The following is a 54,766-nucleotide window of genomic DNA, read 5'->3' on the forward strand; positions in this document are numbered from 1 at the left end:
CCACCGGACCCCCCGCCGCCCGCTGCGCCGACGCGTCGCCGCCGCCCTCGCGTTCTGCCTCACCGCGGCCGGACTCGCCCTCGCCACGCCCGCCCGGGCCACCCCCGCCCCGGCCCCGAAAGCCCCCGCGAAGGCCGCCGCCCTGCCCATCGGCGACCTGCGCACCGCCGTCCACCACTTCCTCTTCAGCCCGGACACCGTCGAAGGCGCCAACGACTGGAACTGCAGGCCGAGCGCCGCCCACCCCTACCCGGTCGTCCTCGCCCACGGCACCCTCGCCGACGCCGGCGCCAACTGGGTCGCCCTCGCCCCCACCCTCGCCAACGAGGGCTACTGCGTCTACGCGCTCAACTACGGCATGAACGCCCTGTCGGCGGGCCGGGTCGGCGGCCTCACCGACATCGGCGACTCGGCACGGCAGCTCGCCGCCTTCGTCGACAAGGTCCTCGCCGCCACCGGCGCACCCAAGGCCGACATCGTCGGCCACTCCCAGGGCGGCATGATGCCGCACTACTACCTCAAGCGGCTGGGCGGCGCCGCGAAGGTCCACACCCTCGTCGGCCTCGCCCCCAGCAACCACGGCACCACCCTCGACGGCCTCCTCACCCTCGGCCGGCAGATGAACGCCCTCGGCTTCGTCAACAACCTCCTCGACACCACCGGCCTCACCGGCCTCAAGCAGCAGGAGGCCGACTCCGCCTTCCAGAAGGAGCTGTGGCAGGACGGCGACACCGTGCCCGGCGTCCGCTACGTCGTGATCGCCACCCGAAAGGACACCGTCGTCACCCCGTACACCAACGGCTTCCTGCACGGCCCCGACGTCACGAACCTCACGCTCCAGGACCAGTGCCCCGACGACGAGGTCGGCCACGCCGGTCTCTTCCTCGACGGCCCCACCCTCCAGAACGTCGTCAACGTCCTCGGCCCGAACGACCCGCACTTCACCCCGGAGTGCCGCGACTACGGCCCGTCCCTCTGACCGCCCCCGAAAAACACCCGTGCCCCCGGCCGCAGTGAGCGACCGGGGGCACAGCCATGCATACGGGGGCGGGCTAGCCCAGCGCCGACTTCACCGCGTCGGCCAGCCGCTCCGCGACCGCCCGCGCCTGCTCGATGTCGGCCGCCTCGACCATCACCCGCACCAGCGGCTCCGTACCGGACGGCCGCAGCAGCACCCGCCCGGTCGCGCCCAGCTCCTGCTCGGCCTCGGCCACCGCCGCGGTCAGCGCCGGGGAGGTGGCGACCTTCGACTTGTCGACGTCGGGGACGTTGATCAGCACCTGCGGCAGCCGCTCCATCACGGCGGCCAGCTCGCCCAGGCTCCGGCCCGTCGCGGCGACCCGCGCGGCCAGCATCAGACCGGTGAGCGTGCCGTCGCCGGTGGTCGCATGGTCCAGCACGATGACGTGCCCGGACTGCTCGCCGCCCAGCGCGAAGCCCTGGCCCTTCATCTCCTCCAGGACGTACCGGTCGCCGACCGCGGTCGCCACCATGTCGATCCCGGCCCGCTCCATCGCCAGCTTGAAGCCCAGGTTGGACATGACGGTGGCGACAACGGTGTTCTTCCGCAGCGTCCCCGCCTCCCGCATCCCGAGCGCGAGGACGGCGAGGATCTGGTCGCCGTCGATCTCGTTGCCCGCGCGGTCCACGGCCAGGCAGCGGTCCGCGTCGCCGTCGTGCGCCACCCCCAGGTCGGCGCCGTGCTCGACGACCGCGGCACGCAGCAGCCCCAGATGGGTCGAGCCGCAGCCGTCGTTGATGTTGAGACCGTCCGGGTCCGCGCCGATGGTGACGACGTCCGCACCGGCACGCGCGAACGCCTCCGGCGAGACCCGCGCCGCCGCACCGTGCGCCCCGTCGATGACGATCTTCAGCCCGTCGAGACGGTTGGGCAGCACCCCGACGAGGTGCGCGACGTAGTTGTCGAAGCCCTCGTCGTAGACGGTCACCCGGCCCACCCCGGCGCCGGTCGGCCGCTCCCACGGCTCACCGGAGGCATGCGCCCGGTACGTCCGCTCGATGCGGTCCTCCAGCTCGTCGGCGAGCTTGTGGCCGCCGCGGGCGAAGAACTTGATGCCGTTGTCGGGCATCGGGTTGTGGCTCGCGGAGAGCATCACGCCGAGGTCCGCGCCGAGCGACCCGGTCAGATACGCCACCGCCGGGGTCGGCAGCACGCCCACCCGCAGCACGTCCACCCCGGCGCTCGCCAGCCCGGCGACGACCGCCGCCTCCAGGAACTCACCCGAGGCCCGCGGATCCCGCCCGACGACGGCCACCGGCCGCCGCCCCTCCAGGGCGCGGCCGTGCCCCGACTCCTCCTCTGCGAGTACGTGCGCCGCAGCGACCGACAGACCGAGCGCCAGCTCCGCCGTCAGATCCGCATTGGCGACACCGCGCACCCCGTCCGTTCCGAAGAGTCGTCCCACTGGTGTCCTCCGCATAGATGAGCTTGAACCAGGCATTGCGTCCAGGTATACGCCCCCCGGACGCCTGCATAACGCACCGGTCCCGGATAGCCGAACGCCCCGGCTGCACGGAAAGTGCCACCGGGGCGTACGGGAAAGAGCTGCGAGCGCAGCGCGCGCGATTAGCGCTTGCTGTACTGCGGCGCCTTGCGGGCCTTCTTGAGACCGGCCTTCTTGCGCTCGACCGCACGGTCGTCACGCTTGAGGAACCCGGCCTTCTTCAGGGTGCCGCGGTTGTTCTCGACGTCCGCCTCGTTCAGCGCACGGGCGACGCCCAGACGCAGCGCACCGGCCTGGCCGGAGATGCCGCCGCCGGAGATGCGGGCGACCACGTCGTAGCGGTTGTCGAGCTCGAGCACCTTGAAGGGCTCGTTGACTTCCTGCTGGTGCACCTTGTTGGGGAAGTAGCCCTCAAGGGTGCGACCGTTGATCTTCCACTGACCGGTGCCCGGAACGATCCGGACGCGGGCGATGGCGTTCTTGCGACGGCCCAGGCCGGCGGCCGGCTGCGGGTCGCCGAAGCGGGAGGCGAGGGACTCGGAGGTGTACTCACCCTCCACGACCTCGGTCTCGGTGGTGTATTCCTCGACGACGTCCTCGTTCTCGATGACGTTCTCGGGAGTGGTCTCGGCCACGATGCTCCTCAGATTCTTTTCGTCTTAGGGGGTGGCCGGACTTACTGCGCGACCTGGGTGATCTCGAACGGGACCGGCTGCTGAGCAGCGTGCGGGTGCTCGGCGCCCGCGTAGACCTTCAGCTTCGAGAGCATCTGACGGCCGAGGGTGTTCTTGGGGAGCATGCCCTTGATGGCCTTCTCGACGGCCTTCTCGGGGTTCTTGTCGAGCAGCTCGTCGTACCGGACGGAGCGCAGACCACCGGGGAAACCGGAGTGGCGGTAGGCCAGCTTCTGGCTGCGCTTGTTGCCGGACAGGTGCACCTTGTCGGCGTTGACGATGATGACGAAGTCACCGGTGTCAACGTGCGGCGCGTACACCGGCTTGTGCTTGCCCCTCAGAAGGGACGCGGCCTGAGAGGCCAGACGGCCCAGGACAACGTCCTGCGCGTCAATGACGTGCCACTGGCGCTGGACATCGCCGGGCTTGGGGCTGAACGTACGCACGGTCGTAGCCTTCGCTTCTTCAGTGATGGGGTCACCCATGCCTCCCGGAGGAGACTCAGGAGACGGGGTCCTGTACTGGCACCTCGGTCGATCGGACCGGCACTGCGGCGCTACGGGTGACGCAACCCGATCGTCCGCCGCCGGTTCATCGGCCCGGTGGCCGGCGTAAGGGCCCCTCACGTGAGATAGAGCAAGCCAATACGCATAACGAACTGGCAGAATACCGGCCCGCACCCGGCCGGGTCAAAACGCGGCTCGAACCGGTGGACGACTCCGGGAGCCCCGGACCGGCCACCCCACGGCCCCCGGCCGGGCCCCGCACGGGCCGCGGCCCCGCGCCCGACCGGCCCCGTACCGACCGGCCGTCCTCACCGCTCCCGGGCCACCCGGCCCTCGTCCCACACCGGCTCCGCCGACTCCCGGACCACCCCGTCCGCCCCGAAGACCAGGAAGCGGTCGAAGGCGCGGGCGAACCAGCGGTCGTGCGTCACCGCCAGCACCGTCCCGCTGTACGCCTCCAGCCCCTCCTGCAACGCCTCGGCGCTCTCCAGGTCGAGGTTGTCGGTCGGCTCGTCCAGCAGCAGCGCCGTCGCGCCCGCCAGCTCCAGCAGCAGGATCTGCAGCCGCGCCTGCTGCCCGCCCGACAGCCGCTCGAACCGCTGCTCCGCCTGACGCTCCAGCTCGTACCGGCGCAGCGCGCTCATCGCGGCGCCGCGGTCCTTGGCGTGCTCCGTCCAGAGGATGTCGAGCAGGGTGCGGCCGGTCAGCTCCGGGTGGGCGTGGGTCTGCGCGAAGTACCCGGGCACCACCCGGGCGCCCAGCTTCACCTGCCCGGTGTGCGCGACCGGGCGCTCCGCGTCCTGGGCCAGCAGCCGCAGGAAGTGCGACTTGCCGGAGCCGTTCGAGCCCAGCACCGCGACCCGCTCGCCGTAGAAGACCTCCAGCGAGAACGGCTTCATCAGCCCGGTCAGCTCCACGTCCGTGCAGGTCACGGCGCGGACGCCGGTACGGCCGCCGCGCAGCCGCATGGTGATCTCCTGCTCCCGCGGCGGCTCCGGCGGAGGACCTGCCTCCTCGAACTTCCGCAGCCGGGTCTGCGCCGCGTGGTAGCGCGAGGCCATGTCGTGGCTGTTCTCCGCCGCCTGCCGCAGATTCCGCACCAGCTTCTTCAGCTGCTCGTGCTTCTCGTCCCAGCGCCGCCGCAGCTCCTCGAAGCGGGCGAAGCGCTCCTTGCGCGCCGCGTGGTACGTCGCGAAGCCGCCGCCGTGCACCCACACGTCCGACCCGGCGGGCCCCGGCTCCACGCTGACGATCTTGTCGGCGGCGCGCGCCAGCAGCTCCCGGTCGTGGCTGACGAAGAGCACCGTCTTCTTCGTCTGCCGCAGCTGCTCCTCCAGCCACCGCTTGCCCGGCACGTCCAGGTAGTTGTCCGGCTCGTCCAGCAGCAGCACCTCGTCGGTGCCGCGCAGCAGCGACTCCAGCACCAGCCGCTTCTGCTCACCGCCGGAGAGCGTCCGCACCAGCCGCCACTGCGCCTTCTCGTACGGCATCCCCAGCGCGGCGGTGGTGCACATGTCCCAGACCGTCTCGGCCTCGTAGCCGCGCGCCTCCGCCCAGTCGCTGAGCGCCTGCGCGTACGCCATCTGCGCGGCCTCGTCGTCGACCGTCATCACGGCCTCCTCGGCCGCGTCCACCGCCCGTGCGGCCGTCCGCAGCCGCGGCGACGCCACGGAGACCAGCAGGTCACGCACGGTGCGCTCGTCCCGTACCGACCCCACGAACTGCGGCATCACGCCGAGGCCGCCACCGACCGTGACCGCGCCACCGTGCGGCGTCAGCTCCCCGGCGAGCAGCCGCAGCAGCGTCGTCTTGCCCGCGCCGTTGGCCCCCACCAGCGCCACGGACGCACCCTCGCCGACCCGGAACGAGACGTCCCCGAGCAGCACCCTCCCGTCCGGCAGGTAGTACTCCAGATGCCCGGCCTCCACATGTCCCATGGACCGGATTGTCGCCGCCCGGCCCCGCATTCCCCAACCCGATTACGGTCCGGGAGCCGTGACCGCGCGCACACCCCGGGTCGTTAGGATGCGCGGCATGAGCTTTGGGCATGGGGGGCCGTTCGACGGCCCAGGGGGGTCCGGGTCCACCCCGGACTGGGAGGCACTCGCCGAGCGGAGCGAGGCGGGCGCCCGGCGCAAGCGCTGGCTGATGATCGGCGGCGGGGCGCTGGCCGCCCTCGCCGTGGCGGGCATCGTCGCGACCGCGATGGTCCTCACCGGCGGCTCCGACAACAAGCCGCCCAAGGACGTCACCGCCTCCGGCTCCGGCGCCCCCGAACCGCATCCGTCCTTCTCCGACGTCTCGGTCCCCCCGCCGCCCAACCCGCGGGACTACATCACCGACCGGACGAAGGACCGCGCCCCGCTGACCACCGCCGCCCTCTTCCCCGACAAGGCGATGGTCATCGGCGAGCACACCTACCCGCGCACCGCGCAGTCCGCGTCGAAGGACTGCACCGCCGGTACGCAGGGCGCGCTCGGCTCGCTGCTCAAGCACAGCGGCTGCCAGACGCTGCTGCGCGCCACCTACGCCAAGGACGGCGTCGCGGTCACCATCGGCATCGCCGCGCTGGAGTCCGCCGACGCCGCCGAAGGCGTCAAGGCGAAGGCCAAGGGCAACCTCGCCCCGCTCGCCGGCGGCCACGTCGGCGAGGCGTTCTGCCGCGGCACCGCCTGCCGGATGACCGCCAACGCCACCGGCCGCTACGCGTACTTCACCATCGCCGGATACCTCGACGGCACCCGCGTCACCCAGAAGTCCGCCCCGGCCCTCCAGATCGGCCGCGACGGCGAGTCCTACGCCTTCGCCCGGATCATCCAGCGCGGCAAGGACCAGGCCGCACAGGCCGCCCGGGAACAGCAACAGCAGAGCTGACGCGGCACGGGCCGGACGCCTCCGCGCCCCGGCCCCGCCGCGGGCCGAACCCGGAGCACCGGTCGGCTCGCGCCCCGCCGCAGGTCAGGCCCCGGACACCGACCCGCTCACGCCCCGGCGCCCCGCAGGGCCCCGGCCCCCACCGCTCAGCAGCACCCGGCGCCCGGCAGCGTCCGCCGGTTCCGGGCCTCCAGGTTCCGCGCCATCAGCCGGTCGTCGGCCGGGTAGCCGACCTCCTCCAGCGTCAGCCCGTGCGGCCGCACCACATGCACCGCCGAGTCCCGCACGCCCGCGGCCAGCACCTTGCCCGGCCAGTCGACCGGCCGGTGCCCGTCGCCGACGAACAGCAGCGCGCCGACCAGCGACCGCACCATGTTGTGGCAGAACGCGTCCGCCCGCACCGTCGCCGTGACGATCCCGTCCGCGTCCCGCACCCAGCTCAGCTCCTGGAGCGTCCGGATCGTCGTCGCCCCCTCCCGCCGCTTGCAGTACGCCGCGAAGTCGTGCTCCCCCAGCAGCGCCCGCGACGCCGCGTTCATCGCGTCCACGTCGAGCGCCCAGTCGTGCCACAGCACATGGCCGCGGAGCAGCGGGTCCACTCCCCCGGGGTGATCGGTGACCCGGTACGCGTACCGCCGCCAGATCGCCGAGAACCGCGCGTTGAAGCCGTACGGCGCCTCGGCGGCGCGCCACACCCGGACGTCCTTCGGCAGCCGCCCCGCCAGCCGCCGCAGCAGCCGCTCCCCGTGCTCGGCCCACAGCTCCGCGGGCAGATCCACATGCGCCACCTGCCCGCGCGCATGCACCCCGGCGTCCGTCCGCCCGGCCACGGTCAGCTCGTACGTCTCGCCGGAACGGGTCACCGTCCGCAGCGCCGCCTCCAACTCGCCCTGGACGGTGCGCCGTTCGCGCTGCTTCGCCCAGCCGGAGAACTCCGCCCCGTCGTACGAAAGATCCAGCCGCACCCGGACGCGCCCGGGCTCCACCTCATCGCTCACCCGTCGATCCTCTCAGAGCACGGCAAACGGAACGGGCCCGCTCCCCGAAGGGAACGGACCCGTCCGCGGACTCAGCGGCCTCAGGCGTCCTTGGACTCCTCGGCCGGCGCCTCGGTCGCCTCGGCGGCGTCCTTCTTCAGCGCGTCTTCCTTGACCGCACGCTTGGTGGCGGCCTCGGCCTCACCGGTGGCCTCCTGGGCCACGGTCAGCGCCTCCACCAGCTCGATGACGGCCATGGGGGCGTTGTCGCCACGGCGCGCACCGATCTTGGTGATGCGGGTGTAACCACCCGGGCGGTTCTCGAACCGCGGGGCGATCTCGGTGAACAGCGTGTGCACGACACCCTTGTCCGAGATCAACTGCATGACCTGACGACGGTTGTGCAGGTCACCCTTCTTCGCCTTGGTCACGAGACGCTCGGCGTACGGACGCAGACGGCGGGCCTTGGCCTCGGTCGTCGTGATGCGGCCGTGCTCGAAGAGCGCGGTGGCCAGGTTGCGCAGCATGAGACGCTCGTGCGCCGCGCTACCGCCCAGACGGGCACCCTTGGTGGGCTTCGGCATGGTGTTTCTCCTAGGTGTCTGCCCCGGCCGTATCAGGTACCGAGGTCAGTATCCGAGCAGACGGACGTCTGTCGGAGACCCCGCGCCCCTCGCAAAGAGGGGCGCGGGGAACTGCGCGACCGGCCACAGCCGACCCGCAGCAAGAACGGAACCGCAGGTCCCGAGCGGCTCAGTACTGCTCGGTCTCGACGTTGCGATCCTCTGGGTCGCCCCAGCCAAATCAGTACTGCTCGGTCTCCACGAACCCCGCGTCCGCGTCGTCCTCCGCGCCGAAGGCGTCGGCGGCGGCGGTCGGGTCGAACCCGGGGGGCGAGTCCTTCAGCGCGAGGCCCATGCCCGCGAGCTTGGCCTTGACCTCGTCGATCGACTTCGCACCGAAGTTGCGGATGTCGAGCAGGTCCGCCTCGGAGCGGGCCACCAGCTCGCCCACCGAGTGGATGCCCTCACGCTTGAGGCAGTTGTACGACCGAACGGTGAGCTCCAGCTCCTCGATCGGCAGCGCCAGGTCGGCGGCGAGCGCGGCGTCCGTCGGGGACGGGCCCATGTCGATGCCCTCGGCGTCGATGTTCAGCTCGCGGGCGAGACCGAACAGCTCGACCAGGGTCTTACCGGCCGACGCCATGGCGTCGCGCGGGCGCATGGCCTGCTTGGTCTCGACGTCGACGATCAGCTTGTCGAAGTCGGTGCGCTGCTCGACACGGGTCGCCTCGACCTTGTAGGTGACCTTGAGGACCGGCGAGTAGATCGAGTCGACCGGGATCCGGCCGATCTCCTGGCCGACCTGCTTGTTCTGCACCGCGGAGACGTAGCCGCGACCGCGCTCGACGGTCAGCTCCATCTCCAGCTTGCCCTTGGCGTTCAGGGTCGCCAGGACCAGGTCCGGGTTGTGGACCTCGACACCGGCCGGGGGCGCGATGTCGGCGGCGGTGACCAGACCGGGGCCCTGCTTGCGCAGGTACATCACGACCGGCTCGTCGTGCTCCGAGGAGACGACCAGCTGCTTGATGTTGAGGATGAGGTCGGTGACGTCCTCCTTGACGCCCGGCACGGTGGTGAACTCGTGCAGGACACCGTCGATACGGATCGACGTGACCGCCGCACCCGGGATCGAGGAGAGGAGCGTACGGCGGAGGGAGTTACCGAGGGTGTAACCGAAGCCCGGCTCCAGGGGCTCGATCACGAACCGGGAGCGGTACTCGTCGACGACCTCTTCGGTCAGCGACGGACGCTGAGCGATAAGCATGTGTGTTCCTTCAGTCGTGGGCGCCCGCTATTTGACGCCCTCTGCTGACAAGGGTACGGGCGGCACGCGGTTCCGTAGAACCTGTGCCGCCCGAGCCTTGTTCGCCCTACTTACTTGGAGTAGAGCTCAACGATCAGCTGCTCCTGCACCTGGGTGTCGATCACCTGGCGCTCGGGCAGGCTGTGCACGAGGATCCGGAGGTTCGACGGGATCGCCTCCAGCCACGCCGGAACGGTCTTCTCGCCACCCTCGGCCTTGGCCACCTCGAAGGGGGTCAGGCTGCGGGAGCCCTCGCGGACCTCGATGATGTCGTTCACGGCGACGCGGGCCGACGGGATGTCGGTCTTGCGGCCGTTCACGTTGATGTGTCCGTGACGCACCAGCTGACGGGCGTGGTCGCGGGACTTGGCGAAGCCGGCCCGGTAGACCACGTTGTCGAGGCGGGTCTCAAGGATGCGCAGAAGGTTCTCACCGGTCTTGCCGGTCTTCTGGTTCGCTTCCTTGTAGTAGTTCACGAACTGCTTCTCAAGGACACCGTAGATACGGCTGCACTTCTGCTTCTCACGAAGCTGGAGCAGGTACTCGCTGTCCTTGGTGCGCCCGCGACCGTGCTCACCCGGGGGGTAAGGACGGATCTCGATCGGGCACTTCGCGCTCTCGCACTTGCTCCCCTTGAGGAAGAGCTTCTGCTTCTCCCGACGGCAACGCTTGCAGTCGGCCCCGGTGTAACGCGCCATTGTCTAGTTGTCTCCTACTTCAGTGGGTCAGACGCGGCGGCGCTTGGGAGGGCGGCAGCCGTTGTGCGGAGTCGGGGTGACGTCCTGGATCGAACCCACCTCGAGGCCGGTGGCCTGAAGGGAGCGGATCGCGGTCTCACGGCCGGAGCCGGGACCCTTGACGAACACGTCGACCTTGCGCATGCCGTGCTCCTGCGCGCGACGGGCGGCCGACTCGGCAGCCATCTGCGCGGCGAACGGAGTCGACTTACGCGAACCCTTGAAGCCCACGTGACCGGCCGAGGCCCAGGAAATCACGTTGCCGGTCGGGTCGGTGATCGAAACGATCGTGTTGTTGAACGTGCTCTTGATGTGAGCGTGCCCGTGGGCGACGTTCTTCTTCTCCTTGCGGCGCACCTTCTTGGCGCCGGCCGTACGGCCCTTCGGAGGCATGAAATTCTCCTAATGGAGGTGGTCGGTCCTACAGCGAAGACCGCTGACTTCTGCGGTCCGGAAAGACGGAACCGCAGTGCGTCCTGCTGAGGACTACTTCTTGCCCGGCTTCTTCTTGCCGGCGATCGCGCGACGCGGGCCCTTGCGGGTACGGGCGTTCGTGCTGGTGCGCTGACCGTGGACCGGAAGGCCACGACGGTGACGCAGACCCTGGTAGCAGCCGATCTCGACCTTGCGGCGGATGTCGGCCTGGATCTCGCGACGGAGGTCACCCTCGGTCTTGAGGTTGTTGTCCACGTACTCGCGGATCTTGACCAGGTCCTCCTCGCCCAGGTCGCGAACCCGCGTGTTGGGGTCCACGCCGGTGGCGGCGAGGGTCTGCTGCGACAGCGTGCGCCCGATGCCGAAGACATAGGTGAGGGCGACCTCGACGCGCTTTTCGCGCGGGAGATCAACGCCTGCGAGGCGTGCCATTGATGTGGCTCCTGATGGCTATTCGGAGGTCTTCCGCAGCACCGTTCCCGTAAGACTCAGCTGAATTACGAGCCGGGCCCCGGCCTCCGAGCCGGGGGTTTCGTCCCACGCGAAAGACGCGGGGGTCGGGTGTCTGCGTATGTACGAATTACGTGCGTCGCGCGAACTGCGAAATGCAGGTGGTCGGCGTGCGTCAGCCCTGGCGCTGCTTGTGGCGCAGGTTGTCGCAGATGACCATGACCCGACCGTGGCGGCGGATCACCTTGCACTTGTCGCAGATCTTCTTGACGCTCGGCTTGACCTTCATGGGTGTGAGGTTCTCCGGGTCAGTGCCGTCACCCCGACGGAGCGGGGCTTCGACAAGATCTACTTGTAGCGGTAGACGATCCGGCCACGCGTCAGGTCGTACGGAGAGAGCTCCACCACGACCCGGTCATCGGGGAGGATACGGATGTAGTGCATCCGCATCTTGCCGCTGATGTGCGCGAGGACCTTGTGACCGTTCTGGAGCTCCACCTTGAACATCGCGTTCGGCAGAGACTCGATCACGGTGCCCTCGATCTCGATGGCACCTTGCTTCTTGGCCACGCTTCGCCTTTCGAATCGGCTACCTTGATCAACTCTCGAAGTGTCCGCGCGGCATGTCAAAAATGACGCCTACCTTGAAGGCAGGCACACGGATGCACGAGAGCCGACGCGTCAGTCTACGTCAGTGCCCCCGAAAAGACGAATCCACGATTATTGCCCACCCGGGGAGATCCTTACGCCATCGCCCCGCGGACCGTCGCACTTCCTTCGCACGAAACCCGGGCCGAGCCCCGCGGTCAGGCCCCCGCGAGCGGGTCCGGCGCCGCCGTGACCCCCAGCTCGGCCAGCTTCGCCTTGCCACCGTCGACCGCGGTCAGCACCAGCGGACCCTCCTCGGTCAGCGCCACCGAGTGCTCCCAGTGCGAGGACCAGCCGCCGTCGTTCGTCTTGACCGTCCACTCGTCGTCCAGGACGTGCGTCTTGTGCGTGCCGAGGTTGACCATCGGCTCGATCGCGATGCAGAACCCGGGCACCAGCTTCGGACCGCGGCCACGCTTGCGGTCGACGTAGTTCAGCAGATGCGGGTCCATGTGCATCTGCGAGCCGATGCCGTGGCCGCCGTACTCCTCGACGATGCCGTACTTCCCGCAGGACGGGCGCGGCTGGCGGCGGATGTAGCCCTCGATCGCCTTGGAGATGTCGATCAGCCGGTTGCCCTTGGCGACCGCGGCGATCCCGGCCCACATGGACTCCTCGGTCACCCGGCTCAGCTCGACCAGCTCCGCGGAGTGACCGGAGCCGACGAACGCGGTGTACGCGGCGTCGCCGTGCCAGCCCTCGATGATCGCGCCGCAGTCGATGGAGATGAGGTCGCCGTCCTGCAGCACCGTCTCGTCGTCCGGGATGCCGTGGACGACGACGTCATTCACCGACGTGCAGATCGTCGCGGGGAAACCGCCGTACCCGAGGAAGTTCGACTTCGCGCCGTGCTCCGCCAGGACCTTGCGGGCCACCTCGTCCAGATCGCGGGTGGTCGCCCCCGGCACCGCCGCCTCGCGGGTCGCGGCATGGATGGCGGCGACCACCAGCCCCGCCTCGCGCATCTTGGCGATCTGCTGAGGGGTCTTGATCTCCACCATGGCGGGTAACGCCTTCCTGAACCGACTGTGCCGACAACCGCGTCATTCGCACGGCCGACCGCCGCGCGGGCGCGCCCGCCCCTCCATACGATACGGCCGCGGCGCCCTGGGCAGGGCACCGCGGCCGTATCGAAGCGTACGCGGAGGTTACTCGCCGCGTCCGAGCGCGGACATCGCCCGCTGCGTGACCTCTTCGACCTTGCCGAGGGCGGGAATCGTCACGACGAGTTCCTGCGCCTTGTAGTAGTCGATGATCGGCTCGGTCTCCGAGTGGTAGACCTCCAGGCGCTTACGCACCGTGTCCTCGTGGTCGTCGTCGCGCTGGTACAGCTCGCCGCCGCAGACGTCGCAGACGCCCTCGGTCTTCGGCTTGCTGTACTCGGCGTGGAAGACGTGCGCGGAGTTCTTCCGGCAGATCCGGCGGCCGGCGATCCGCTTGACGACCTCGTCCTCGGGGACCTCCAGGTCGAGCACCGCGTCCAGCGAGATGCCCTTGCCTTTGAGGTAGGTGTCGAGCGCCTCGGCCTGGCCGAGATTGCGCGGGAACCCGTCCAGCAGGAAGCCCCCGGCCGCGTCGGCCTGCTCCATGCGGTCCTCGGCCATCCGGATGGTGACCGAGTCCGGGACGAGGTTGCCGGCGTCCATGTAGGACTTGGCCTCGACGCCGAGGGGCGTGCCCTGGCTGATGTTGGCGCGGAACAGGTCACCCGTGGAGATGTGCGGGATCTCAAGGTTCCGGGCGAGGTACGCGGCCTGCGTACCCTTACCGGCTCCCGGGGGTCCGACGAGGACGATTCGCATCAGCGGAGGAACCCTTCGTAGTTGCGCTGCTGAAGCTGGCTCTCGATCTGCTTCACGGTCTCCAGACCCACACCCACGATGATCAGGATGCTCGTCCCGCCGAACGGGAAGTTCTGGTTCGCGTTGAACAGCACCAACGCCACTGTTGGTACGAGTGCGATCAGCCCCAGGTACAGCGAGCCCGGCCACGTGATCCGGTTGAGCACGTAGCTGAGGTACTCGGCCGTCGGGCGACCAGCCCGGATACCCGGGATGAAGCCACCATACTTCTTCATGTTGTCGGCAACTTCTTCGGGGTTGAAGGAGATCGCCACGTAGAAGAAGGCGAAGAACACGATCAACAAGAAGTACGTAACGATGTAAACCGGGTGGTTTCCCTTGGTGAAGTTCGTGGAAATCCACCGGGCCCACTCCGCGTCCGAGCCGCTGAACTGCGCGATCAGGGCCGGAATGTAGAGCAGGGACGACGCGAAGATGACGGGAATCACACCCGCCTGATTCACCTTGAGCGGGATGTACGTGGACGTACCGCCGTAAGAACGGCGCCCGATCATGCGCTTCGCGTACTGCACCGGAATCCGGCGCTGCGCCTGCTCGACGAAGACCACCAGGGCCACCATCGCGAGGCCGACGGCGATCACCGCGAAGAACTCGACCCAGCCGTCGGCGAGCTTGCCGGTGGTCTTGATCTGCCAGAGGGCGCCCGGGAAACCGGCGGCGATCGAGATGAACATCAGGATCGACATGCCGTTGCCGATGCCGCGGTCGGTGACCAGCTCACCGAGCCACATGACCACCGCGGTACCGGCGGTCATCGTGATGACCATGGTGATGGTGGTGAAGATCGAGTCGCTCGGCACGATCTCGCTGGCGACCGGGCAGCCGTTGAAGAGGGCGCCGCTGCGGGCGGTGGCCACCAGGCCGGTGCCCTGCAGGATCGCCAGCGCGACGGTCAGATAGCGGGTGTACTGGGTGATCTTCGCCTGGCCGGTCTGGCCCTCCTTCTTGAGGGCTTCCAACCGGGGAATGACGACGGTCAGCAGCTGGAGGATGATGCTCGCCGTGATGTACGGCATGATCCCCAGCGCGAAGATCGTGATCTGCAGCAGCGCACCACCGCTGAACATGTTCACCAGGGCGAACAATCCGCTGTTGCCGCCGGCCTGCTTCATGCAGGTCTCGACGTTCGCGTAGTTCACCCCGGGGATCGGGACATGGGCACCGATCCGGTAGAGCACGACGATGCCCAACGTGAACAGCAGCTTTTTGCGCAGGTCGGGCGTCTTGAACGCTCGGGCGAACGCGGTGAGCACGGTGCCTCCTGCGCCCCCCGCCGGACGGGCGAGAGGTGACGGTCTTGAGGATCGACGAATAAAAGCGGCCTGAAACGCCGCACAGCCGGGGCCGTGCGGCGGGGGTCCGGTGCTTCCCCCGTTAAAAAGTTGCACCGGCAGGCCACCTTACCGGCGACCGTACCCCCGTGGAACGACCAACCGGGGATGCCCCAAACGATGGGCATCCCCGGTCAGTTGAACCAACGAACTCAGAGGAGTTCGGTGACGGTGCCGCCGGCAGCGGCAATCTTCTCCTTGGCGGAGCCGGAGACGGAGTCCACCGTCACCTGCAGCGCCACGGAGATCTCGCCCTGGCCCAGGACCTTGACGAGCTCGTTCTTGCGCACCGCGCCCTTGGCGACCAGATCGGCCACCGTGACCTCGCCACCCTGCGGGTAGAGCGCGGCCAGCTTCTCCAGGTTCACGACCTGGAACTGCTTGTGGGCGGGGTTCTTGAAGCCCTTCAGCTTCGGGAGGCGCATGTGGAGGGGCATCTGCCCACCCTCGAAGCGCTCCGGAACCTGGTAACGGGCCTTGGTGCCCTTGGTACCACGACCAGCGGTCTTACCCTTGGACGCCTCACCACGACCCACACGGGTCTTGGCGGTCTTGGCGCCCGGGGCAGGACGGAGGTTGTGGACCTTCAGCGGGTTCTGCTCCGCCATGTCAGTCGACCTCCTCAACCGTCACGAGGTGACGGACGGTGTGCACCATGCCGACGACCTCGGGGCGGGCCTCCCGGACGACGCTGTCGTTCAGCCGCTTGAGGCCGAGCGTGCGCAGCGTGTCGCGGTGGTTCTGCTTGCTACCGATGTAGGACTTGGTCTGGGTGATCTTGATGCGCATTACGCAGTCACCCCGGCACGCGCACGCAGCAGGGCTGCGGGAGCAACGTCCTCCAGCGGCAGGCCACGACGGGCCGCGATCTCCTCGGGGCGCTGAAGGCCCTGAAGCGCGGTCACCGTGGCGTGCACGATGTTGATCGGGTTCGACGAACCGAGCGACTTGCTCAGGACGTCGTGGATGCCCGCGCACTCCAGAACGGCGCGCACCGGGCCACCGGCGATCACACCGGTACCGGGGGAAGCCGGCTTGAGCAGGACGACGCCCGCAGCCTTCTCGCCCTGGATGGGGTGCGGGATGGTGCCCTGGATACGGGGGACCTTGAAGAAGTTCTTCTTGGCCTCTTCCACGCCCTTGGCGATGGCAGCCGGAACTTCCTTGGCCTTGCCGTAACCGACACCTACGGTGCCGTCACCGTCGCCCACCACGACCAGCGCGGTGAAGCTGAAACGACGACCACCCTTGACAACCTTGGCGACACGGTTGATCGCGACAACGCGCTCAACGTATGCGGTCTTCTCGGCGGCAGCGCCACCGTCGCGACCCTTCCGGTCCCGCCGCTCGCCGCCACCGGCACCGCTGCCGCGGCGCTGGGGTCCAGCCATTGGATTTACCTCTCTCTGTTACGTCCGCTAGCTCCGGAACCGGGGCTTAGAACTTCAGCCCGGCTTCGCGGGCGGCGTCCGCCAGAGCGGCAATGCGCCCGGCGTACTGGTTGCCACCGCGGTCGAACACGACGGCCTCGACGCCGGCGGCCTTGGCGCGCTCGGCGACCAGGGAACCGACCTGCTTGGCCTGGTCGCCCTTGCTGCCCTCGCCGCCACGGATCGACGCGTCCAGGTGCGACGCCGACGCGAGCGTGTGGCCCGCGATGTCGTCGATGACCTGGGCGGTGATACCGCGGTTGGAGCGCGTCACGACCAGACGCGGACGCTCCGGCGTACCCGAAATCCGCTTACGGATGCGGATGTGGCGCCGCTTGAGGGCGGCACCCTTGCGGGCGTTACCCTTCGCGATCTTCACACCGTATGCCATGGCTTACTTACCAGCCTTTCCGACCTTGCGGCGGATGACCTCGCCGGCGTACTTGACGCCCTTGGCCTTGTACGGGTCAGGCTTGCGCAGCTTGCGGATGTTCGCCGCAACCTCGCCGACCTTCTGCTTGTCGATGCCCTCGACGCTGAGCTTCGTCGGGGACTCGACCTTGAAGGAGATACCTTCGGGCGCCTCGACGAGGATCGGGTGGCTGTAGCCCAGGGAGAACTCCAGGTTGGAGCCCTTGGCCTGGACGCGGTAGCCGACACCGCTGATTTCGAGCGCCTTGCTGTAGCCCGCGGTCACGCCGGTGATCATGTTCGCCACCAGCGTGCGGGACAGGCCGTGAAGGGCCTTGTTCTGACGCTCGTCGTTCGGGCGGGAGACGTTGATGACGCCGTCCTCACCCTTGGCGACCTCGATGGGCGCGGCGACGGTGTGCGAAAGGGAGCCCTTGGGACCCTTCACGTTGACCGTGCGGCCATCGATGGTGACGTCCACACCAGCGGGAACCTGGATGGGCAGCTTGCCAATACGCGACATTAGCTTTTCCTCCGTTCCCTGATTACCAGACGTAGGCGAGGACTTCCCCACCCACGCCCTTCTTGCTGGCCTGCTGGCCGGTCAGGAGACCGTGGGACGTGGAGATGATCGCCACGCCCAGGCCGCCGAGGACCTTCGGCAGGTTGGTGGACTTTGCGTAGACACGCAGGCCCGGCTTCGAAATGCGCTTGATGCCGGCGATCGAACGCTCGCGGTTCGGGCCGAACTTCAGCTCGAGGATGAGGTTCTTGCCGACCTCGGCGTCCTCGACCTTCCAGCCGGTGATGTAACCCTCCTGCTGGAGGATCTCCGCGATGTGCGACTTGATCTTGCTGTGCGGCATCACGACGGTGTCGTGGTACGCCGAGTTCGCGTTACGCAGACGGGTCAGCATGTCTGCGATGGGATCAGTCATGGTCATGAATTGGCCTTCGGCCTCTCTCGCCGGGGTTTCCTATATGTGCCATCCCTCTCCCCGATCCGAGTCGGGACGGGTGCGGCACGGGGACCTACGGCGTAGTAAGCGACGTTATGCGGGCATGGTGCCCACGGTCGGTCTCGGGCGGCGGGGCGCCCAACCCTTCTACCCTACGGGACGAAGGGCGGGGCGCCTGCCGACCGGATGCTTACCGAGAGCTTCCGGGTCATCCCAACTGGGGGATTACCAGGAGCTCTTGGTCACGCCCGGCAGCTCGCCACGGTGAGCCATCTCACGAAGGCACACGCGGCAGAGGCCGAACTTGCGGTACACGGAGTGCGGGCGGCCACAGCGCTGGCAGCGGGTGTAGGCGCGCACACCGAACTTGGGCTTGCGAGCAGCCTTCGCGATCAGAGCCTTCTTCGCCATCTCGCTCACGCCTCCTTGAACGGGAAGCCGAGGTGACGCAGAAGGGCGCGGCCCTCGTCGTCGTTGGTCGCCGTGGTGACCACGGTGATGTCCATACCCCGGGTACGGTCGATCTTGTCCTGGTCGATCTCGTGGAACATGACCTGCTCCGTGAGACCGAAGGTGTAGTTACCGCGGCCGTCGAACTGCTTCGGCGACAGACCACGGAAGTCGCGGATGCGCGGCAGCGCGAGCGACAGCAGGCGGTCCAGGAACTCCCACATGCGGTCACCGCGGAGGGTGACGTGGGCACCGATCGGCTGACCCTCACGCAGCTTGAACTGCGCGATGGACTTCCGGGCCTTGGTGACGGCCGGCTTCTGGCCGGTGATCGTGGTGAGGTCCTTGATGGCACCGTCGATCAGCTTGGAGTCGCGGGCGGCGTCGCCCACACCCATGTTGACCACGATCTTGGTCAGACCTGGAATCTGCATGACGTTCTCGTACGAGAACTCGTCCTTCAGCTTCCCGGTGATCTCTTCGCGGTAGCGCTGCTTGAGACGCGGCGCGTTGGTGGTGGCAGTCATCAGATGTCCTCACCGGTCCGCTTGGCAACGCGGATCTTGTTGCCTTCGTCGTCGAAGCGGTAGCCGACGCGGGTGACGACCTTCTTGCCGTCCTTCTCCACGACGAGCTGCACGTTGCTCACGTGCACCGGGGCCTCGGTGGTGACGATGCCGCCGGTCTGCGAGCCGCGCGCGGTCTGGCCGGCCTTGGTGTGCTTCTTGACCCGGTTGACACCCTCGACCAGGACACGGTCCTCGCGGGGGAAGGCCGCGATGACCTTGCCCTGCTTGCCCTTGTCCTTACCGGTGATGACCTGGACCAGGTCGCCCTTCTTGATCTTCATCGGTTACAGCACCTCCGGCGCGAGCGAGATGATCTTCATGAACTTCTTCTCGCGCAGCTCACGGCCCACGGGGCCGAAGATACGGGTGCCGCGGGGGTCGCCATCGTTCTTGAGGATGACGGCCGCGTTCTCGTCGAAGCGGATGTACGAGCCGTCCGGACGGCGGCGCTCCTTGACGGTGCGAACGATGACGGCCTTGACGACGTCACCCTTCTTCACGTTGCCACCGGGGATCGCGTCCTTCACGGTGGCGACGATGACGTCACCGATGCCCGCGTAGCGCCGGCCCGAGCCACCGAGAACACGGATGGTGAGAATTTCCTTCGCACCCGTGTTGTCGGCGACGCGAAGCCGAGACTCCTGCTGGATCACGTCTATCTCCTGATCGTCTGCCGGTTCCCGGCGGGGCCCCGCGGTGAAACGGGGCCCCGCCGAGCCTGGCGGAACTGACCTGAGGGGGAACCCTCAGGCGGTATTTCGTGGCGTTCCCTTACGGGAACTGCCTACTTGGCCTTCTCGAGGATCTCGACGATGCGCCAGCGCTTCGAGGCGGACAGCGGCCGGGTCTCCATGAGGAGGACGCGGTCGCCGACACCCGCGGCGTTCTGCTCGTCGTGCGCCTTGAGCTTGTTGGTACGGCGGATGACCTTGCCGTACAGCGCGTGCTTGACGCGGTCCTCGACGGCGACGACGACGGTCTTGTCCATCTTGTCGCTGACGACGAGACCCTCACGGGTCTTGCGGAAGCCGCGGTCGTTCGTCTCAGTCACATTCTTCTCGCTCATCAGGCGCTCTCCACCGTCTCGATGCCCAGCTCACGCTCACGCATCAGGGTGTAGATCCGGGCGATGTCCTTACGGACGGACTTGAGCCGACCGTGGTTCTCAAGCTGTCCGGTCGCCGCCTGGAAGCGGAGGTTGAACAGCTCCTCCTTGGCCTCACGAAGCTTGGCAACGAGGTCCTCGTTGTTCAGCTCGCGCAGCTCGGTCGCCTTGGTACCGGCCGCCATCACGACTCACCTGCCTCGCGCCGCACGATGCGGCACTTCATCGGAAGCTTGTGGGCGGCGCGGGTCAGCGCCTCCTTGGCAACCTTTTCGTTCGGGAAGGACAGCTCGAACATCACCCGACCGGGCTTGACGTTCGCGACCCACCACTCCGGAGAACCCTTACCGGAACCCATGCGGGTCTCGGCAGGCTTCTTCGTGAGCGGGCGGTCCGGGTAAATGTTGATCCAGACCTTGCCGCCACGCTTGATGTGACGGGTCATGGCGATACGAGCCGACTCGATCTGACGGTTCGTCACGTACGCCGGGGTGACGGCCTGGATGCCGTACTCACCGAAGGCCAGCTCGGTGCCACCCTTGGCCATGCCGTTGCGCTTCGGGTGGTGCTGCTTACGGTGCTTGACCCTGCGAGGGATCAGCATGTCGGTCAGGCCTCCTGTCCGGTGCTCTCAGCCGGAGCAGCGGCTGCGGCCTCGGCCTTGGGGGCCTCGGCAGCGGCGTTCTGCTGCTGCGGCTTGCGGCCGCGGCCGCCACGCTCGCCACCGCGGCGCGGGCGGTCGTTGCCACCGCGGGCCGGGCGGTTACCCGCACGGGCAGCGGCGTTCTCCGCACGGACCTCGGCGATGTTCTTGACGTCGCCCTTGTAGATCCAGACCTTCACGCCGATACGGCCGAAGGTGGTCTTGGCCTCGAAGAAGCCGTAGTCGACGTTGGCCCGGAGGGTGTGCAGGGGCACACGGCCCTCGCGGTAGAACTCCGAGCGGGACATCTCGGCACCGCCGAGACGGCCACCGCACTGGATCTTGATGCCCTTGGCGCCGGCCTTCATCGTCGACTGCATGCTCTTACGCATGGCGCGACGGAAGGAGACGCGGGAGGACAGCTGCTCGGCGACGGCCTGGGCCACGAGCTGAGCATCGGTCTCGGGGTTCTTGACCTCGAGGATGTTCAGCTGGACCTGCTTGCCGGTCAGCTTCTCCAGTTCGCCACGGATGCGGTCGGCCTCGGCGCCACGGCGGCCGATGACGATGCCCGGACGAGCGGTGTGGATGTCAACGCGGACGCGCTCACGGGTGCGCTCGATCTCCACCTTGGAGATACCGGCGCGCTCCATGCCCTTCGTCATCATGCGACGAATGGCGACGTCTTCCTTGACGTAGTCCTTGTACAGCTTGTCGGCGTACCAGCGGGACTTGAAGTCCGTCGTGACGCCGAGCCGGAACCCGTGCGGGTTTACCTTCTGGCCCATTACCGGGTTCCTTCCTTGCTGCTGACGACCACGGTGATGTGGCTGGTCCGCTTGCGGATCCGGTAGGCACGGCCCTGGGCACGCGGACGGAACCGCTTCAGGGTCGGGCCCTCGTCGACGTACGCCTCGGAGATGAAGAGGCTGTCGGCGTCGGTGTGGTCGTAGTTGTGCGCCGCGTTGGCAATGGCGCTGTCCAGCACCTTGCCGACGGGCACGCTCGCGGCCTGCGGGGCGAAACGCAGGACCGCCTGAGCCTCCGTGGCATCCATGCCACGGATAAGGTCCACCACGCGGCGGGCCTTCATGGGCGTGACGCGGATGTACCGCGCCTGGGCCCTGGCTTCCATGGTTGTCCCTTCGGTGTCAGTCATAGTCTTCGCACTCCGCCGATCAACGACGCCGCGACTTGCGGTCGTCCTTCTCGTGGCCGCGGAAGGTGCGGGTCGGCGCAAACTCGCCGAGCTTGTGGCCAACCATCGACTCGGTGACGAACACCGGGACGTGCTTGCGGCCGTCGTGCACCGCGATCGTGTGGCCGAGCATGGCCGGGACGATCATGGAGCGGCGGGACCAGGTCTTGATGACGTTCTTGGTGCCGGCTTCGTTCTGAACATCCACCTTCTTGGCGAGGTGGTCGTCGACGAAGGGCCCCTTCTTGAGACTGCGCGGCATCTAAACCCGCTCCTAGCGCTTCTTGTTCGTCTTGCGGCGGCGGACGATGTACTTGTTCGAAGCCTTCTTCGGCGAACGCGTACGACCCTCCTTCTGACCCCACGGCGAGACCGGGTGGCGACCACCGGAGGTCTTGCCCTCACCACCACCGTGCGGGTGGTCGACGGGGTTCATCACGACACCACGCACGGTCGGGCGGACGCCCTTCCAGCGCATACGGCCGGCCTTGCCCCAGTTGATGTTCGACTGCTCGGCGTTGCCGACCTCGCCGACGGTGGCGCGGCAGCGGACGTCGACCAGGCGGATCTCACCGGACGGCATACGCAGGTGGGCCATGGAGCCCTCGCGCGCCAGCAGCTGCACGGAGGCACCGGCCGAGCGGGCGAACTTCGCACCGCCGCCCGGACGCAGCTCGATCGCGTGGATCGTCGTACCCACGGGGATGTGGCGCAGCGGCAGGTTGTTGCCGGGCTTGATGTCGGCGCCGGGGCCGTTCTCAATCCGGTCACCCTGCGACAGGCCACGGGGCGCGATGATGTAGCGCTTCTCGCCGTCTGCGTAGTGCAGCAGCGCGATGCGCGCGGTGCGGTTGGGGTCGTACTCGATGTGCGCGACCTTGGCCGGCACGCCGTCCTTGTCGTGACGACGGAAGTCGATCACTCGGTAGGCGCGCTTGTGGCCACCGCCCTGGTGGCGAACGGTCACACGACCGGCGTTGTTACGGCCGCCCTTGCTGTGCAGCGGGCGGACCAGCGACTTCTCCGGCGTGGACCGCGTGATCTCGACAAAGTCGGCGACGCTGGAGCCACGACGGCCCGGGGTCGTCGGCTTGTACTTGCGGATACCCATTTCTCAGTCCTCGTCCGATTCCGGACGATCCAGACCGCCCTCAGGCGGTCGGACCGCCGAAGATGTCGATACGGTCGCCCTCGGCGAGGGTCACGATGGCGCGCTTGGTGTCGGCACGCTTGCCGAAACCGGTGCGGGTGCGCTTGCGCTTGCCCTGGCGGTTGATCGTGTTGACCCCGGAGACCTTGACCGAGAAGACCGCCTCGACGGCCTGCTTGATCTGGGTCTTGTTGGCACGCGGGTCGACGATGAACGTGTACTTGTTCTCGTCCAGCAGCGCGTAGCTCTTCTCGGAGACCACCGGCTTGACAAGAATGTCGCGCGGGTCCGAGAAGGTCTTGCTGGTGACGACGGCCTCAGTCATCAGGCGTCGCTCCCTTCGGTCTCAGCGTTCCGGCCGGACACGAAGGACTCCAGAGCGGCCGTGGTGAAGACCACGTCGTCGGAGACGAGCACGTCGTACGTGTTCAGCTGGCCCGGCTCCAGGATGTGCACCCGGGGCAGGTTGCGGGCGGACAGCCACGCGGCCTCGTCGGAGCGCTCGGCGACCAGGAGCAGGTTCTTCCGCTCGCTGACCTTGCCGAGGAGACCCTTGGCGGCCTTGGTGGAGATCGCGCCGTCGACCACGCCGGAGACGACGTGGATACGGCTGTTGCGCGCCCGGTCGGTGAGGGCACCGCGCAGGGCGGCGGCCTTCATCTTCTTGGGCGTCCGCTGCGAGTAGTCGCGCGGCACGGGACCGTGCACGACGCCACCACCGGCGAACTGCGGCGCACGGGTCGAACCCTGACGCGCGCGGCCGGTGCCCTTCTGGCGGTACGGCTTCTTGCCACCGCCGCGGACCTCGCCACGGGTCTTGGTCTTGTGCGTGCCCTGACGGGCAGCGGCCAGCTGCGCGACAACGACCTGGTGGATCAGCGGGACGCTGACCTTCGCGTCGAAGATCTCCGCGGGGAGCTCGACGGTCCCGGCCTTGTCGCCTGCCGGCGAAAGGATGTCAATGGTGCTCATCGGTTACCTCAGGCCCCCTTGGCCGCGGTACGGACCAGGACGAGGCCGCCGTTCGGACCAGGAACTGCGCCCTTGATGAGCAGCAGACCCTTCTCCGCGTCAACGGCATGGACGGTCAGGTTCTGGGTGGTGACCCGCTCGTTGCCCATACGACCGGCCATCCGCATGCCCTTGAACACGCGGCCCGGGGTGGCGCAGCCACCGATGGAGCCCGGCTTACGGTGCACGCGGTGGGCACCGTGGGAAGCCTTGCCGCCGTGGAAGCCGTGACGCTTCATGACGCCGGCGAAGCCCTTGCCCTTGCTCTTGCCGGTCACGTCCACCTTGACGCCGGACTCGAAGGTCTCAGCGGTCAGCTCCTGGCCGAGGGTGTACTCACCGGCGTCGGTGGTACGGACCTCGACGAGGTGACGGCGGGGGGTGACGTCGGCCTTCGCGAAGTGGCCCTTGAGGGGCTTGTTCACCTTGCGCGGGTCGATCTCGCCGAAGGCGATCTGGACGGAGTCGTAGCCGTCCTGGTCATTGGTGCGCACCTGGGTAACGACACAGGGGCCGGCCTTCACCACGGTCACCGGGACAACACGGTTGTTGTCGTCCCAGACCTGGGTCATGCCGAGCTTCTCGCCCAGGATGCCCTTGATCTGCTTAGCCATCTCTTCCGCGCCTCTCAGAGCTTGATCTCGATGTCAACGCCGGCCGGAAGGTCCAGGCGCATCAGCGAGTCAACGGTCTTGGGCGTCGGGTCGAGGATGTCGATCAGGCGCTTGTGCGTGCGCATCTCGAAGTGCTCGCGCGAGTCCTTGTACTTGTGCGGCGACTTGATGACGCAGTACACGTTCTTCTCAGTGGGCAGCGGCACCGGGCCCGCGACCGACGCACCAGTGCGGGTCACCGTCTCGACGATCTTCTTCGCCGAGCTGTCGATGACCTCGTGGTCGTAGGCCTTGAGCCGGATGCGGATCTTCTGTCCCGCCATGGCTACTTCGTAGTCCTGTCTCTCGTAACGCTCTGGGACTCGGTGCGTACGCGTCCCGCCTCCGACCCACGCGGTCGGGCGTGTCGCACTCCCACCGGAGAAATTTCCGTACGGAAATCCTTCGAGAAGGAGACGTGGGGGCGGAACACCCACCGAGCGCCTGGCTGAGGCACCCCGCTGACGCTTCCCGGAAGATTCCCGTACTTCCGCCCCTGATAAGAGACGACGAATACCTAGGACTCGCTTCCGGTCCCCCCGGCGGGAGGCGCGCAGCATCGGCACTCAACCGAGCAACCTGGACAGTGTGCCACACGGCCGAGGGCCGAGGCCAATCGAGCCTTAGAGGCTATCCCACCCGGAGATCACTTACACCTGCCGCCGCGCGGACGGGTGCGCCATCCGGCCGCCGAACCACCCTCCGGATCGCACCGGCGGGCCCGATTCCGGGCAGCGGAAAGCGCCCGCACGGCCGAAGCCGTACGGGCGCTTCCGTGAGCCGAGGCTCGAATGCTCGCAGGAGCTACCGGGTTACCCCGATCAACAACTTACTTGTTGATCTTGGTGACCTGGCCGGCGCCGACGGTCCGGCCACCCTCACGGATGGCGAACTTCAGGCCCTCCTCCATGGCGACCGGCTGGATGAGCTCGACGCTCATCTCGGTGTTGTCGCCCGGCATGACCATCTCGGTGCCCTCGGGGAGGGTCACGACGCCGGTCACGTCCGTGGTGCGGAAGTAGAACTGCGGGCGGTAGTTGTTGAAGAACGGGGTGTGGCGGCCACCCTCGTCCTTCGACAGGATGTACGCCTGCGCCTCGAAGGAGGTGTGCGGCGTGACCGAGCCCGGCTTGATGATGACCTGGCCGCGCTCGACGTCCTCGCGCTTGATGCCGCGGAGCAGCAGACCGACGTTCTCACCGGCCTGGCCCTCGTCGAGCAGCTTGCGGAACATCTCGATGCCGGTGACCGTGGTGGTGGTCTTCTCCGGCTTGATGCCGATGATGTCGACGGTCTCGTTGACCTTGAGGACACCACGCTCGATACGACCGGTGACAACGGTGCCACGGCCGGTGATGGTGAAGACGTCCTCGATCGGCATCAGGAACGGCTTGTCGACGTCACGGTCCGGGGCGGGGATCGCCTCGTCGACGGCCTTCATCAGGTCCACGACGGACTTGCCCCACTCGGCGTCGCCCTCGAGCGCCTTCAGCGCCGAGACCTTGACGACCGGGACGTCGTCGCCCGGGAACTCGTACTCGGAGAGGAGCTCACGGACCTCGAGCTCGACGAGCTCCAGGATCTCCTCGTCGTCCACCATGTCGGCCTTGTTCAGGGCGACAACGATGTAGGGAACGCCGACCTGGCGGGCCAGGAGCACGTGCTCCTTGGTCTGCGGCATCGGGCCGTCGGTGGCGGCAACCACGAGGATGGCGCCGTCCATCTGCGCCGCACCCGTGATCATGTTCTTGATGTAGTCCGCGTGACCGGGGCAGTCGACGTGGGCGTAGTGACGGTTCTCCGTCTGGTACTCGACGTGCGCGATCGAGATCGTGATACCGCGCTGACGCTCCTCGGGAGCCTTGTCGATCTGGTCGAAGGCCGAGGCCTCGTTCAGGTCGGGGTACTCGTCGTGCAGCACCTTGGTAATGGCGGCCGTGAGGGTCGTCTTACCGTGGTCAATGTGACCGATGGTGCCGATGTTGACGTGCGGCTTAGTCCGCTCGAACTTCGCCTTCGCCACTGGGTCCTCCTGAAGTGGTTCTGTACGCCTTACTCATCGGCGCCAGGTGATCTTTGCTGGGATGCCGACCGCCGGGGCATTCCTCACGGATTGCGGGGTTTGCCCCGGCAGACGGTGTCAAGCCTAAAGCGTGTTCCGGCTAACGGAGCTACTCGCCCTTGGCCTTCGCGATGATCTCCTCGGCGACGTTCCGGGGAACCTCGGCGTAGGAGTCGAACTGCATCGAGTAGCTTGCGCGACCCGAGGTCTTGCTGCGGAGGTCTCCGACGTAGCCGAACATCTCCGAAAGCGGAACCAGGCCCGTGACGAGCTTGGCGCCGGCGCGGTCCTCCATGGACTGGATCTGACCACGACGCGAGTTGATGTCGCCGATGACGTCACCCATGTAGTCCTCGGGCGTCGTCACCTCGACCTTCATCATCGGCTCCAGCAGGGCCGGGCTGGCCTTGCGGGCGGCCTCCTTGAAGGCCATCGAACCGGCGATCTTGAACGCCATCTCGGACGAGTCCACGTCGTGGAAGGCACCGTCGAGAAGGGTGACCTTGACGCCGGTCAGCGGGTATCCGGCGAGCACGCCGAACTCCATGGCCTCCTGGCAGCCCGCGTCCACGGACGGGATGTACTCCCGCGGGATACGGCCACCGGTGACCTTGTTCTCGAACTCGTAGCCGTCGCCCTCGAGCGGCGCGATGGCGATCTGGACCTTCGCGAACTGACCGGAACCACCGGTCTGCTTCTTGTGCGTGTAGTCCAGACGCTCCACCGGCTTGCGCAGCGTCTCGCGGTACGCGACCTGCGGCTTGCCGACGTTGGCCTCGACGCGGAACTCACGCTTCATACGGTCGACCAGCACGTCGAGGTGCAGCTCGCCCATACCCGCGATGATGGTCTGGCCGGTCTCCTCGTCGGTGTGCACCTGGAACGAGGGGTCTTCCTCGGCGAGACGCTGGATGGCGACACCCAGCTTCTCCTGGTCGCCCTTGGACTTGGGCTCGATGGCGACCTGGATGACCGGGGCCGGGAACTCCATCGACTCCAGGATCACGGGGTTGCCCGCGTCGCAGAGGGTCTCACCGGTGGTGGTCTGCTTCAGACCCATGACGGCGACGATGTCACCGGCACCCACCGACTCGATCTCCTCACGCTTGTTCGCGTGCATCCGGTAGATCTTGCCGATGCGTTCCTTCTTGCCCTTCACCGAGTTCTGCACCTGCGAGCCGGCCTCAAGGCGGCCCGAGTACACACGGATGAAGGTGAGCTTGCCCAGGTGCGGGTCGCTGGCGATCTTGAACGCCAGCGCCGCGAGCGGCTCGTCCTCGGAGGGCTTGCGGGCGATGACCGTCTCCGGGTCGTTGACCGCGTGGCCCTCGATGGCCTCGACGTCGAGCGGCGACGGCAGGTAGCGGACCACGGCGTCGAGCAGGGGCTGCACGCCCTTGTTCTTGAACGCGGTACCGCAGAACACCGGGGTGACCGTGGTGTTCTCGGCCTTGCCGGCGGCGATCGTGATGCGACGGATCGCGGCGTACAGCTGCTCCTCGGTGGGCTCCTCGCCCTCCAGGAACAGCTCCATGACCTCTTCGTCGTTCTCCGCGACAGCCTCGATGAGCTTGCCGCGGTACTCCTCGGCCAGCTCCTGCTTGTCGGCGGGGATGTCGAGGACGTCGTACATCTCGCCCTTGGCCGCCTCGGCCGAGTAGACCAGGGCCTTCATGCGGACCAGGTCGATGACGCCCTGGAAGTCGGCCTCGGCACCGATCGGCAGCTGCATCACGATCGGCACCGCGCCCAGGCGGTCCACGATCATGTCGACGCAGCGCAGGAAGTCGGCGCCGGTGCGGTCGAGCTTGTTGACGAAGCAGATACGCGGAACGCCGTAGCGGTCCGCCTGACGCCAAACGGTCTCGGACTGGGGCTCAACGCCGGCCACACCGTCGAACACGGTCACAGCACCGTCGAGCACACGCAGGGAGCGCTCCACCTCGACGGTGAAGTCGACGTGCCCCGGGGTGTCGATGATGTTGATCGTGTGGTCGACGTTCTCGAGCGGCCAGTGACAGGTGGTGGCAGCGGAGGTGATGGTGATACCACGCTCCTGCTCCTGCTCCATCCAGTCCATCGTGGCAGCGCCGTCGTGGACCTCACCGATCTTGTACGAGACACCGGTGTAGAACAGGATCCGCTCGGTGGTGGTCGTCTTGCCCGCGTCGATGTGGGCCATGATGCCGATGTTGCGCACCTTGGCCAGGTCAAGCGAAGTGGTAGCCATATCGGCTCAGTCTTCTCTCGGTCTCGATGGGGGTTGCGACTACCAGCGGTAGTGCGCGAAGGCCTTGTTGGACTCGGCCATCTTGTGCGTGTCCTCACGCTTCTTGACCGAAGCGCCGAGGCCGTTGGAGGCGTCGAGCAGTTCGTTCATGAGGCGCTCGGTCATGGTCTTCTCGCGACGGGCGCGGGAGTAGCCCACGAGCCAGCGGAGCGAGAGGGTGGCGGCGCGGCCGGGCTTGACCTCGACCGGGACCTGGTAGGTCGCGCCACCGACACGGCGGGACTTGACCTCAAGGGTCGGCTTGATGTTCTCGAGCGCGCGCTTGAGCGTGATGACCGGGTCGTTACCGGTCTTCTCGCGCAGACCCTCCATGGCGCCGTAAACGATGCGCTCAGCGGTGGAGCGCTTGCCGTTCAGCAGAACCTTGTTGATGAGGGAGGTCACCAGAGGAGAGCCGTAGACCGGGTCGATGATGACCGGGCGCTTCGGGGCGGGGCCCTTACGAGGCATTCTTACTTCTCCTTCTTGGCGCCGTAGCGGCTGCGAGCCTGCTTGCGGTTCTTGACGCCCTGCGTGTCGAGGGAGCCGCGGATGATCTTGTACCGAACACCCGGCAGGTCCTTCACACGGCCGCCACGCACGAGCACGATCGAGTGCTCCTGCAGGTTGTGGCCCTCACCCGGAATGTAAGCGGTGACCTCGATCCCGCTGGTCAGACGCACACGCGCGACCTTACGCAGGGCCGAGTTCGGCTTCTTCGGGGTGGTCGTGAACACACGCGTGCAGACGCCACGGCGCTGGGGCGAACCCTCCAGTGCGGGCGTCTTGTTCTTCTCGACCTTGTCCTGCCGGCCCTTACGGACCAGCTGCTGGATCGTAGGCACTACTTCTCCGGTTTCTGTGTGCCGATCACGGTAAAGCTAACCTGGAACACGCACCGACCCACGAGGTCGGGTGTGTCGAACACTGCAGCACTCTCCGCGAGGCGGAAGGCGGGCGCAGATTGCGGCGCGGCCGGTAGTGGCTCGCCATACGGTTGAAGACACGCATGGCAGCCAGGGCACACCCCAGGCACAAGGTCTGAGCGTACCTACCTCACCGACTCCGGTCAAAACAAATGCCCCGCGGCCGACACGCCGGGCACAACCGGACGGAGTGCTCACCGACTGTCACCCGAACGGCCGAACGGAGGTCACCCGCGCGTCACCCGCGCGGTCCGCACGGACCACCGCGACGGCTCAACCTCGGAAGACGACCGCCACCATCATCAGCAGGATGAAGAGCGCCCAGCCACCGATCCCCAGCCAGCCCAGCACCACCCCGGCCAGCGCCTGGCCGTCACCGCGCTCGCCGGTGCGGCGGATCTCACCCCGCGCCTTGTGGCCCAGGATCACCGCGGGGATCGCGGTCACGCCCCACGTCACCGGCGTCAGGATGCCGCAGACCAGCGCGGCGGTGGCGGAGCTGTTGGTCTGCTGCGGCATCGGCATCGGTGCGGCGGGCATGAACGTCGCCGGGACCGGACGCGGCTCGAACTGCGACTGTGCCACCGGACCGGTCGGCAGATCCGCCACCAGCATCTGCAGCTCGGCGTGGGTCTGCGCCTGATACGCCCGGCCGATCCGCTGCTCGTACTCCCCCTGCGCGAGCCGCCCCTCGGCGAACCCGGCCTTCAGCACGTCGACCGTACGCTCACGGTCGGCGTGCGAGGCGCGCATCGCCGGTGTCTGATGCGGCTGAGCGGGTTGCCCACCCTGCCAGGGCTGGAATGCCACGCGATCCTCCCCCGCTCGACAGTTGATCCCCATCTTCTCATCACAGACGCAGCAATGGGAGCGCGAGTTCCGTGGCCCGCGGCGGATCCGTCAACAACGCCGCAGGGCGGCCACCCCTTACGGGATGACCGCCCTGCGGACGTGGTGCGAACCGGACCCTTACTGGTTGTACGGGCCGTAGTCGTAGTCCTCCAGCGGGACCGCCTGGCCGGAGCCGGTGCCGAACGGCGAGTAGTCGATGTCGTCGTAACCGACGGCCGAGTACATCGCTGCCTTGGCCTCCTCGGTGGGCTCCACCCGGATGTTGCGGTAGCGGGACAGGCCCGTACCGGCCGGGATGAGCTTACCGATGATGACGTTCTCCTTGAGGCCGATGAGGCTGTCGGACTTGGCGTTGATCGCCGCATCCGTCAGGACTCGGGTCGTCTCCTGGAAGGAGGCGGCCGACAGCCAGGACTCCGTCGCCAGCGAAGCCTTGGTGATACCCATCAGCTGCGGACGGCCGGAGGCCGGGTGGCCACCCTCCGCCACGACGCGACGGTTCTCGCCCTCGAACTTCGAGCGCTCCACCAGCTCGCCCGGCAGCAGCTCCGCGTCGCCGGACTCGATGATCGTCACGCGGCGCAGCATCTGCCGGATGATGATCTCGATGTGCTTGTCGTGGATCGCCACGCCCTGGCTGTTGTAGACCTTCTGGACCTCGCCGACGAGGTGGACCTGGACGGCACGCTGGCCGAGGATCCGCAGCACGTCGTGCGGGTTGATGGCACCCAGGGTCAGCGGCTGGCCGACCTCGACGTGGTCGCCCTCGCCCACCAGCAGACGGGCGCGCTTGGAGACGCCGTACGCCGTCTCGTCGCTGCCGTCGTCCGGGGTGACGACAACCTTCTTGGTCTTCTCGGTCTCCTCGATACGGACGCGGCCGGCCGCCTCCGAGATCGGGGCGACACCCTTGGGTGTACGCGCCTCGAAGAGCTCGACGACTCGCGGCAGACCCAGGGTGATGTCGTCACCGGCCACACCACCGGTGTGGAAGGTACGCATCGTCAGCTGGGTGCCGGGCTCACCGATGGACTGGGCGGCGATGATGCCGACCGCCTCACCGATGTCGACCAGCTTGCCGGTGGCCAGCGAACGGCCGTAGCAGAAGGCGCAGGTGCCGACCGCCGACTCACAGGTCAGGACCGAGCGGGTCTTGACCTCCTCGACGCCGTGCGCGACCAGCTGGTCGATGAGCACGTCGCCGAGGTCGACGTTGGCGGAGGCGATGACCTTGCCGTCGACGACGACGTCCTCGGCCAGCATCCGGGCGTAGACGCTCGACTCCACGTCGTCCGTCTTGCGCAGGCTGCCGTCGGCGCCGCGGGTCGCGATCTTCAGCTTGAGGCCGCGCTCGGTGCCGCAGTCCTCCTCGCGGATGATCACGTCCTGCGAGACGTCCACCAGACGACGGGTCAGGTAACCCGAGTCGGCGGTACGCAGGGCGGTGTCCGCCAGGCCCTTACGGGCACCGTGCGTGGAGATGAAGTACTCCAGCACGGAGAGGCCCTCGCGGAAGGACGCCTTGATCGGACGCGGGATGGTCTCGTTCTTCGCGTTCGACACCAGACCACGCATACCGGCGATCTGCCGCATCTGCATCATGTTTCCTCGGGCACCCGAGTCAACCATCATGAAGATGGGGTTCGTCTTGGGGAAGTTCTCGTTCATCGCCTCGGCGACCTCGTTGGTCGCCTTGGTCCAGATGTTGATCAGTTCCTGAGTGCGCTCGTCCTTGGTGATCAGACCGCGCTCGTACTGCTTCTGGACCTTCTCGTCCTGGGCCTCGTAGCCCGCGACGATGCCCTTCTTGGCCTCCGGGACGACGATGTCCGAGACGGCGACGGTGACGCCGGAACGGGTCGCCCAGTGGAAACCGGCCGCCTTCAGGTTGTCGAGCGTCGCCGCCACGATGACCTTGGGGTAGCGCTCGGCGAGGTCGTTGACGATCGCGGAGAGCTGCTTCTTGCCCACCGAGTAGTCGACGAACGGGTAGTCCTCGGGCAGCAGCTCGTTGAAGAGCGCGCGGCCCAGGGTCGTCCGCAGACGGAACGAGTCACCCTGCTGCCACTCCGGCTCGCCCTCTTCGGCGACCGGCGGGACGAAGCCCCGCGGCGGGATGGTGCCGATCGGGAAGCGGATGTCGACCTTCGCCTGGAGCGACAGCTCCTTGGCGTCGAACGCCATGATCGCCTCGGCGACCGAACCGAACGCACGGCCCTCACCGATGACCTTGCGCTCCTCCTCGTCGGTGGTGAGGAAGAACAGACCGAGCACCATGTCCTGCGTCGGCATGGTGACCGGACGGCCGTCGGCCGGCTTGAGGATGTTGTTCGAGGACAGCATCAGGATGCGGGCCTCGGCCTGCGCCTCCGCGGAGAGCGGCAGGTGGACGGCCATCTGGTCACCGTCGAAGTCCGCGTTGAACGCGGTGCAGACGAGCGGGTGGATCTGAATGGCCTTGCCCTCGACCAGCTGCGGCTCGAAGGCCTGGATGCCGAGGCGGTGCAGGGTGGGCGCACGGTTCAGCAGCACCGGGTGCTCGGCGATGACCTCTTCGAGGACGTCGTACACGACCGTGCGGCCGCGCTCGACCATCCGCTTCGCCGACTTGATGTTCTGCGCGTGGTTCAGGTCGACCAGGCGCTTCATCACGAACGGCTTGAAGAGCTCCAGCGCCATGGCCTTCGGCAGACCGCACTGGTGCAGCTTGAGCTGCGGGCCGACGACGATGACGGAACGCGCCGAGTAGTCGACCCGCTTACCGAGCAGGTTCTGACGGAAGCGGCCCTGCTTGCCCTTGAGCATGTCGGACAGCGACTTCAGCGGACGGTTGCCGGGGCCCGTGACCGGGCGACCACGACGGCCGTTGTCGAAGAGCGCGTCGACAGCCTCCTGGAGCATGCGCTTCTCGTTGTTCACGATGATCTCGGGCGCGCCGAGGTCGAGAAGCCGCTTCAGGCGGTTGTTGCGGTTGATCACGCGGCGGTACAGGTCGTTCAGGTCGGAGGTCGCGAAGCGGCCACCGTCCAGCTGCACCATCGGACGCAGGTCCGGCGGGATGACGGGGATGCAGTCCAGCACCATGCCCTTGGGGCTGTTGCGGGTCTGCAGGAAGGCGGAGACGACCTTGAGGCGCTTGAGCGCACGGGTCTTCTTCTGGCCCTTGCCGGTACGGATGATCTCGCGGAGGCGCTCGGCCTCCTCGTCGAGGTCGAAGGTCTCCAGGCGCTTCTGCAGCGAGGCGGCGCCCATGGAACCGTCGAAGTACGTGCCGAAGCGGTCACGCAGCTCGCGGTAGAGCAGTTCGTCGCCCTCCAGGTCCTGGACCTTGAGGTTCTTGAAGCGGTTCCAGACCTCGTCGAGACGGTCGATCTCGCGCTGCGCGCGGTCGCGCAGCTGCTTCATTTCGCGCTCGGCACCCTCGCGCACCTTGCGGCGCACATCGGCCTTGGCCCCCTCGGCCTCCAGCTCGGCCAGGTCGGTCTCGAGCTTCTTGGCGCGGGCCTCCAGGTCGGAGTCGCGGCGCTGCTCGATCTGCTGACGCTCGACGGAGACGTGCGCCTCCAGCGAGGGCAGGTCGCGCGTACGGCGCTCCTCGTCCACCCAGGTGATCATGTAGGCGGCGAAGTAGATGACCTTTTCGAGGTCCTTCGGCGCGAGGTCCAGCAGGTAGCCCAGCCGGCTCGGCACGCCCTTGAAGTACCAGATGTGGGTCACGGGAGCGGCCAGCTCGATGTGGCCCATCCGCTCACGACGCACCTTGGCGCGAGTGACCTCGACGCCGCAGCGCTCGCAGATGATGCCCTTGAAGCGGACGCGCTTGTACTTACCGCAGTAGCACTCCCAGTCCCGGGTCGGACCGAAGATCTTCTCGCAGAAGAGTCCGTCCTTCTCGGGCTTGAGGGTGCGGTAGTTGATGGTCTCCGGCTTCTTGACCTCACCGTGCGACCACTGACGGATGTCGTCAGCGGTGGCGAGGCCGATCCGCAGCTCGTCGAAGAAGTTGACGTCGAGCACTGTCGTCAATCCCACCTTCGGGGGTTGCCCCGACAATTGTTGCTGTCAGGGACGAGTCTCAATCTTGGTCTGACGGGGTCCGGGGTTGGCCGGGGCCTCACAGGGAGGCCCCGGCCAGACCCGTCAGACCTCTTCGACGCTGCTCGGCTCGCGCCGGGACAGGTCGATACCGAGCTCTTCCGCCGCGCGGAAGACGTCCTCGTCGGTGTCGCGCATCTCGATGGACATACCGTCCGAGGACAGCACCTCCACGTTCAGGCAGAGCGACTGCATTTCCTTGATGAGCACCTTGAAGGACTCGGGAATGCCGGGCTCGGGGATGTTCTCGCCCTTGACGATGGCCTCGTAGACCTTCACGCGGCCGGTGACGTCGTCGGACTTGATCGTGAGCAGCTCCTGGAGGGCGTAAGCGGCGCCGTACGCCTCCAGCGCCCACACCTCCATCTCACCGAAGCGCTGGCCACCGAACTGGGCCTTACCACCGAGCGGCTGCTGGGTGATCATCGAGTACGGGCCGGTCGACCGGGCGTGGAGCTTGTCGTCGACCAGGTGGTGGAGCTTGAGGATGTACATGTACCCGACCGAGATCGGGTCCGGGAACGGCTCGCCGGAGCGGCCGTCGAACAGCTGGGCCTTGCCGGAACCCTTCACCATGCGCTCGCCGTCGCGGTTCGGGATCGTCGACTCGAAGAGACCGGAGATCTCGTCCTCGCGCGCACCGTCGAACACCGGGGTGGCGACGTTGGAGCCGGGGGCGACCTCGTCGGCGGAGATCGCGTGCAGACGCTTCTTCCAGTCCTCCTCGACGCCCTCGACCTTCCAGCCCTGGCTGGCGAGCCAGCCGAGGTGGATCTCCAGGACCTGTCCCGGGTTCATTCGGGACGGGACACCCAGCGGGTTGAGGATGATGTCGACCGGGGTGCCGTCCTCCAGGAACGGCATGTCCTCGACCGGCAGGATCTTCGAGATGACGCCCTTGTTGCCGTGACGGCCGGCGAGCTTGTCACCGTCGGTGATCTTGCGCTTCTGCGCGACGTAGACGCGGACCAGCTGGTTCACGCCCGGGGGCAGCTCGTCGCCCTCTTCGCGGTCGAAGACGCGGACGCCGATGACCTTGCCGATCTCACCGTGCGGCACCTTCAGCGAGGTGTCACGGACCTCGCGCGCCTTCTCACCGAAGATCGCGCGGAGCAGACGCTCCTCGGGGGTCAGCTCGGTCTCACCCTTGGGCGTGACCTTGCCGACGAGGATGTCACCGGCGACGACCTCGGCACCGATACGGATGATGCCGCGCTCGTCGAGGTCGGAGAGGACCTCTTCGGAGACGTTCGGGATGTCCCGGGTGATCTCCTCCGGGCCGAGCTTGGTGTCACGGGCGTCGACCTCGTGCTCCTCGATGTGGATCGAGGAGAGGACGTCGTCCTGCACGAGGCGCTGCGACAGGATGATCGCGTCCTCGTAGTTGTGACCCTCCCACGGCATGAACGCCACGAGCAGGTTCTTGCCGAGCGCCATCTCGCCTTCGTCCGTGGACGGACCGTCGGCGAGGACCTGGCCCTCGATGACCCGCGCGCCCTCGTCCACGACGACCTTCTGGTTGAAGGAGGTGCCCTGGTTGGAGCGGGTGAACTTGGCGACGCGGTACGTGGTGTACGTACCGTCGTCGTTGGCGACGGTGACGTAGTCCGCGGAGACCTCCTGGACGACACCGTCCTTCTCCGCCTTGATGACGTCACCGGCGTCGACCGCGCAGCGGTACTCCATGCCGGTGCCGACCAGCGGCGACTCCGCCTTGATCAGCGGAACGGCCTGGCGCATCATGTTCGATCCCATGAGCGCGCGGTTGGCGTCGTCGTGCTCGAGGAACGGAATCATGGCGGTCGCGGCCGACACCATCTGGCGCGGCGAGACGTCCATGAAGTCCACCTCGTCGGCGGGGACGAGGTCGACCTCGCCGCCACGGCGACGGACCAGCACACGCTGCTCGGCGAAGCGCATGTCGTCGGTGAGCTTCGCGTTGGCCTGGGCGATCAGGAAGCGGTCCTCCTCATCCGCGGTGAGGTAGTCCACCTCCTCCGTGACCTGGCCGTCGACGACCTTGCGGTACGGCGTCTCGATGAAGCCGAAGACGTTGACCCGGCCGTAGGAGGCGAGCGAACCGATCAGACCGATGTTCGGGCCTTCGGGCGTCTCGATCGGGCACATGCGGCCGTAGTGCGAGGGGTGCACGTCACGGACGTCCAGACCGGCCCGCTCACGGGAGAGACCGCCGGGGCCCAGCGCGGACAGACGGCGCTTGTGGGTCAGACCCGACAGCGGGTTCGTCTGGTCCATGAACTGCGACAGCTGGCTGGTGCCGAAGAACTCCTTGATGGAGGCGACGACCGGCCGGATGTTGATCAGGGTCTGCGGCGTGATCGCCTCGACGTCCTGGGTGGTCATGCGCTCACGCACGACGCGCTCCATACGGGCGAGACCCGTACGGACCTGGTTCTGGATCAGCTCGCCGACGTTGCGCAGGCGGCGGTTGCCGAAGTGGTCGATGTCGTCGGTCTCGACGACGATCGTCCGGCCCGACTCACCCATCGTCTCGGTCTCACCGGCGTGCAGCTTCACCAGGTACTTGATCGTGGCGATGATGTCGTCGGTGGTCAGCACACCGGCGTCGAGCGGCTCGTCGCCGCCGAGCTTCTTGTTGACCTTGTAGCGGCCGACCTTCGCGAGGTCGTAGCGCTTCGGGTTGAAGTAGAGGTTCTCCAGCAGCGTCTGCGCGGCCTCACGGGTCGGCGGCTCGCCCGGACGCAGCTTGCGGTAGATGTCGAGCAGCGCGTCGTCCTGGCCCTGGGTGTGGTCCTTCTCCAGGGTGGCGCGCATGGACTCGTACTCGCCGAACTCCTCAAGGATCTGCTCGGTCGTCCAACCGAGGGCCTTGAGCAGCACGGTCACGGACTGCTTGCGCTTACGGTCGATGCGCACACCGACCATGTCGCGCTTGTCGATCTCCAGCTCCAGCCAGGCACCGCGGGACGGGATGACCTTGGCGGAGAAGATGTCCTTGTCGGACGTCTTGTCGATGGAGCTGTCGAAGTAGACGCCCGGCGAGCGGACGAGCTGCGAGACGACGACACGCTCGGTGCCGTTGATGCAGAAGGTGCCCTTGTTGGTCATGAGCGGGAAGTCGCCCATGAAGACCGTCTGGGACTTGATCTCGCCGGTTTCGTTGTTGGTGAACTCGGCGGTGACGAAGAGCGGAGCCGCGTACGTGAAGTCGCGCTCCTTGCACTCGTCGATGCTGTTCTTCGGGGGCTCGAAGCGGTGGTCGCGGAACGTCAGCGACATCGACCCGGAGAAGTCCTCGATCGGGGAGATCTCTTCGAAGATCTCTTCCAGACCGGACTTGGTGGGAACTTCCTGCCCACTCTCCAGCGCAGCCTCGACGCGACCCTTCCATGCGGCGTTGCCGAGCAGCCAGTCGAAGCTTTCGGTCTGCAGCGCAAGGAGGTTCGGAACCCCGAGGGGCTCCTTGATCTTCGCAAAGGAGATGCGCAGCGGGGCGGTGCTGTCGCCGTTGTTCGTATTGGCAGTCGAGGCGTTGCGCGAGGCGGCCAAGAGGGGGTCCTTCCGAGGGCTCGGACTCACTACGCGCGTACCGGCCCCGAGAGGAACAGACTGAGGGAAAGCCCAGGTCAGGGCCGCTCAATCAGTGATGTTCGACTTCGGGTATGCCCCTGGTGACGGGCAGGGAGCAGCTAACAGGCAGCGCAAAGGGTCAGTGTAGCCACTTGGCCCACTGATGTCCAGAGCGAGTTTCCGGAAGACCGGTTCAACGCCGTGATACCGCTCTTCTCCCTCCGGGAGGTGGCACCTCCACACCGGAGGAGTCCCTCGTTGTTCTGCTGTGCGTTCAATGCCCTGCGCCTGCCGAAAGCCCCGCGCCTGTGGCGCACATCGATGCTTCCCTCTTCGCCCGCGATCCATGCCTCGGAGCCAGGACCGCTTCTGCATCGCGTCCCGAGAATTGCGCGCCGCGTGCGGTTCGTCAAGGCCCCCTGCCCCGGCGGGAACGTCACACGGCCCACGTCCGGACAACGAAGATCACCATACTCGCACGTCGCGCGGGGCGCCGCAGCCGTGGCGAGCACGCCGAAGGGCGACCACCCGCTTGGGTGATCGCCCTTCGCTGGTCCAGCTACGCCACGAGGGCGTTCAGGACCTGAGTCGGAGACTCAGTGAAGTCACTTGACCTCGACCGAGGCGCCGGCGCCCTTGAGGGCCTCGGCGGCCTTGTCGGCGGCAGCCTTGTCGACCTTCTCCAGGACCGGCTTCGGGGTGCCGTCCACGAGGTCCTTGGCCTCCTTCAGACCCAGGGAGGTCAGCTCACGCACGACCTTGATGACCTGGATCTTCTTGTCGCCGGCACCGGTGAGGATGACGTCGAACTCGTCCTGCTCCTCGGCGGCGGCAGCGTCGCCACCGGCGGCGGCGCCACCGGCAACGACGACCGGCGCGGCAGCGGCGGCGGTGACGTCGAACTTCTCCTCGAACGCCTTCACGAACTCGGAGAGCTCGATGAGGGTCATCTCCTCGAACTGCGCGAGCAGGTCTTCCTGGCTGAGCTTCGCCATGGTGGCGGTCCTTCCACTAATTCGGCTGGTGCCGGATGTACATGTGAGGCGGGCGTACGTCGGGCCCGCTGTGGCCGCTCCGCCTAGGCACGCCTAGACGGAAGCCGCCAATGTGCGAGCCGAATTACTCGGCACCGCCCTGCTCGGCCTGCTGGGCACGGAGCGCGTCCACGGTGCGGACGAGCTTCGACGGCAGCGCCTGGAAGACAGAGGCAGCCTGCGACTGCTTGCCCTTCATGGCACCGGCCAGCTTGCTGAGCAGAACCTCGCGGGACTCGAGGTCCGCGAGCTTCTTGATGTCGTCAGCAGAGAGTGCCTTCCCTTCGAAGACACCGCCCTTGATGACGAGGTTCTGGTTCTCCTTGGCGAAGTCACGAAGACCCTTCGCCGCCTCGACCGGGTCACCGGTGACGAAGGCGACGGCCGTCGAGCCCTGAAGGTGCTCGTCCAGCACGGAGATCCCGGCCTCGTGGGCCGCGATCTTGGTCAGCGTGTTCTTCACCACACGGTACTGAGCGTTGTCACCGAGCGAACGACGCAGATCCTTGATCTGCGCAACGGTAAGTCCGGTGTACGCGGTGACGACAGCAGCGTTGGAGTTGCGGAACTTGTCCGTGATCTCCTCGACAGCTACGACCTTGTCGGGACTTGCCATGAGCCTCGGCCTCCTTCCGGGTGATGAGGACCGCGCAGAAGGGGCTGGGCAAAACAAACGCCCCGGCGCAGGCGCACGGGGCGTGACTCGACCGTCCGACGAATCGTCCGGGAGTTCATCCACACATACCTGCGCAGGCCGTCCGCAGCTAGCGGATCCTTCGGCCACCACGCGCCCCGGAAAGGACGCGCAGAGACAACCAGCGGTCTTTGGCTTCCTCGGTACGGTACGCGAACGGCCCACGCTCAGGCAAATCCGCCGCGAGGGGCCCGGAACGCGCCCCTCGCCTGCGGTTTCCCTCCCCCGGTCAGGCGCCGGGAGCGGTCATCGTCTGGCTCGCCGGCGGCGGCTCGACGGCGACCTTGGTGCCGTAGTCGGTGTAGAAGGCCGTCGAGTCGATCGGCATCTTGCCGTCGACGTGCTCCTCCTTCTTCACCAGGAGGTCGTCACCGTCGATCCAGAGGTCGAGCTTCTCGCTCTTCGCGCCGCCCTGCTCCAGCTGCTTCTGGACGGCGTCGCGGACCTCCTTGCCGAGGTTCTTGCTGAGGTCGGCCATGGAGACGGTGCCGGTGTAGTGCGTCGCCTCGACGCCGTTGACCTTCTCCTTGCCGACGACCTTGGCCGTGCCGGATGCGAGCAGGACCTCGATCGGCTGGCTCGGGTTGGCGTTGTCGAGGACGTCCTTGACCGCCGTGCCGGAGGCGCCCATCTGCTTCGACAGCGCTTCGTAGGAGTACTTCACCCAGGGCTTGCCGCCCGAGCCGGGCATGGCCGAGCCCGCGTTCATGTAGACCGCGTCCTGGGTGTAGAGCGCCTTGATCGGCTTGCCCGCGGCGGGGCTCTTGGCGCCGGTCAGGGTGTTCTCGACGTTCATCTGCATGCCCTGCGACCAGTCGAGACCGCCCTTGGTGGTCTGCTTGAACCGGCCGCCGGCGGACGTCGTCTGCGTCGAGCCGTCGAACTTCGCGGACTTCTTGGCCGCGGTGGCCTCCTTGGCCGCCTTCAGGGCCGCCACCGGGCCCTGGGCCGCCTTGTCGCCGCCCGCCGCGTCACCGCCCCCGCCGCTGCCGGACGCCTTCGCGCCGTCGTTACAGGCGCTGAGACCGCCCACCAGCAGAACTACCCCCGCCACGACGGCGGTGATTCGCGTGCTACGCATCTGAGGCTCCCCCTTGGATCGCTGTGCGAGTGCGGTGGTGACTCTAATGCCTGCCACCGACACCGCACGCAACAGGCCCCGCCGTCCGGAAACCGGGCGGCGGGGCCTGCGTCATGCTGCGCGCGCTGGAGCACGTCGATCACGAGGATCAGACGGCCTCTTCCTCGACGAGGAGGTTGCGGGTGCGGTTGGCGTCCAGCGGGATGCCGGGGCCCATCGTGGTGGTGATGGTCGCCTTCTTGATGTAGCGGCCCTTCGCGGCGGACGGCTTGAGACGGTTGATCTCCTCAAGCGCCGCGGCGTAGTTCTCCACCAGCTTGGCCTCGTCGAAGGAGACCTTGCCGATGATGAAGTGGAGGTTCGCGTGCTTGTCCACGCGGAACTCGATCTTGCCGCCCTTGATGTCGGTGACAGCCTTGGCGACATCCGGGGTGACGGTGCCGGTCTTCGGGTTCGGCATCAGACCACGGGGACCGAGCACGCGGCCGAGGCGGCCGACCTTGCCCATGAGGTCCGGGGTGGCGACGACGGCGTCGAAGTCCAGACGGCCCTTGGAGACCTCGTCGATCAGTTCGTCGGAGCCGACGATGTCGGCGCCCGCGGCTTCCGCGGCCGCAGCACGGTCGCCGGTCGCGAAGACCAGGACCCGGGCGGTCTTACCGGTGCCGTGCGGAAGGTTCACGGTGCCGCGGACCATCTGGTCGGCCTTGCGCGGGTCAACGCCCAGACGCATGGCGACCTCGACGGTCGAGTCGAACTTGGCGGACGAGGTGTCCTTGGCGAGACGGACGGCCTCGAGCGGGGCGTACAGACGCTCCCGGTCGATCTTCGCGTCCGCGTTGCGAAGAGTCTTGCTGCGCTTCACTGCTGCTCCTGAACAGGTGCGACCGTGCGGTTCTCACCGCGCGGAGGATGGAGTCGTGGTACGGGCCAGCGCCTGGCCCTGCCACGGGTGGCGACTACGCCGGTACGAGCTGTCAGCCCTCGACGGTGACGCCCATGGACCGGGCCGTGCCCGCGATGATCTTCGCGGCGGCGTCCAGGTCGTTGGCGTTCAGGTCGGGCATCTTGGTCGTGGCGATCTCGCGCACCTGGGCGTCGGTGATCTTCGCGACCTTCTTGGTGTGGGGCTCGCCGGAGCCCTTGTCCACACCGGCGGCCTTGAGGATCAGCTTCGCGGCCGGCGGGGTCTTGGTCACGAAGGTGAAGGAACGGTCTTCGTAGACCGTGATCTCCACCGGCACGACCATGCCACGCTGCGACTCGGTCGCGGCGTTGTAGGCCTTGCAGAACTCCATGATGTTCACGCCGTGCTGACCCAGCGCGGGGCCGACCGGCGGAGCCGGGTTCGCGGCACCGGCCTGGATCTGGAGCTTGATGAGCCCCGTGACCTTCTTCTTCTTGGGAGGCATGCTCTCTCCGGGTCCTAGTGAGAGGTTTCGCCATGCCATCCGGTCATCCGGATGGAGGCATACCGCACCACGATAACGGGTAGGGTCGTGCGGCCAAAAACCGAGCAGGTCAGACCGGCTGCGACAGCCGGTCTGACCTGTTCGGAAGCGGGGGTCCGGAAGAGCGTCAGTTCTTCTGGATCTGGTCGAAGCTCAGCTCGACCGGGGTCTCGCGACCGAAGATCTCGACGAGGCCCTTGACCTTCTTCGAGTCGGCGTTGATCTCGTTGATCGTCGCCTGCAGCGTCGCGAACGGGCCGTCGGTGACGGTGACGGAGTCGCCCACCTCGAAGTCCAGCACCTGGACCTCGACCTTGCGCTGCGGCGCGGGCTTGCCCTCGGCCGCGGCGGCCTCCTTGGCGGCCTTCTCCTCGGCCTCCGGGGCGAGCATCTTGACGATCTCGTCCAGCGTCAGCGGGTACGGGTCGTAGGCGTTGCCGACGAAGCCGGTGACACCGGGGGTGTTGCGGACGACGCCCCAGGACTCGTTCGTCAGATCCATGCGCACGAGCACATAGCCCGGGAGCTTGTTCTGGCGGACGTTCTTCCGCTCGCCGTTCTTGATCTGGACGATCTCTTCCTCGGGGACCTCGGCCTGGTAGATGAAGTCCTCGACGTTGAGCGAGACGGCGCGCTGCTCCAGGTTGGCCTTCACGCGCTTCTCGTAGCCCGCGTAGGTGTGGATGACGTACCACTCACCGGGCAGACCGCGCAGCTCGTCGCGGAGGGCGGCGATCGGGTCGACCGGCTCCTCGTCGACCTCGGCCTCGGCCTCCTCGGCGGCGTCCTCGTCCTCGACGTGCACGGCGGCGGCCTCGGCGGGCTCGCCCGCCTCGGTGTCCTCGGCGTCGATCTCGTCGGCGCCGTCGGCGTTCTCGACGATGTCGACGGCGCCCTCGCCATCGGAGACGGCGGCAGCGTCGCCCTCGACCTCGGCCGGGACGGCCGCGTCCACGTCGGCCTCAGCGGCCGTGACGGGCTCGGCGGCGTCGTTCAGGTTCGGGTCAGACACGTGGCTGCTTCTTCCTGGCTTCAAGGGGTTGAACATGCGAAAGGGCACCCCGCTGAGGTGCCCTCCGCGGGATCAGCCGAAGACGTACCCGACGACTCGGTTGATTCCCAAGTCAATCACGGTTACGAGACCGATGATGATGACGACGAAGACGATCACCACGGTGGTGTACGTCGACAGCTGGCTGCGGGAGGGCCAGACGACCTTGCGGAGTTCCGCGACGACCTGGCGGTAGAAGAGCGCCATGCGTGCGAGCGGGCCCTTCTTGCCGCGCTTACCGCCGCGACGGGGCTTCTTCTTCGATTCCGCTGCGTCGTCCTCGGAACGACCACGCTCAGGCATGTCGATGGAGCCCAGGGCGTCCGTCACTCGTCCTCACCTGAATCCGGGTCGTGGCCGTACAGCGTCCGGCCCGGCCGCACGGCGGTGCATTTCAGTACGTACGCGTGCACGCACTGCGGTGAAGAAGTGCGTGTAGCAGGGCCGGAGGGACTTGAACCCCCAACCGCTGGTTTTGGAGACCAGTGCTCTACCAATTGAGCTACGACCCTTTGTGCGTCCCCCAACCTACCTCATGTGTCCGACGCACCAAGTGCGTGGAACGCGCTGCCCGGTTGGGAGCCAACGGTCAGCGAGTGTACGTGTTCCGAGGCCGGGCGTCGAACAGAAACGTCCCGAGCGGCGCCGGTGGAGCTCCGCGCCGGGCCGCCGGAGGTCTGCGACGATGCCGCCATGAGCGCTGTCTCCCCCTCAGAACCGACCGGCGCCGCGGGCGGCATCCGCCGCGTGTCCGCCCGTGTCGGGGCCATCTCCGAGTCCGCCACGCTCGCCGTCGACGCCAAGGCCAAGGCCCTGCGGGCCGCCGGCCGCCCGGTGATCGGGTTCGGCGCCGGGGAGCCCGATTTCCCCACGCCCGACTACATCGTGGAGGCGGCCGTCGCCGCCTGCCGGACGCCGAAGTATCACCGCTACAGCCCGGCGGGCGGACTGCCGGAGCTGAAGTCGGCGATCGTCGCGAAGACCCGCCGCGACTCCGGGTACGCGGTCGAACCGTCCGAGGTCCTGGTCACCAACGGCGGCAAGCAGGCGATCTACGAGGCGTTCGCCGCGCTGCTCGACCCGGGCGACGAGGTGATCGTCCCGGCGCCGTACTGGACCACGTACCCGGAGTCGATCCGGCTGGCCGGGGGCGTGCCCGTACCGGTGGTCGCCGATGAGACGACCGGGTACCGGGTGGGCGTCGAGCAGTTGGAGGCGGCGCTGACCGGGCGGACCAAGGTGCTGGTGTTCGTCTCGCCGTCGAACCCGACCGGTGCGGTGTACCCGCGCGAGCAGGTGGAGGCGATCGGCCGCTGGGCGGCGCGGCACGGGCTGTGGGTGCTGACCGACGAGATCTACGAGCATCTGGTCTACGGCGACGCGGAGTTCTGCTCGTTGCCGGTGGTCGTGCCGGAGCTGCGGGACCGGTGTGTGGTGGTCAACGGCGTGGCGAAGACGTATGCCATGACCGGCTGGCGGGTGGGGTGGATGCTCGGGCCGAAGGACGTGGTCAAGGCGGCGACCAACCTCCAGTCGCACGCCACGTCCAACGTCGCGAACGTCTCGCAGGCGGCGGCGGTCGCCGCGCTGAGCGGCGATCTCACGGCCGTGGACGCGATGCGGACCGCCTTCGACCGGCGGCGCCGGACCATCGTGCGGATGCTGAACGAGATCGACGGCGTGGTCTGCCCGGAGCCGGAGGGGGCGTTCTACGCGTACCCGTCGGTGAAGGGGCTGCTGGGCAAGGAGATCCGCGGGCGGCGCCCGGGCAGCAGCGCGGAGCTGGCGGAGCTGATCCTGGAGGAGGCGGAGGTCGCGGTCGTCCCGGGCGAGGCGTTCGGCACCCCGGGCTACCTGCGGCTGTCGTACGCGCTCGGGGACGACGATCTCGCCGAGGGCGTGTCGCGGATCCAGCGGTTGCTGGCCGAGGCGCGCTAGCCGCGCAGGGGCCGCCCGTACGGGCCACCGGGGGGCGCCCGGTGGCCCGTACGCGTTTTCCCCGCTCAGCTCGTTCGGGGGCCGGGCTACCGGCGTGGCGGGTGTGTGCGGCAAGATCGGTGAATGGAGAGCGTTCGTGACGTGCGTCAGCTGCCGAAGGCCCATCTGCACCTGCACTTCACGGGGTCGATGCGGAGCACGACCCTGCTGGAGCTGGCCGACAAGTACGGCGTCCATCTGCCCGAGGCGCTGCGCGGCGGGGAGCCGCCCAGGCTGCGGGCGACGGACGAACGCGGCTGGTTCCGCTTCCAGCGGCTGTACGACATCGCCCGGTCGTGCCTGCGGGCCCCCGAGGACATCCAGCGGCTGGTCCGCGAGGCCGCGCAGGAGGATGTCGCCGACGGTTCGGGCTGGCTGGAGATCCAGGTCGACCCCACGTCGTACGCGCCCCGGCTGGGCGGGCTGATCCCGGCGCTGGAGATCATCCTGGACGCGGTGCGCGCCGCCTCGCGGGAGACCGGGCTGGGGATGCGGGTGGTGATCGCCGCCAACCGTATGAAGCATCCGCTGGACGCCCGGACGCTGGCCCGGCTCGCGGTGCGCTACGCGGATCAGGGCGTCATCGGGTTCGGGCTGTCCAACGACGAACGCCGGGGATTCGCGAGGGACTTCGACCGGGCCTTCGCCATCGCGCGCGAGGGCGGGCTGCTGGCGGCGCCGCACGGCGGGGAGCTGTCAGGTCCGGCGAGCGTGCGGGACTGTCTGGACGATCTGCACGCCGGGCGGGTCGGCCACGGGGTGCGCGCCGCGGAGGACCCGGTGCTGCTGCGGCGGTTGGCGGAGCGCGGGGTGACCTGCGAGGTGTGCCCGGCGTCCAATGTGGCGCTGGGGGTGTACGAGAAGCAGGAGGACGTGCCGCTGCGGACGCTCTTCGCGGCCGGGGTGCCGGTGGCGCTGGGCGCCGACGATCCGCTGCTGTTCGGTTCGCGGCTGGCCGCCCAGTACGACATCGCGCGGCGTACGCACGGCTTCACGGACGCGGAGCTGGCGGAGTTGGCCCGGCAGTCGGTGCGTGGTTCGCGGGCGCCGCAGCCGGAGCGGGAGCGGCTGCTGGCGGGGGTCGACGCCTGGCTGGCGGGCCCCGGCGACGGCGTGGCCCCGGGACGCGGCTGAGGCGGGACGGGCCCCGGGGGCGTCCGCGGTCCGGCGGCCCCGGGGTGCCCGGAGCCGCCGGTGGCCGTCTCAGAGGCTGACGCCGACCGTCACCGGCTCGTTGACGAGGGTGACGCCGAAGGCGGCGTGGACGCCGTCGCGGACCTCGCGGGCGAGGGCGAGCAGGTCCTCGGTGGTGGCCTCGCCGCGGTTGGTGAGGGCGAGGGTGTGCTTGGTGGAGATACGGGCCGGGCCGGTGCCGTAGCCCTTGGGGAAACCGGCCTTGTCGATCAGCCAGGCGGCGGAGGTCTTCACCAGGCCGTCACCGGCGGGGAAGGCGGGCGGGGCGGTGTCCGGGCCGAGGCGGTCGTGGACGCGGGCGACGAACGCGGCGTGCTCGGCCTCGGTCAGGACGGGGTTGGTGAAGAAGGATCCGGCGGACCAGGTGTCGTGGTCGTCCGCGTCCAGGACCATGCCCTTACCGGCGCGCAGCGCGAGGACGGTGGCCCGGGCGGTGGCCGCGGGCACCCGCTGACCTGCCTCGACGCCGAGGACCCGGGCGGTCTCGGGGTACTTCAGCGGTGCGGAGAGCCCGTCCGCGTCCTCCAGGGCGAAGCGGACGCGCAGGACGACGTAGCGGTCCGGCTCGGCCTTGAAGCGGCTGTGCCGGTAGGAGAAGACGCACTCGGCGTTGGTGAGGGTGACCGTCTCCTCGGCGCGCCGGTCGTAGGCGACGACCTCGGTGATCGTCGCGGAGACCTCCTGGCCGTACGCGCCGACGTTCTGGATCGGGGTGGCACCGGCCGAGCCGGGGATTCCGGCGAGGCACTCGATCCCGGCGAGACCGGCTTCGACGGTGCGGGCGACGGCGTCGGACCAGTTCTCACCGGCGGCCAGTTCCAGGCGGGTGCCGTCGAGGGTGAGGCCGCGGGTCGCGATGCGCAGGGCGGTGCCGTCGAAGCCCTTGTCGCCGATGACGAGGTTGGAGCCGCCGCCGATGATCAGCAGCGGGGTCCCGGCGGCGTCGGCCTCCCGGACGGCGGCGATCACCTCGTCGTCCGTGACGGCCGTGATCAGTCGGTTCGCCGGGCCGCCGAGCCGGAAGGTGGTCAGCGGGGCGAGCGGGGCTTGGTGTTCCTCGTGGCGTTCCTGCACGCGCCCAAGGGTACGGGGGCGGTCGGCGCCGACCGCCCCCGGAGGCGTCCGCTCAGGCGAGGCGGACCACGGCGCGGGACATGCCCAGCACCTTCTGGCCGCCGCTCGTCGCGGTGAGGTCGACGCGGACGGTACGGGCGTCGTCGTCGAGCTTGGCCGCGACCTTGCCGCTGACCTCGATGACCGCGCCGGTGTCGTCGTTGGGGACGACGACGGGCTTGGTGAAGCGGACGCCGTACTCGGCGACGGCTCCCGGGTCACCGGCCCAGTCGGTGACGACGCGGGCGGCCTCGGCCATGGTGAACATGCCGTGCGCGATGACGTCCGGCAGCCCGACCTCCTTGGCGAACTTCTCGTTCCAGTGGATCGGGTTGAAGTCGCCGGAGGCGCCCGCGTAGCGGACGAGGGTGGCGCGGGTCACCGGGAAGGTCTGCGCCGGGAGTTCGGTGCCGACCTCGACGTCGTCGTAGGAGATCTTCGCGGTCATCAGGACGCCTCCTCGACGGCGCGGGCGACGAGCTTGGTGGTGGCGGTCACGACGTGTTCGCCGTTCTCGTCGTGGACGTCGCCGCGGATGTCGATGATGTCGTTACCGGCCATCGACTTGATCGCCTCGATGGTGGAGGTGACGGTGAGCCGGTCACCGGCGCGCACGGGGCGGGTGTAGGCGAATTTCTGGTCGCCGTGCACCACGCGGCTGTAGTCCAGCCCGAGCTGCGGGTCCTCGATCACCTGGCCCGCGGCCTGGAAAGTGATGGCGAACACAAAAGTCGGCGGGGCGATCACCTCGGGGTGGCCGAGCGCCTTGGCCGCTTCGGTGTCGGTGTACACGGGATTCCGATCACCGATCGCCTCGGCGAATTCCCGGATCTTTTCCCGCCCGACCTCATACGGCTCGGTGGGCGGGTACGTACGACCGATGAATGACGGATCGAGCGCCATTGGCTCGCAACCTCCCTGACTACTGGGGTGATAACGCCGTAAGGCCGCCCCCATTATCTGGGGACGGCCTCACGTACGAGCCTGTGTTATCGCGTCTCGCGGTGCGCGGTGTGCGAGTTGCAACGGGGGCAGTGCTTCTTCATCTCAAGACGGTCCGGGTCGTTACGCCGGTTCTTCTTGGTGATGTAGTTCCGCTCCTTGCACTCCACGCAGGCCAGCGTGATCTTCGGGCGGACGTCGGTGGCAGCCACGTGAGTGCTCCTTGACGGACGGACGGACGGATGAACGCATAAAAGAGTAGCCGATCGAAGGACCGACCCCACAATCGGCTACTGTCAGTAGCGGTGACCGGACTTGAACCGGTGACACAGCGATTATGAGCCGCTTGCTCTACCGACTGAGCTACACCGCTGCGATGCGAAGGACCCTCGCCCGAAGGCGAGGAAACTTCACACCAGAGCCCCAATACGGAATCGAACCGTAGACCTTCTCCTTACCATGGAGACGCTCTGCCGACTGAGCTATTGGGGCGAGCGATGAAGACATTACACGGCCCGCCGCCAAACGTGAAATCCGTATCCGGGTGGCGCCCGCCGCGGCGGCCCGCACCACGCCGGTACGACTATTCCGCGCCTGCGCGGGACGCCCGGGGGCGCGTCCTAGGCTCGGGGCACGCTGCGTGATCTTGCACGCCCGTGGCTTCGAGGAGCGCGATGTCCGACAGCAGTTCAGCGCAGCCGTCCCCGCGGCCGGGCAAGCCGGATGGCGGCTTCGACGCCGGCTCCCTGGCCCTGTGCGGCGCCCGGCTCGCCGACGGCCGCACGGTGGACGTACGGCTCGGCGGTGGCCGGATCGAGGCGGTCGGGACGGCCGGGGCGCTGGCCCCGCAGGGCGCCCGGGTCGACCTCTCCGGCTATCTGCTGCTCCCGGCGCCCGCCGAGCCCCACGCGCACTGCGACACGGCGCTGACCGCGGACGCGGCGGGCCCGGCGTCCGACTCCCCCGACGACGTCCAGCGGCGCACCACCGAGGCGGCGCTGCTCCAGCTCGGGCACGGGGCGACCGCCTCGCGCACCCACGTCCGGGTCGGCGGGGTGCGCGGGCTGCGGGCGCTGGAGGCGGTGCTCAAGGCGCGGCGGTCGCTGCGGGGGCTGGCGGATCTGTCGGCGGTGGCGGTGCCGCGGGTGCTGACCGGGGTGGCGGGCGCGGACGGGCTGGCGATGCTGCGGGACGCGGTGGCGATGGGCGCGTCGGTGGTCGGCGGCTGTCCGGATCTGGACCCGGACCCGGCCGGGCACGTCGAGGCGGTGCTGACGGTGGCGGCGGAGCACGGCGCGCCGGTGGACCTGCACACGGACGGCGACGACCCGGCGCGGCTGGCCCGGTTGGCGGCGATGGCGGGCGGGCTGCGGCCCGGGGTGGCGATCGGGCCGTGCGCCGGGATGGCGCGGATGCCGCGGAGCGTGGCGGGGCGGGTCGCCGAGCAGCTCGCGGCGGCGGAGGTCACCGTCGTCTGCCTGCCGCAGGGCGACTGCGCGGCGCTGGAGCGGTACGGGTCCCGGGTGGCCCGGCCCGCGCCGGTGCGGCTGCTGCGGGCGGCGGGCGTACGGGTGGCGGCGGGCAGCGGCGCCCTGCGGGACGCGGCGAACCCGGTGGGCCGCGGCGATCCCCTGGAGGCGGCGTACCTGCTGGCGTCCCTGGGAGAGGCCACCCCGGAGGCCGCGTACGAGTCCGTGAGCGGCGCGGCGCGGGCGGTCCAGGGGCTGCCGGAGGTCCGCGTCGAGGCGGGCTTCCCCGCGGAGCTGCTGGCGGTACGGGGCGAGCGGATCGCCGGGGTGCTGTCGCTGGCGTACAGCCGGGTGGTGATCCACCGGGGGCGGGTGGTGGCCCGGACCAGCGCGGTACGCGAGTACTGCGACGCGGCGGTCGCGGTGGCCCTGGAGCTGCCCCGTCAGTCGCAGCGGTGAGGGCGGGGCGGCAGTTGGGCGGGGCGGGCCTTCAGGGAGGGTTCCTGATGGATGCGGGGCGGGGGCGGGCGTTCAGGGAGCCTTCCTGAGGGTCACCCAGGAGGTCCGCCCCGTGGTGGGTTTCGGCCGTGTGGGCCCGGGACGGGCGCGGGGGCGTCGCGGCGGGCGGGTTTCGGGGCGAGGTCGTTTACGGTCGGCGACATGCGCATTGTCATCGCAGGTGGACATGGTCGGATCGCGCTGCGGCTGGAGCGGTTGCTCGCCGGGCGCGGGGACGAGGTGGCCGGGATCATCCGCCGGCCGGAGCAGGCGGGTGACCTGCTGGCGGCGGGTGCCGAGCCAGTGGTGTGCGATCTGGAGTCGGCGTCGGTGGCGGACGTGGCGCGGCATCTGGAGGACGCGGACGCCGCGGTGTTCGCCGCGGGTGCGGGTCCGGGTAGCGGTGCGGCCCGTAAGGACACCGTGGACCGCGGTGCGGCGGCGCTGTTCGCCGACGCGGCGGAGGCGGCGGGCGTCCAGCGGTTCGTGGTGGTCTCGTCGATGGGCGCGGACCGGGAGCCGCCGGAGGGCACCGACCCGGTCTTCGCCGCGTATCTGCGGGCCAAGGGCGCGGCCGACGCGGACGTACGGGCGCGGGCCGGGCTCGACTGGACGATCCTGCGCCCCGGGCGGCTGACGGACGACGCGGGGACCGGCCTGGTGGCGCTGGCGGAGTCGACGGGGCGGGCGGAGGTGACCCGCGACGACGTGGCGGCGACCCTGCTGGCCCTGCTGGACTCCCCCGGCACCGCCCACCGCACGCTGGAGCTGATCAACGGCGGCACGCCGGTCGCGGAGGCGGTACGGGCGGTGGCCGGGGGCTGAGCCGGGGGGAGTTGGTGGGCTGAGGCGGCCGGGCTCCGGAGAGCCCGGGCTGAGCCGAGGGGGCTCGGAGGGCCCGGCCCGTGCCGACGGATCCCCGGAGGGCCCGGCCCGTGCCGAGGCGTGGCCGGGCGTGCCGGACCGCCCGTCCCGGTACGTCGTCGCCCGGCCCGACCCGGCCCGAGCGTCTCCAGGGCCGGGGCTGGGTCACGCCCGGCCCCGGTCAAGCCCTCTCCGCCGTGCGGACCGCCCGCCGCCGGTCGGGCCGCTGTCCGTCAACTCCCCGGGTGGATCTGTATCTTCCGGCCCGTCCCGGCCCGGAAGGTGTCCAGGGCGGTGGTGAAGTCGGCGAGGCCGAAGCGGTGGGTGAGCATGGTGTCGGCGTCGATGACGCCCTTGGCCATGAGGTCGACGGCGCGGCCGAAGCTGTGGAGGACGGCCATCGAGCCGACGATGGTGATCTCGTCGTTGTAGACCTGGAACGGCGAGAACGACGCCTTGGCCGCCGACGGCGCGACGCCGAACTGCTGGAACGTGCCGCCGCGGCGCACCCGGGTGAGGCCGTCCTCGATGGCGGGGATCGCGCCGGTGCAGTCGATGACCGTCTCCCAGCCGCCGGGGCGCTCCAGCGCAGCGGCGTCGATGGCGGTGGCGTCGGCGCCGAGGCGGGCGGCGACGGCGAGCCGGCCCTCGTTGACGTCGACGACCGAGAGGGAGGCGGCTCCGGCGGCGCGGGCGAGTTGGAGCATCATCAGGCCCATCGTCCCGGCGCCGTAGATGAGGTAGTGGTCGCCGAGGCGGCGTGGCAGGACGTCGAAGCCGCGGACCGCGCAGGACAGCGGCTCGATGAGGGTGCCCTGGACGGTGTCGACGCTCTCGGGGAGCCGGTAGCAGTTGGCGGCGGGCACCGTGACGTACTCGGCCATCGCGCCGTCGACGGTGTCGCCGATGGCGCCCCAGCGCTCGCAGAGGTTGCCGCGGCCGATGGCGCAGAAGCGGCAGGCGCCACAGAAGAGCGAGGGGTCGACGGCGACCTGTGTGCCGGTGGGCAGCCCCGTCACCCCCTCCCCCAGGGCGACGACCTCGCCGGTGAACTCGTGCCCGGGGATGATCGGGTACGGCGTGGGCGCGAACTCGCCCTCGACGATGTGCACATCGGTCCCGCAGATGCCGACGGCCGCGGGCGCCACGACGACCTCGCCGGGCCCGGGTGTCGGGTCGTCGACGGTGGCGAGGGTGTGGGTACCGGGTGTTTCGACGACGACGGCGCGCATGGATCGGCCTCTCTCGTGACGGTGCGGTGGTGGCGGGGTGGTGCGGGGTTCAGGCCGGTGGGGTGACGGTGCGGACCTCGACGCCGAGGTCACGGGCGGCGCGCAGTTCGTCGGCGGGCGCGCGGTCGTCGGTGACCAGCAGGTCGTACCCGCCGACGTCGCCGTAGCCGAAGGTGGCGGTGCGGCCGAACTTGCGGTGTCCGACGGCGAGTACGGCGCGGTCGGCGGAGTGGAGGTAGGCGCGTTTGTTGTCGGCGTACTCGCGGACCGGGTGGTAGAGCCGTCCGGCGCTGATCGAGGTGGCGGTGACGAAGGCGACGGCGGCCCGCAGCCCGCGCAGCTCCCGCCGGGAGCGGGGGCCCGCGCAGGACTCGAAGTCCTCGTGGAACCGGCCGCCCAGCAACGTGACCTCGGCGGACGAGCCGGACAACAGGTAGGCCACGCGCAGGGAGTTGGTGATGACGTGCAGGTCCTCGACGGTGGCCAGGCGGCGGGCGAGCGGGAAGAGCGTGGAGCCGCAGTCGACGATGACCGTGCTGCCCGGGGTGACCTCCCCGACCAGCGCGTCGGCGAGCGCCGTCTTGGTGTCGAGGTCGGCGTGCTCACGGAAGCGGACCGCGCTCTCCATGGTGACGACGGGGAAGGCGGTGGCCACCCCGCGGCCCTTGTGGAGGAGTTGGCGTTCGGTGAGGTTGTCGAGATCGCGGTGCATCGTCATCACGCTGACGCCCAGGCGCTCGGCGAGATCGGCTATCCGTATCTCGCCCTCGTCGGCGACCTGGCGCAGCACCGTCCGGCGGCGCTGCTCCACCTCTGCCTCTGACCCACGGCTCGGTCGCATGCCCGGCCGCCCCCCTTCGCTGGCTCGACGCGTTCCCCCGGAACGTCGCTCGCGGCTTCCTTCGACGATAAGGCGCGGCCCACGAAAGTCACACACTTTATGTGAAGTTCAGGGAATTCTCGGGGTTGCCCCCGAGGGGTCGCGGCCCTTCCCCGAGGGGCGCTTCGGGGGCGGGCGGCGGGGTCCGGCCATCGGTGGTGTGATGGAAGGAGAAGACGGCACGAGAGGGGCGGAGGGGGCCGCTCCGGGAGCGCCGCCGGGGGGCTGTCGCGGTGCTCCGCCACCCGGAAGGAGGCTGTCATGCCCGGCACACGCGACGCGGCCGGTCCGCTGCGCGCCCAGGACATCATGACCGGCGGGGCGCACTGCGTCGGCGCCCACGAGACGCTGCACGCGGCGGCGCGGATGATGCGCGACATGGACGTCGGCTGCCTGCCCATCTGCGGCGACAACAACCGGCTCATCGGCATGATCACCGACCGCGACATCGTCGTCCGGTGCTGCGCCGACAACATCGACCCGGCGACGGTGCAGGCCGGGACGTTGGAGGGGCCGATCCACTGGATCGACGCGGCGGCGGACGCCGGGGAAGTCCTCCACACCATGGAGAAGCACCGGGTCAAGCGCCTCCCGGTGATCGACGTCCGCGCAGGTCACCGCCTGGTCGGCATGATCACCGAGGCGGACCTCGCCAAGAACCTCAGCGACACCCAGGTGGCCGAGTTCGCGGGGCGGGTGTACGCGGACGCCTGAGGAACCGGCGGCGGGCGCGCGGCGACCGTGAGGCCGCCGCGGTGGCCCTGGGCGGCCTCGCGCCGGGGCCGCCCGACCGCCCCGTAACCGCGTGGCGGCGCCCTGCGGCCCGCCCTACCATCCGGGCATGAGTACACCGGAATTCGCCCGCCGATGCACCGAAATCACCCGTCAGACCGCGGAGTTGAGGAAGCTCGTCGAGGCCGCCGACGCGCTCACGCCGGTTCCCGGCTGCCCCGGTTGGCACCTGGGACAGCTGGTGCGGCACGTCGGCGGTGCGCACCGCTGGGTCGAGGAGATCATCCGGACCCGCGCCACCCGGGAGGTGCCCGACGACCTGGTGAACGCGGTCGCGCCGCGCCGGGCCGAAGATCTGGCCGCCCTGGGCGCCTGGCTCGACGAGGGCGCCGCC

64 protein-coding genes and 3 tRNA genes (1 of these 67 cut by a window edge) are annotated in these 54,766 nt (G+C 68.6%); 8 read left to right on the top strand and 59 right to left on the bottom strand.

Translation table 11 applies throughout. The features are described from left to right. A partial coding sequence (locus IF23_RS0113870) for an esterase/lipase family protein (protein ID WP_342667922.1) occupies positions 1-979 on the top strand: 979 nt, incomplete at its 5' end. A gap of 73 nt (positions 980-1,052) precedes the next feature. Here the strand turns inward: IF23_RS0113870 and glmM are convergent. From glmM to IF23_RS0113890, 4 genes are all read right to left on the bottom strand, one after another. Beyond that, a complete protein-coding gene (gene glmM, locus IF23_RS0113875; RefSeq protein ID WP_030283418.1) occupies positions 1,053-2,426 on the bottom strand; it encodes a phosphoglucosamine mutase in 1,374 nt (457 codons plus the stop codon). A gap of 161 nt (positions 2,427-2,587) precedes the next feature. Next, complete coding sequence (gene rpsI, locus IF23_RS0113880; protein ID WP_030283420.1) at positions 2,588-3,100, bottom strand: 30S ribosomal protein S9; 513 nt, start codon at positions 3,098-3,100, stop codon at positions 2,588-2,590. A gap of 41 nt (positions 3,101-3,141) precedes the next feature. Beyond that, positions 3,142-3,585, bottom strand: coding sequence for a 50S ribosomal protein L13 (gene rplM / locus IF23_RS0113885; protein ID WP_030283422.1), 444 nt, complete (start codon positions 3,583-3,585; stop codon positions 3,142-3,144). A 368-nt stretch (positions 3,586-3,953) separates the two neighbouring features. Continuing rightward, a complete protein-coding gene (locus tag IF23_RS0113890; protein ID WP_030283424.1) occupies positions 3,954-5,582 on the bottom strand; it encodes an ABC-F family ATP-binding cassette domain-containing protein in 1,629 nt (542 codons plus the stop codon). A 97-nt stretch (positions 5,583-5,679) separates the two neighbouring features. Between IF23_RS0113890 and IF23_RS0113895 the strand changes: the two genes are divergently transcribed. Continuing rightward, positions 5,680-6,519 carry a hypothetical protein gene (locus IF23_RS0113895; protein ID WP_037678170.1) on the top strand — a complete coding sequence of 280 codons (840 nt, stop codon included), beginning with the start codon at positions 5,680-5,682 and terminating at the stop codon, positions 6,517-6,519. Positions 6,520-6,665: 146 nt separating this feature from the next. Here the strand turns inward: IF23_RS0113895 and truA are convergent, their stop codons facing one another. From truA to IF23_RS0114135, 47 genes are all read right to left on the bottom strand, one after another. Further along, the gene (gene truA, locus IF23_RS0113900; protein ID WP_030283429.1) at positions 6,666-7,517 is read right to left on the bottom strand and encodes a tRNA pseudouridine(38-40) synthase TruA; all 852 of its coding nucleotides are present in this window, start codon (positions 7,515-7,517) and stop codon (positions 6,666-6,668) included. 80 nt (positions 7,518-7,597) lie between these two features. Beyond that, the gene (rplQ, locus tag IF23_RS0113905) at positions 7,598-8,080 is read right to left on the bottom strand and encodes a 50S ribosomal protein L17 (RefSeq protein ID WP_030283430.1); all 483 of its coding nucleotides are present in this window, start codon (positions 8,078-8,080) and stop codon (positions 7,598-7,600) included. A gap of 220 nt (positions 8,081-8,300) precedes the next feature. Further along, positions 8,301-9,323: a DNA-directed RNA polymerase subunit alpha gene (locus tag IF23_RS0113910; RefSeq protein WP_030283432.1), complete on the bottom strand. Its 1,023-nt coding sequence runs from the start codon at positions 9,321-9,323 to the stop codon at positions 8,301-8,303. A 110-nt stretch (positions 9,324-9,433) separates the two neighbouring features. Further along, on the bottom strand, positions 9,434-10,060 hold the full coding sequence (gene rpsD, locus IF23_RS0113915) for a 30S ribosomal protein S4 (RefSeq protein WP_030283434.1): 627 nt from the start codon (positions 10,058-10,060) through the stop codon (positions 9,434-9,436). Positions 10,061-10,087: 27 nt separating this feature from the next. After that, positions 10,088-10,492 (bottom strand): 30S ribosomal protein S11, encoded by a 405-nt coding sequence (gene rpsK / locus IF23_RS0113920; RefSeq protein ID WP_004571845.1) that lies wholly within the window; start codon positions 10,490-10,492, stop codon positions 10,088-10,090. A 93-nt stretch (positions 10,493-10,585) separates the two neighbouring features. After that, on the bottom strand, positions 10,586-10,966 hold the full coding sequence (gene rpsM / locus IF23_RS0113925; RefSeq protein ID WP_030283435.1) for a 30S ribosomal protein S13: 381 nt from the start codon (positions 10,964-10,966) through the stop codon (positions 10,586-10,588). 193 nt (positions 10,967-11,159) lie between these two features. After that, positions 11,160-11,273 carry a 50S ribosomal protein L36 gene (rpmJ, locus tag IF23_RS0113930; RefSeq protein WP_003956441.1) on the bottom strand — a complete coding sequence of 38 codons (114 nt, stop codon included), beginning with the start codon at positions 11,271-11,273 and terminating at the stop codon, positions 11,160-11,162. Positions 11,274-11,332: 59 nt separating this feature from the next. After that, a complete protein-coding gene (infA, locus tag IF23_RS0113935; protein ID WP_003956442.1) occupies positions 11,333-11,554 on the bottom strand; it encodes a translation initiation factor IF-1 in 222 nt (73 codons plus the stop codon). A gap of 236 nt (positions 11,555-11,790) precedes the next feature. Continuing rightward, positions 11,791-12,633 carry a type I methionyl aminopeptidase gene (gene map, locus IF23_RS0113940; protein ID WP_030283436.1) on the bottom strand — a complete coding sequence of 281 codons (843 nt, stop codon included), beginning with the start codon at positions 12,631-12,633 and terminating at the stop codon, positions 11,791-11,793. A gap of 147 nt (positions 12,634-12,780) precedes the next feature. Next, positions 12,781-13,434 carry an adenylate kinase gene (locus tag IF23_RS0113945; RefSeq protein ID WP_030283437.1) on the bottom strand — a complete coding sequence of 218 codons (654 nt, stop codon included), beginning with the start codon at positions 13,432-13,434 and terminating at the stop codon, positions 12,781-12,783. After that, on the bottom strand, positions 13,434-14,747 hold the full coding sequence (gene secY / locus IF23_RS0113950) for a preprotein translocase subunit SecY (protein WP_030283438.1): 1,314 nt from the start codon (positions 14,745-14,747) through the stop codon (positions 13,434-13,436). Before secY ends, IF23_RS0113945 begins: the two co-directional genes overlap by 1 nt. Positions 14,748-14,977: 230 nt before the next feature. Further along, complete coding sequence (gene rplO / locus IF23_RS0113955; RefSeq protein ID WP_030283439.1) at positions 14,978-15,433, bottom strand: 50S ribosomal protein L15; 456 nt, start codon at positions 15,431-15,433, stop codon at positions 14,978-14,980. Between the two features lies 1 nt (position 15,434). Next, entirely contained in the window at positions 15,435-15,614 is a 180-nt protein-coding gene (rpmD, locus tag IF23_RS0113960) for a 50S ribosomal protein L30 (RefSeq protein ID WP_030283440.1), read from the bottom strand. After that, positions 15,614-16,216, bottom strand: a complete 603-nt coding sequence (gene rpsE / locus IF23_RS0113965) for a 30S ribosomal protein S5 (protein ID WP_006604888.1) — start codon at positions 16,214-16,216, stop codon at positions 15,614-15,616. The genes rpmD and rpsE overlap by 1 nt, the downstream gene beginning before the upstream one ends. Positions 16,217-16,262: 46 nt before the next feature. Then, positions 16,263-16,646 (bottom strand): 50S ribosomal protein L18, encoded by a 384-nt coding sequence (rplR, locus tag IF23_RS0113970; protein ID WP_030283441.1) that lies wholly within the window; start codon positions 16,644-16,646, stop codon positions 16,263-16,265. A gap of 3 nt (positions 16,647-16,649) precedes the next feature. After that, positions 16,650-17,189, bottom strand: a complete 540-nt coding sequence (gene rplF, locus IF23_RS0113975; RefSeq protein WP_030283443.1) for a 50S ribosomal protein L6 — start codon at positions 17,187-17,189, stop codon at positions 16,650-16,652. A gap of 22 nt (positions 17,190-17,211) precedes the next feature. Beyond that, complete coding sequence (gene rpsH, locus IF23_RS0113980) at positions 17,212-17,610, bottom strand: 30S ribosomal protein S8 (protein ID WP_004571835.1); 399 nt, start codon at positions 17,608-17,610, stop codon at positions 17,212-17,214. A 240-nt stretch (positions 17,611-17,850) separates the two neighbouring features. Then, positions 17,851-18,036, bottom strand: coding sequence for a type Z 30S ribosomal protein S14 (locus tag IF23_RS0113985; RefSeq protein WP_003956452.1), 186 nt, complete (start codon positions 18,034-18,036; stop codon positions 17,851-17,853). A gap of 5 nt (positions 18,037-18,041) precedes the next feature. Then, complete coding sequence (rplE, locus tag IF23_RS0113990; RefSeq protein ID WP_030283445.1) at positions 18,042-18,602, bottom strand: 50S ribosomal protein L5; 561 nt, start codon at positions 18,600-18,602, stop codon at positions 18,042-18,044. Continuing rightward, positions 18,602-18,925 (bottom strand): 50S ribosomal protein L24, encoded by a 324-nt coding sequence (rplX, locus tag IF23_RS0113995; protein WP_018847498.1) that lies wholly within the window; start codon positions 18,923-18,925, stop codon positions 18,602-18,604. The genes rplE and rplX overlap by 1 nt, the downstream gene beginning before the upstream one ends. A gap of 3 nt (positions 18,926-18,928) precedes the next feature. Beyond that, on the bottom strand, positions 18,929-19,297 hold the full coding sequence (gene rplN, locus IF23_RS0114000; protein ID WP_003974257.1) for a 50S ribosomal protein L14: 369 nt from the start codon (positions 19,295-19,297) through the stop codon (positions 18,929-18,931). A gap of 131 nt (positions 19,298-19,428) precedes the next feature. Beyond that, positions 19,429-19,710, bottom strand: a complete 282-nt coding sequence (rpsQ, locus tag IF23_RS0114005) for a 30S ribosomal protein S17 (RefSeq protein WP_030283447.1) — start codon at positions 19,708-19,710, stop codon at positions 19,429-19,431. Continuing rightward, the gene (gene rpmC, locus IF23_RS0114010; RefSeq protein WP_030283449.1) at positions 19,710-19,934 is read right to left on the bottom strand and encodes a 50S ribosomal protein L29; all 225 of its coding nucleotides are present in this window, start codon (positions 19,932-19,934) and stop codon (positions 19,710-19,712) included. The genes rpsQ and rpmC overlap by 1 nt, the downstream gene beginning before the upstream one ends. Further along, a complete protein-coding gene (gene rplP, locus IF23_RS0114015) occupies positions 19,934-20,353 on the bottom strand; it encodes a 50S ribosomal protein L16 (protein ID WP_004571829.1) in 420 nt (139 codons plus the stop codon). Before rplP ends, rpmC begins: the two co-directional genes overlap by 1 nt. A 5-nt stretch (positions 20,354-20,358) precedes the next feature. Next, entirely contained in the window at positions 20,359-21,180 is an 822-nt protein-coding gene (rpsC, locus tag IF23_RS0114020) for a 30S ribosomal protein S3 (RefSeq protein ID WP_030283450.1), read from the bottom strand. Continuing rightward, complete coding sequence (gene rplV / locus IF23_RS0114025) at positions 21,180-21,527, bottom strand: 50S ribosomal protein L22 (RefSeq protein WP_003974262.1); 348 nt, start codon at positions 21,525-21,527, stop codon at positions 21,180-21,182. Before rplV ends, rpsC begins: the two co-directional genes overlap by 1 nt. A gap of 43 nt (positions 21,528-21,570) precedes the next feature. Further along, positions 21,571-21,852 carry a 30S ribosomal protein S19 gene (gene rpsS, locus IF23_RS0114030; protein WP_004571826.1) on the bottom strand — a complete coding sequence of 94 codons (282 nt, stop codon included), beginning with the start codon at positions 21,850-21,852 and terminating at the stop codon, positions 21,571-21,573. Positions 21,853-21,864: 12 nt separating this feature from the next. Then, the gene (rplB, locus tag IF23_RS0114035; RefSeq protein ID WP_030283452.1) at positions 21,865-22,701 is read right to left on the bottom strand and encodes a 50S ribosomal protein L2; all 837 of its coding nucleotides are present in this window, start codon (positions 22,699-22,701) and stop codon (positions 21,865-21,867) included. Between the two features lie 40 nt (positions 22,702-22,741). Next, on the bottom strand, positions 22,742-23,065 hold the full coding sequence (gene rplW / locus IF23_RS0114040) for a 50S ribosomal protein L23 (protein WP_030283453.1): 324 nt from the start codon (positions 23,063-23,065) through the stop codon (positions 22,742-22,744). Then, on the bottom strand, positions 23,065-23,712 hold the full coding sequence (gene rplD, locus IF23_RS0114045) for a 50S ribosomal protein L4 (RefSeq protein ID WP_030283455.1): 648 nt from the start codon (positions 23,710-23,712) through the stop codon (positions 23,065-23,067). The genes rplW and rplD overlap by 1 nt, the downstream gene beginning before the upstream one ends. 8 nt (positions 23,713-23,720) lie before the next feature. After that, entirely contained in the window at positions 23,721-24,365 is a 645-nt protein-coding gene (gene rplC / locus IF23_RS0114050) for a 50S ribosomal protein L3 (RefSeq protein ID WP_030283457.1), read from the bottom strand. A gap of 14 nt (positions 24,366-24,379) precedes the next feature. Further along, complete coding sequence (gene rpsJ, locus IF23_RS0114055) at positions 24,380-24,688, bottom strand: 30S ribosomal protein S10 (protein WP_003948644.1); 309 nt, start codon at positions 24,686-24,688, stop codon at positions 24,380-24,382. Between the two features lie 545 nt (positions 24,689-25,233). Continuing rightward, on the bottom strand, positions 25,234-26,427 hold the full coding sequence (tuf, locus tag IF23_RS0114060) for an elongation factor Tu (RefSeq protein ID WP_030283459.1): 1,194 nt from the start codon (positions 26,425-26,427) through the stop codon (positions 25,234-25,236). A gap of 148 nt (positions 26,428-26,575) precedes the next feature. Next, positions 26,576-28,696 (bottom strand): elongation factor G, encoded by a 2,121-nt coding sequence (gene fusA / locus IF23_RS0114065; protein ID WP_030283460.1) that lies wholly within the window; start codon positions 28,694-28,696, stop codon positions 26,576-26,578. A 39-nt stretch (positions 28,697-28,735) separates the two neighbouring features. Next, the gene (gene rpsG, locus IF23_RS0114070; protein WP_004571813.1) at positions 28,736-29,206 is read right to left on the bottom strand and encodes a 30S ribosomal protein S7; all 471 of its coding nucleotides are present in this window, start codon (positions 29,204-29,206) and stop codon (positions 28,736-28,738) included. Between the two features lie 2 nt (positions 29,207-29,208). Further along, a complete protein-coding gene (rpsL, locus tag IF23_RS0114075; protein WP_003948652.1) occupies positions 29,209-29,580 on the bottom strand; it encodes a 30S ribosomal protein S12 in 372 nt (123 codons plus the stop codon). Positions 29,581-29,934: 354 nt separating this feature from the next. Further along, positions 29,935-30,414 carry a DUF1707 and DUF4190 domain-containing protein gene (locus tag IF23_RS0114085; RefSeq protein ID WP_030283462.1) on the bottom strand — a complete coding sequence of 160 codons (480 nt, stop codon included), beginning with the start codon at positions 30,412-30,414 and terminating at the stop codon, positions 29,935-29,937. A gap of 216 nt (positions 30,415-30,630) precedes the next feature. Beyond that, a complete protein-coding gene (locus IF23_RS0114090) occupies positions 30,631-34,530 on the bottom strand; it encodes a DNA-directed RNA polymerase subunit beta' (RefSeq protein WP_030283464.1) in 3,900 nt (1,299 codons plus the stop codon). Positions 34,531-34,653: 123 nt separating this feature from the next. Next, a complete protein-coding gene (rpoB, locus tag IF23_RS0114095; RefSeq protein WP_030283466.1) occupies positions 34,654-38,139 on the bottom strand; it encodes a DNA-directed RNA polymerase subunit beta in 3,486 nt (1,161 codons plus the stop codon). Positions 38,140-38,765: 626 nt separating this feature from the next. Next, positions 38,766-39,155: a 50S ribosomal protein L7/L12 gene (gene rplL, locus IF23_RS0114100; protein ID WP_030283468.1), complete on the bottom strand. Its 390-nt coding sequence runs from the start codon at positions 39,153-39,155 to the stop codon at positions 38,766-38,768. Positions 39,156-39,279: 124 nt separating this feature from the next. Beyond that, positions 39,280-39,810, bottom strand: coding sequence for a 50S ribosomal protein L10 (rplJ, locus tag IF23_RS0114105; protein WP_030283469.1), 531 nt, complete (start codon positions 39,808-39,810; stop codon positions 39,280-39,282). A 307-nt stretch (positions 39,811-40,117) separates the two neighbouring features. Further along, the gene (locus IF23_RS0114110) at positions 40,118-40,969 is read right to left on the bottom strand and encodes an SCO4651 family lipoprotein (RefSeq protein ID WP_037678175.1); all 852 of its coding nucleotides are present in this window, start codon (positions 40,967-40,969) and stop codon (positions 40,118-40,120) included. 148 nt (positions 40,970-41,117) lie between these two features. Further along, positions 41,118-41,834, bottom strand: coding sequence for a 50S ribosomal protein L1 (rplA, locus tag IF23_RS0114115; RefSeq protein ID WP_030283472.1), 717 nt, complete (start codon positions 41,832-41,834; stop codon positions 41,118-41,120). A gap of 112 nt (positions 41,835-41,946) precedes the next feature. After that, on the bottom strand, positions 41,947-42,381 hold the full coding sequence (gene rplK / locus IF23_RS0114120) for a 50S ribosomal protein L11 (RefSeq protein ID WP_030283474.1): 435 nt from the start codon (positions 42,379-42,381) through the stop codon (positions 41,947-41,949). A 166-nt stretch (positions 42,382-42,547) separates the two neighbouring features. After that, on the bottom strand, positions 42,548-43,432 hold the full coding sequence (nusG, locus tag IF23_RS0114125) for a transcription termination/antitermination protein NusG (protein ID WP_030283475.1): 885 nt from the start codon (positions 43,430-43,432) through the stop codon (positions 42,548-42,550). 72 nt (positions 43,433-43,504) lie between these two features. Next, positions 43,505-43,801, bottom strand: a complete 297-nt coding sequence (secE, locus tag IF23_RS0114130; protein ID WP_030283478.1) for a preprotein translocase subunit SecE — start codon at positions 43,799-43,801, stop codon at positions 43,505-43,507. A gap of 109 nt (positions 43,802-43,910) precedes the next feature. Beyond that, a tRNA-Trp gene (locus IF23_RS0114135) sits at positions 43,911-43,983 on the bottom strand. Positions 43,984-44,164: 181 nt separating this feature from the next. Here IF23_RS0114135 and IF23_RS0114140 point away from each other — a divergent pair. Together IF23_RS0114140 and IF23_RS0114145 are read left to right on the top strand one after the other, a co-directional pair. Then, positions 44,165-45,409, top strand: a complete 1,245-nt coding sequence (locus IF23_RS0114140; RefSeq protein ID WP_030283480.1) for a pyridoxal phosphate-dependent aminotransferase — start codon at positions 44,165-44,167, stop codon at positions 45,407-45,409. A 123-nt stretch (positions 45,410-45,532) separates the two neighbouring features. Then, positions 45,533-46,582, top strand: coding sequence for an adenosine deaminase (locus IF23_RS0114145; RefSeq protein ID WP_030283482.1), 1,050 nt, complete (start codon positions 45,533-45,535; stop codon positions 46,580-46,582). A 69-nt stretch (positions 46,583-46,651) separates the two neighbouring features. Here the strand turns inward: IF23_RS0114145 and IF23_RS0114150 are convergent, their stop codons facing one another. From IF23_RS0114150 to IF23_RS0114175, 6 genes are all read right to left on the bottom strand, one after another. Beyond that, positions 46,652-47,716: a UDP-N-acetylmuramate dehydrogenase gene (locus IF23_RS0114150; protein WP_030283484.1), complete on the bottom strand. Its 1,065-nt coding sequence runs from the start codon at positions 47,714-47,716 to the stop codon at positions 46,652-46,654. 52 nt (positions 47,717-47,768) lie between these two features. Next, positions 47,769-48,203: a MaoC family dehydratase gene (locus IF23_RS0114155; protein WP_030283486.1), complete on the bottom strand. Its 435-nt coding sequence runs from the start codon at positions 48,201-48,203 to the stop codon at positions 47,769-47,771. Beyond that, a complete protein-coding gene (locus tag IF23_RS0114160; protein WP_030283488.1) occupies positions 48,203-48,658 on the bottom strand; it encodes a MaoC family dehydratase N-terminal domain-containing protein in 456 nt (151 codons plus the stop codon). The genes IF23_RS0114155 and IF23_RS0114160 overlap by 1 nt, the downstream gene beginning before the upstream one ends. Before the next feature lie 86 nt (positions 48,659-48,744). Beyond that, on the bottom strand, positions 48,745-48,909 hold the full coding sequence (gene rpmG / locus IF23_RS0114165) for a 50S ribosomal protein L33 (protein WP_006604855.1): 165 nt from the start codon (positions 48,907-48,909) through the stop codon (positions 48,745-48,747). 88 nt (positions 48,910-48,997) lie between these two features. Further along, positions 48,998-49,070, bottom strand: a tRNA-Met gene (locus tag IF23_RS0114170). A 46-nt stretch (positions 49,071-49,116) separates the two neighbouring features. Next, a tRNA-Thr gene (locus IF23_RS0114175) sits at positions 49,117-49,189 on the bottom strand. Positions 49,190-49,371: 182 nt separating this feature from the next. Between IF23_RS0114175 and IF23_RS0114180 the strand changes: the two genes are divergently transcribed. Both IF23_RS0114180 and IF23_RS0114185 read left to right on the top strand, forming a co-directional pair. After that, positions 49,372-50,625 (top strand): amidohydrolase family protein, encoded by a 1,254-nt coding sequence (locus tag IF23_RS0114180; protein WP_030283489.1) that lies wholly within the window; start codon positions 49,372-49,374, stop codon positions 50,623-50,625. 201 nt (positions 50,626-50,826) lie between these two features. Beyond that, complete coding sequence (locus tag IF23_RS0114185; protein ID WP_030283491.1) at positions 50,827-51,489, top strand: NAD(P)H-binding protein; 663 nt, start codon at positions 50,827-50,829, stop codon at positions 51,487-51,489. 272 nt (positions 51,490-51,761) lie between these two features. On the opposite strand, the gene IF23_RS0114190 is transcribed toward IF23_RS0114185, so the two are convergent. Together IF23_RS0114190 and IF23_RS0114195 are read right to left on the bottom strand one after the other, a co-directional pair. Next, on the bottom strand, positions 51,762-52,760 hold the full coding sequence (locus IF23_RS0114190) for a zinc-dependent alcohol dehydrogenase family protein (RefSeq protein ID WP_030283493.1): 999 nt from the start codon (positions 52,758-52,760) through the stop codon (positions 51,762-51,764). Positions 52,761-52,809: 49 nt separating this feature from the next. Next, on the bottom strand, positions 52,810-53,601 hold the full coding sequence (locus tag IF23_RS0114195) for a DeoR/GlpR family DNA-binding transcription regulator (protein WP_030283495.1): 792 nt from the start codon (positions 53,599-53,601) through the stop codon (positions 52,810-52,812). Positions 53,602-53,901: 300 nt separating this feature from the next. Here IF23_RS0114195 and IF23_RS0114200 point away from each other — a divergent pair, with 300 nt between their 5' ends. Further along, a complete protein-coding gene (locus IF23_RS0114200; RefSeq protein ID WP_030283497.1) occupies positions 53,902-54,354 on the top strand; it encodes a CBS domain-containing protein in 453 nt (150 codons plus the stop codon). 127 nt (positions 54,355-54,481) lie between these two features. Beyond that, positions 54,482-54,766: the 5' portion of a maleylpyruvate isomerase family mycothiol-dependent enzyme gene (locus IF23_RS0114205; RefSeq protein WP_030283499.1), read on the top strand. The gene runs 552 nt beyond the window's last position; 285 of the gene's 837 nt are visible here — the first part of the coding sequence; it begins with the start codon at positions 54,482-54,484; its stop codon lies off the right edge, out of view.

Origin of the sequence: Streptomyces catenulae (assembly GCF_000718015.1) — a bacterium.
In the GTDB taxonomy this organism is placed as follows: Bacteria; Actinomycetota; Actinomycetes; order Streptomycetales; family Streptomycetaceae; genus Streptomyces; species Streptomyces catenulae.

Coding starts and splice junctions, on each gene's coding strand:
- IF23_RS0113890 (WP_030283424.1), bottom strand. CDS start 5,582: ATGGGACATGTGGAGGCCGGGCATCTGGAGTACTACCTGCCGGACGGG.
- IF23_RS0113895 (WP_037678170.1), top strand. CDS start 5,680: ATGAGCTTTGGGCATGGGGGGCCGTTCGACGGCCCAGGGGGGTCCGGG.
- rplQ (WP_030283430.1), bottom strand. CDS start 8,080: ATGCCGAAGCCCACCAAGGGTGCCCGTCTGGGCGGTAGCGCGGCGCAC.
- IF23_RS0113910 (WP_030283432.1), bottom strand. CDS start 9,323: ATGCTTATCGCTCAGCGTCCGTCGCTGACCGAAGAGGTCGTCGACGAG.
- rpsD (WP_030283434.1), bottom strand. CDS start 10,060: ATGGCGCGTTACACCGGGGCCGACTGCAAGCGTTGCCGTCGGGAGAAG.
- rpsK (WP_004571845.1), bottom strand. CDS start 10,492: ATGCCTCCGAAGGGCCGTACGGCCGGCGCCAAGAAGGTGCGCCGCAAG.
- rpsM (WP_030283435.1), bottom strand. CDS start 10,966: ATGGCACGCCTCGCAGGCGTTGATCTCCCGCGCGAAAAGCGCGTCGAG.
- rpmJ (WP_003956441.1), bottom strand. CDS start 11,273: ATGAAGGTCAAGCCGAGCGTCAAGAAGATCTGCGACAAGTGCAAGGTG.
- map (WP_030283436.1), bottom strand. CDS start 12,633: ATGGTGGAGATCAAGACCCCTCAGCAGATCGCCAAGATGCGCGAGGCG.
- IF23_RS0113945 (WP_030283437.1), bottom strand. CDS start 13,434: ATGCGAATCGTCCTCGTCGGACCCCCGGGAGCCGGTAAGGGTACGCAG.
- rplO (WP_030283439.1), bottom strand. CDS start 15,433: ATGGCGGAGCAGAACCCGCTGAAGGTCCACAACCTCCGTCCTGCCCCG.
- rpmD (WP_030283440.1), bottom strand. CDS start 15,614: ATGCGCATCAAGATCACCCAGACCAAGTCCTACATCGGTAGCAAGCAG.
- rpsE (WP_006604888.1), bottom strand. CDS start 16,216: ATGGCTGGACCCCAGCGCCGCGGCAGCGGTGCCGGTGGCGGCGAGCGG.
- rplR (WP_030283441.1), bottom strand. CDS start 16,646: ATGGCATACGGTGTGAAGATCGCGAAGGGTAACGCCCGCAAGGGTGCC.
- rplF (WP_030283443.1), bottom strand. CDS start 17,189: ATGTCGCGTATTGGCAAGCTGCCCATCCAGGTTCCCGCTGGTGTGGAC.
- rpsH (WP_004571835.1), bottom strand. CDS start 17,610: ATGACCATGACTGATCCCATCGCAGACATGCTGACCCGTCTGCGTAAC.
- IF23_RS0113985 (WP_003956452.1), bottom strand. CDS start 18,036: ATGGCGAAGAAGGCTCTGATCGCGAAGGCTGCTCGCAAGCCCAAGTTC.
- rplE (WP_030283445.1), bottom strand. CDS start 18,602: ATGACTGCCACCACCAACGCGCCGCGTCTCAAGCAGCGCTACCGCGAA.
- rplX (WP_018847498.1), bottom strand. CDS start 18,925: ATGAAGATCAAGAAGGGCGACCTGGTCCAGGTCATCACCGGTAAGGAC.
- rpsQ (WP_030283447.1), bottom strand. CDS start 19,710: ATGAGCGAGAAGAATGTGACTGAGACGAACGACCGCGGCTTCCGCAAG.
- rpmC (WP_030283449.1), bottom strand. CDS start 19,934: ATGGCGGCCGGTACCAAGGCGACCGAGCTGCGCGAGCTGAACAACGAG.
- rplP (WP_004571829.1), bottom strand. CDS start 20,353: ATGCTGATCCCTCGCAGGGTCAAGCACCGTAAGCAGCACCACCCGAAG.
- rpsC (WP_030283450.1), bottom strand. CDS start 21,180: ATGGGCCAGAAGGTAAACCCGCACGGGTTCCGGCTCGGCGTCACGACG.
- rplV (WP_003974262.1), bottom strand. CDS start 21,527: ATGGAAGCCAGGGCCCAGGCGCGGTACATCCGCGTCACGCCCATGAAG.
- rpsS (WP_004571826.1), bottom strand. CDS start 21,852: ATGCCGCGCAGTCTCAAGAAGGGGCCCTTCGTCGACGACCACCTCGCC.
- rplB (WP_030283452.1), bottom strand. CDS start 22,701: ATGGGTATCCGCAAGTACAAGCCGACGACCCCGGGCCGTCGTGGCTCC.
- rplW (WP_030283453.1), bottom strand. CDS start 23,065: ATGACTGAGGCCGTCGTCACCAGCAAGACCTTCTCGGACCCGCGCGAC.
- rplD (WP_030283455.1), bottom strand. CDS start 23,712: ATGAGCACCATTGACATCCTTTCGCCGGCAGGCGACAAGGCCGGGACC.
- rplC (WP_030283457.1), bottom strand. CDS start 24,365: ATGGCTAAGCAGATCAAGGGCATCCTGGGCGAGAAGCTCGGCATGACC.
- rpsJ (WP_003948644.1), bottom strand. CDS start 24,688: ATGGCGGGACAGAAGATCCGCATCCGGCTCAAGGCCTACGACCACGAG.
- fusA (WP_030283460.1), bottom strand. CDS start 28,696: ATGGCTACCACTTCGCTTGACCTGGCCAAGGTGCGCAACATCGGCATC.
- rpsG (WP_004571813.1), bottom strand. CDS start 29,206: ATGCCTCGTAAGGGCCCCGCCCCGAAGCGCCCGGTCATCATCGACCCG.
- IF23_RS0114085 (WP_030283462.1), bottom strand. CDS start 30,414: ATGCGCGCCTCGCACGCCGACCGTGAGCGTACGGTCGACGTGCTGAAG.
- rplL (WP_030283468.1), bottom strand. CDS start 39,155: ATGGCGAAGCTCAGCCAGGAAGACCTGCTCGCGCAGTTCGAGGAGATG.
- rplJ (WP_030283469.1), bottom strand. CDS start 39,810: ATGGCAAGTCCCGACAAGGTCGTAGCTGTCGAGGAGATCACGGACAAG.
- IF23_RS0114110 (WP_037678175.1), bottom strand. CDS start 40,969: ATGCGTAGCACGCGAATCACCGCCGTCGTGGCGGGGGTAGTTCTGCTG.
- rplK (WP_030283474.1), bottom strand. CDS start 42,381: ATGCCTCCCAAGAAGAAGAAGGTCACGGGGCTCATCAAGCTCCAGATC.
- IF23_RS0114140 (WP_030283480.1), top strand. CDS start 44,165: ATGAGCGCTGTCTCCCCCTCAGAACCGACCGGCGCCGCGGGCGGCATC.
- IF23_RS0114145 (WP_030283482.1), top strand. CDS start 45,533: ATGGAGAGCGTTCGTGACGTGCGTCAGCTGCCGAAGGCCCATCTGCAC.
- IF23_RS0114155 (WP_030283486.1), bottom strand. CDS start 48,203: ATGACCGCGAAGATCTCCTACGACGACGTCGAGGTCGGCACCGAACTC.
- IF23_RS0114160 (WP_030283488.1), bottom strand. CDS start 48,658: ATGGCGCTCGATCCGTCATTCATCGGTCGTACGTACCCGCCCACCGAG.
- IF23_RS0114180 (WP_030283489.1), top strand. CDS start 49,372: ATGTCCGACAGCAGTTCAGCGCAGCCGTCCCCGCGGCCGGGCAAGCCG.
- IF23_RS0114185 (WP_030283491.1), top strand. CDS start 50,827: ATGCGCATTGTCATCGCAGGTGGACATGGTCGGATCGCGCTGCGGCTG.
- IF23_RS0114190 (WP_030283493.1), bottom strand. CDS start 52,760: ATGCGCGCCGTCGTCGTCGAAACACCCGGTACCCACACCCTCGCCACC.
- IF23_RS0114195 (WP_030283495.1), bottom strand. CDS start 53,601: ATGCGACCGAGCCGTGGGTCAGAGGCAGAGGTGGAGCAGCGCCGCCGG.
- IF23_RS0114200 (WP_030283497.1), top strand. CDS start 53,902: ATGCCCGGCACACGCGACGCGGCCGGTCCGCTGCGCGCCCAGGACATC.